Here is a 57,671-nt window from a genome sequence, read left to right as displayed (position 1 = left end):
ATACTTTCTCCATCAGGCAAATACGTAGGACAGACAATAGTCCATTCTAGTGTTGATTGTTTAAGCATATCGTAAACTTTATGATGTTCTTTCGCTGCACGGACTGATTTGCGCTTTGATTCACTTGACTGATAACGCAGTAAATTTGGGGTGGTTCTACTTTGCAGGATACCTGCAGTCCCTATAGTTATAATTCGTTGTATACCTTCGTTTTCCATTGCTTCGATAATTAGTGGCATACTTTCTGTTAGAGTGGTTGTCCCATCAGTATTTAGTGCACTAATAACTACATCGATCCCATGCATTGCACGTACGATATCATCTTTATTTAAAACATTACCTTGAAGAATAGATAAATTTTTATTATTTATTTGAATCTTTTCTGGAGTGCGAGCTAATACAGTAACATGATGTCTGTCATGAAGGGCATAAGTAACTATTTGACTTCCAACTCGTCCAGTTGCACCTAAAATTAAAATATTCATAAGAACGAACCTCCTTTTGCGAATAAAAGTTATTATATCGTCTTTTTCAACTATCGGGGAACGTTAGTTGAATAAAACTTAAAATAGCAGCGGCAATCTAAGACTGTATATTCAGTTCTTAGATCGCCGCTGTTTCCTATAGTGGATCAGTCTATCCTGAAATAACTTTATTTCATCATCTGATGGTGCCGCGTTAGCAGTATGGGCGTCTAAAACATTATTTTCATCAGAACAGCAGGAGCCGTTCCCTGTAAATTTTCGTTCTCACAGTGTCTGTCCGCTGTCCACCGTAATAATTTGCCCGGTCATGGATTCTTGTTCCAGTACGGCGCAGATGAACCCGGCAATGTCTTCGGGTGTGGAGATTTGCTGAAGAAGCAGATTGGGGGCTAGTCACTGCATCTGTTCTTCCTTGCCTGCCCACCATCTGGTGGCAACGGCTCCCGGTACAACGCAGTTGACCCGAACTTCCGGTGCCAGGGCACGGGCCAAGGACTTCGTGAGTCCGTGAACCGCAGCTTTGGAGACCGCATAAGGAAGGGAGGATCCGGAGCCGGTCTGTCCCGCTATGCTGCCCACGTTCACAATGGCGCCCTGACCTTCTTTTTTGAAATAGGGAGCTGCCGCTCTTGCGCAATAGAACATTCCTTTTACATTCACATCATAAAGTTCATTCCATATCTCTTCCGTTGCCGCTTCCAAATCATAGAGAGGAATATGCGATGTAATCCCAGCGTTATTGACGAGCGCATTCACCGTCCCGAACTGCTGGACAATTTGTTCGATCATGGCGCGTACTTCCGCGTCTTTGGAGACATCAGCCTGAATGGCGATGGCCGTGCCGCCTTTCTCTTGGATCATCTTTACCGTCTCGTATGCTTCGTCCCTGGAACGTGAATAATTGACCGCAATGATAGATTTACGGCCCGCGAGCGCCAGACAAGCGGCTCTGCCAATCCCTGTTCCTCCGCCAGTCACTAACACAACTCTGTTGTGTAAATTCACTACAATTCCCCCTGCTCTTTGGTAAATTGATTTGCTTATACACCTATCTGCAAGAATGATTGTAAGGGAGGATGGGCGTTTTGTATAATTGAATAAAATCAATGAATCGTTCAATTTATTTGAACTTTGGGATATAGGAGGGGAAGTATGGACGCCAAAACATTGAAGACCTTTCACCAAATTGTGGAACACGGCAGCTTTATCCGCGCGGCGGAAGAGATGAATTATGCGCAGTCTACCGTCACCATGCAGATTCAAAAGCTTGAGTCGGACATGGGTGTCCAACTGATCGAGCGCGGCAAGAAGATTCAACTGACGGAAGCGGGCCGGCTTTTTTGGGAGAAGAGTTTGCCTATCCTTAAAAATATGGAGCAGCTGCAGGATGACATGGCGGGACTGCTTGAGGGAACCGCGGGGCATATTCTATTAGGTGTGACCGAGCCGACGGCGAGCTATCGTTTACCCGGCATACTCAAATCGTTTCTGGCCCAATATCCGAAAGTAAGGGTTTCCGTGGAATTTGGCAATACACCGCTGCTAAGCGAGAAGCTGCTACAGGGCGATATAGACTTTGCTCTCTGCTCCGCGCCGGATCTGGGTTCTGAGCTTTTGTTCGAGCCGCTGTTCAAAGAGGAATTTGTAGTGTTAATGCCGGAAGAGCATCCGCTTACCCATAAGGCGTCTATTGCGCCTGAAGATTTTCAGAACCATCGTCTGCTCATTACATCCGCGACTTGTCCTTACCGCCGCAAGCTGGAAGTCGTTTTGCAGGAAACGGGAGGAATTACTCTGGACACGATGGAAATCGGCAGTATGACGGCGCTGAAGTATTTTGTGGAGAGCGGGCTTGGCATTGCATTGGTACCCAAAATTACAGTTAATCCGGTTCCGCCCAATACGGTCATGCGCACGATGAGCGGCAGTCTGATCGAGATGACCTTTGGCATACTCTGTAGAACGACAGGACATGCTTTGAAGTCCGCAGGGTATAGGTTGTATCATTTTCTTAGAGAAGAACTGCAAAGTGAACAGGAATAACGGGCTGCGATTTGCACGAAGTTTGAGGGAGCCGGATAATCCCTAATGAAACCGTTTGTAAATTTTCTGTAAAAGGACTGGTTTAGGATAGGCATATGGCATAGAATAGAGTCGATTTTCAATTTTAAGCTCTTTTACGAACCAACTAAGGAGAAGGAGTAATCCGTACATATGGATACGAATCAGCAAGAGGTACCGGAATATGCTCAAAAAGGGAAGTTTTCGGCTCTTATGGAAGTGCTGAAGGTTTCCACTAAACTGGGACTCACCTCATTTGGAGGACCCATCGCCCATCTTGGTTATTTTCATAACGAGTACATCCGCCGCCGAAAATGGATGGACGAACGAAGCTACGCCGACCTTGTAGCCCTATGCCAGTTCCTCCCCGGTCCAGCCAGCAGCCAGGTTGGAATTGGCATCGGAGTGTTAAGAGCGGGACTAATTGGAGGTCTCGTAGCATGGCTGGGATTCACACTGCCGTCTGTCATCGCGTTAGTTGCGTTTGCCTTTTTGCTTCAAGGTTATGATATTACGGGTGCAGGGTGGATTCATGGACTGAAGATCGTAGCTGTAGCGATTGTTGCTCATGCCGTTCTAGGGATGGGGCAGAAGCTCACACCTGATCGGGGTAGAGCAACCATCGCCGTGGCTGCCACAGCGGTTGCGTTGTCTTGGCATACCGCTTACAGTCAGGTGCTTATCATTATTGCTGCCGGGGTTATCGGCTTATGGCTGTACCGAAAGAAAGCGGCGGAAGGGATACCGGACCTGCAAATTCCGGTTAGCCGGGCCTTTGCGGTCTTCTGTTTGGTTTTATTTGTTGGTCTGCTTGCGGCACTTCCGCTTCTCAGACAAGCAGGGGAAGCTGGATGGCTCGCGATGTTTGACAGCTTCTATCGTTCCGGTTCTTTGGTGTTCGGCGGGGGGCATGTCGTACTCCCGCTTCTGGAGCGGGAGGTTGTTCCTACAGGGTGGGTGAGCCGAGAGGATTTCTTGGCGGGTTACGGAGCTGCGCAAGCGGTCCCGGGACCATTGTTCACTTTTGCAGGCTATCTTGGGGCTATGGCCGGAGGGATCACAGGAGCGGTGGTCGCCACGATCGGTATTTTCCTGCCGGCATTTCTGCTTGTTGTCGGTGCGCTCCCGTTCTGGAACGGGATAAGGAACAGTCCGAAACTCCAAGGGGCATTGGTAGGGATTAATGCGGCTGTGGTTGGCATTTTGCTGGCCGCTCTATACGATCCGTTGTGGACTAGCGCCATCTTGAAACCGATGGATTTCGCACTGGCCGTCATACTGTTTGTGATGCTAATCTTTTGGAAGCTTCCGCCTTGGGTGGTTGTACTAACCGGTGCTGCGGGAGGAATGCTGCTGGGGCTAATGTAATCGCAAGAACGGGTGAAAGAACGTCTAGCGTTCATCACCCGTTTTTTATTTTTTTCCTGCGCATACTACACCTTAGAAAAAGGGTTCTCAGCGAAAGGAGAGGTAGAGGTGAAAAGGTTAGTTTGTCTATGTATGCTTTGTTTACTCCTTCTGACTCCGGTGCAAATAGCGGGGGCGGCAGGAAATACGGCAACAGCCGGGCCGGTAAACCCATCGCTGCTCGAGTCGCTCCGTCAGGGCGGATATATTCTATATATAAGGCATGGTGAAGCCACGGTAGGAGAAGACCGGCCCGATCTTGTCTTCATGGATTGTTCGACCCAAAGAAATCTTTCCGGGGAAGGCAGAAGACAAGCTGCCGCTCTTGGGGAGGCACTCCGCAGATTACAAATCCCCGTTCAATCTCCGGTGCTGGCTAGTCCTTTTTGCCGTACCAAGGAAACGGCCGAACTGGCTTTTGGGGAAGGAAAGGTTCAGACCGATCCGTTCTGGATTAAAATTTATCGATTAAGCGGTGACATAACCCCATCAGAGCGAGAGGATACATTGACTGCTCTGACTTCTGTATTGGAGAAAGCACCGGCTTCCGGAACCAACCAAGTGATCGTCGCGCACAGCTTCCCTCCAGGGATTGGTTTGGGGGAAATTCCCAACTTGGGTATCGTTGTGGTGAAACCGGGTGGTCAGGGTAATGGATACGAAATTGCCGGCCGAATTACCTTAGGAGAGCTATTGAGTTTACGGACTGCTGAGTAGGATACTCGCCGGCAGTTTTTGGAGAGATTTTTAAAAAAATATTCATAAAAAATTAAATAAATTGACACATATTTCATGACTATTTTATAATAAGATTCAAAATAGCAAGTATGTTAGCAAGTTGTGAGTATATTTCACTCCTTTTTGTCAGGTTTTCTTACGTATGAGAAAGGAGGGGCCGGGGGCAGCACCGAATAACAAAGTTATGGCTGGCTGTAGGTCAATAACTTTTACTTTACATAATGGGGAGGAAGAACGACATGAAATTATCTACTAACTTGAAGAAGAAAATTGGCCTTACTTTAATGTCGGCTGCCTTATTGATTCCTGTCACAATGAGTTCCGTCTGGGCCTCCGAGGTTCCGGGTAAGATTGTATCTACCAGCCCGCAAATCGCCGCCGTTAATACCGCTCTGCCAAACATCACAATCCTTGCAACCGGTGGGACCATTGCAGGCTCCTCTGCCTCCACTACGGATGTAACCGGCTATACGGCGGGGGCGCTCGGCATCAATACTTTGATCAATGCCGTTCCCGAAATGAAGCAGATTGCCGATGTGAGCGGCGAGCAGATTGCCAATGTCGGCAGCCCCGATATAGACAACGAGGTTCTTCTTAAACTGGCCAAACGTATTAACACGCTGCTCGCCACAAAAGATGTAGATGGCATTGTCGTAACGCACGGAACGGATACGCTGGAGGAAACCGCCTATTTCCTGAACCTCGTCGTCAAGAGCGACAAGCCGGTTGTTGTGGTTGGTGCGATGCGTCCTGCCACGGCGATCAGCGCAGACGGCCCGTTCAACCTGTATAATGCAGTGAAAATCGCAAGCAGCAAGGAATCCCGCGGCAAGGGCGTCATGATTGAACTGAACGACCGCATCGGCGCAGCCCGCTATATCACCAAAACAAATACGACGGGAACGGATACGTTCAAATCAGTGGAACAAGGCTATCTGGGCGTAGTCTCCGGCGACAAGGTTCAATTCTATAACGAAGTCACGCGTAAACATACGGTAAACACCGTATTCGACGTTTCCAATTTGACCGAGCTGCCTCAGGTCGATATTCTGTACGAATACCAGAATAACGGCAGCTATTTGTACGACGCCGCGATCAACGCGGGCGCCAAGGGAATCGTCGTAGCCGGCAGCGGCAACGGCTCGCTGTCCACGGCCTCGGAAAAGGGTGCGGCGAAGGCAGTGAGCAAGGGCGTTGTGGTTGTCCGTTCTACACGTACGGGCAGCGGCGTCGTTACTCATTCCGCCAATGACGATAAGTCAGGCTTTGTCTCCTCGGATTCCTTGAATCCGCAGAAGGCCCGCATTCTACTAATGCTGGCTCTGACGAAATCCAAGAATCCGGCAGTGATCCAATCCTTCTTTGACGAATACTAATTTGAGTCTCTAAGCAGACGGGGCTATTCCAGCAATCATCGACAAGATGACGATGGGATGGCCCCGGTTATTTTTGTGGAAATCAATCTCTCTATTGGGTCCTGTCTATTACTCATCCGCGCCTCATATTACGAATAGCGGCAATGATCAACAGTATAATGGGGATTACGATATAGAGCGGGAAAAAGATATAAGGAATGGATATGCTCCAGCCAAGATTTATATGCTGTTTATAAGTAGACGCAATGATAAGGGACAACGCCAGAATAATCATGCCCCATGGAATAAGGATGGAGTGATAGGATTCCAATTTGAACAGCTGCGCAGTTCCAAGTACGGTACCATACATAAAAGCCCCTAGTTTAAAAAATCCCCCCAGCACCATCATCAGAATCGCAAGCGCATCCAGATTCATAATAAAATCCCCCAGACTAACCATGCCTATAGCGGTATACAGAGGAAATTCCGTTTCTTCAAGAACCGTAGGACCAAATACGGAAATGAGTCCCAGCATATTTAACGATAGTATGATGCCAGATGCAAGAACCGCAATCATCCCCGCTTTTTTGATGCTGCTGCGGTCATTCGAATTGATGGTAAACATCATGAACAGCAGCGTTTGGCCGAACGGAAATACGATAAGGAAGGGAAATACCGCGCTCAATATCGGTCTTAACCCTTTCGAGAACACGGGTTCTACATATTCAAAATGATGGATTTGGGAAGCGAAGATAAGAATCCACCCCAGGACAAGGGAAAGAAAGGCAACCGGAAACAATATTTCTCCTAATCGTCCGAGTGCTTCCAGTCCGCCGCGCAAACAGTAGACGATACTGAGGATGAACCCTGCCATAACCACTAGGATCGGCGTATCCGTTAAGATCGTCTGCACGATGAGTTCCCCAAAGTCTCGTAATACCCGTGAAGACTCATAGGCAAAATTCAGTATATAAATAAGTGACAGCGGATATCCGATCCATTTTCCAACAATCTCGGGGATCATCTGGACAAGCGTTCGGTTTGGATAATATTCGCTTAACTTGGTGTAGACCCACATTAACCCAAGTCCGCCGAGCATCGCAGCCAAGATCGCCAGCCATTCATCCTGCTTGGCCTGCATACGTAACCCGAAGAGCACCGTAGTCCCGATTTCAAACAAAATGATGATGGAAATGAGCTGCCACCTGCTAATCTTCTCCTGTGCCATGTAATGTCCCTCCTCGCGGAAAATAATAAACCCAGTATTTGCAGTTGAGGTAAAAATAAACATTTCATGAAGCGGTTATTTAAACCGCTATTAGGAAAATATTCTAAGTATGCTTTGGATATTGGAGGGACAATCATGCTTGACCGTGGAAAGATTAGTGCTGGGCAGGCTGGGGCTTTGATGTTTACGTTCTTAATGGGAAGCGCGGCTGTAATCGTTCCGTCGAGCGCCACTTCCTTTGCTAAACAGGACGGTTGGCTCGTGATAATTATTGCCGCCTTGATTGGAATAGCGGTTGTTCTACTGTTTACCAGTTTGGGGCTTTTATTTCCGAAACAGAGTATCATCCAGTACAGCGAAATCATTTTAGGAAAATGGTTTGGGAAAATAGTCGGTCTTCTGTACGTGCTGTACCCGTTTTATTTGGGGTCGCTTGTGACCGGGCTTTTTCGCGATTATGTGACGACAACCGCACTGCCGCGTACACCGCCAATTGTCGTAAGCGGACCGCTACTCTTCGTAATCGCTTATGCGGTTTGGGGAGGGATTGAAACGCTTGGGCGGGTCAATCAATTGATTTTGCCTTTTCGTGAACTAATCGTCATGCTCACTATCTTTTTGCTTGTAACGGAATTCAAATGGGACAATCTGACTCCGTTTATGGGACAAGGAATCGTTCCTGTTATGAAAGGCTCGATCTCGGCGGCTTCGCTTCCATTTGGCGAGACCATTCTGTTTGCGATGCTGCTGCCCAATATCAGCAATATTCAGAAAGTGAAGAGGTACTATATCTTAGCTACTATATTTGGCGGCATGCTCCTTACGATAGCCGTGCTGATCTCTATTCTCGTGTTAGGTCCGGCGATCGCTGCAAGACTGAATTATCCGACTCACGAAATTATCAAGTACATCGAAAAGATGGGCTTCTTGACGGACATGGATATTCTCGGCATGCTGCTATGGATAACGTCAGGCTTTATGAAGATAGCCGTCTGCTATTACTGCACCGTAGTCGGGTTAGCTCAGTGGTGCAGGCTTTCGGATTACCGCTCCATCGTCATTCCTGTGGGTATTCTGCTCTTTATTTTCTCCATCGTGGCTTATGGAACAATCATGGAGGATGCTGTATTCGCATCTACCATCTGGCCGTTCTTCTCCTTTCCTTTCGTAATCCTATTTCCTCTGCTGATGCTGATTATTGCCAAGATCAGGCGGCTGGATGGCAGGGAGCAGAAGGGATAAGCGAAATGGATGATGTAAAATCAGGATTTTGGAGAGCATATGGGTAGAGGCTTTCGTAGAAAGGGTGAAATAGAAATGGGGCAAGGGACACCGCCAAATAACGAGATGATAAGCGGGAAAATAACACAGGACATACAATTGCTTAAAGCGATATTTGACCGGTCAACCGATATCGTATTCCGGGAATTTCAGTTAGGCGATGTTCAAACTGCAATGCTTATTTTCCTGGACGGAATGGTCAACACCATCATTGTAGATTCGGATATCATGCGGCCTCTGCTCGAGTATGGTGAAACCATGCTTGAGAAGTCCAGGCTTTCGCCGGCCGGAGTTGAGAGCCTGCTCCAGAATCAGGTCATTACCGCAGCGCAAGTCCACTCCGGCGAGCGAATTCAGGAGGTCGTTGACCATGTTCTGAGCGGAGATACGGTGCTGCTCATTGATGGTGTGAAAAAGGCCCTGTTCATCAGCGCGAAGGGCTGGGGGAAACGGGCGGTTGAGGAACCGGCTACAGAAGCCGTCATTCGCGGTCCAAGGGAAGGATTTACGGAACATCTGCTGACCAACATAACCCTCATTCGCCGCAGGTTGAGAACTCCAAAGTTGAAGATAGAAGGATTGCAGTTGGGACAATTATCGAAGACCGATGTCGCGATTGCGTACCTGGAAGGGATCGCGGACGATGCGATCGTCGAGGAAGTCAGGAAACGAGTGAACCGGATCGATATCGATGCCATTTTGGAGAGCGGCTATGTGGAGGAGTTGATTGAGGACAACTCGTTCTCTATCTTTCCCCAGGTTAATTACACGGAGCGGCCCGATAAGATCGTGGCCAATCTGCTGGAAGGCAAGGTCGCCATACTCATTGATAATACCCCCTTTGCGCTGATCGTCCCGGTCACTTTCTTTGAAATGATGCAGGCCAGCGAAGATTATTACCAAAGATATGTAATCTCGACGTTAATCCGGCTGCTCCGCTATCTATTTCTGATCATTGCACTGCTATTGCCCTCTCTCTACATCGCTCTGCTGACTTTCCATCAGGAGATGCTGCCAACGTCCCTGCTGCTCAGCGCTGCCGCTTCCCGGGAGGCGGTTCCGTTTCCGGCTCTTGTCGAAGCGCTGCTGATGGAAATCTCATTCGAGGCACTTCGGGAAGCAGGGGTGCGCCTACCGCGTCCGGTTGGACAAGCGGTCAGCATCGTCGGGGCGCTCGTTATTGGCGAGGCTTCCGTAAGCGCCGGAATCGTGTCCGCGCCAATGGTCATTATCGTATCCATCACAGGTATTGCTTCCTTCATCATTCCGAGCTACTCCCAGGCTATTACCATCCGGCTGCTTCGGTTTCCAATGATGTTTCTGGCCGGGACGCTCGGGCTGTATGGTGTGCTGCTCGGAGTTCTGTTCATTCTGATCCATATGGCGCGCTTGCGTTCGTTCGGGGTTCCATATTTATCACCACTGGCTCCTCTGCATATAAGTGATCTGAAAGATGCTCTTGTGCGCGTGCCTTGGTGGGGTATGATTAAACGTTCGACTGAGTCCAGCAAGAACAATATCCGGCGCATGAAAGGAACACTACGGCCGCGTCCCCCCAAGCGCGGCGGTTAGCCCTGTTTATGGAAGGAGGGTGATGATGAGAAAATTAGGGATTCTGCTGTTAATCATCGCGATGCTGCCGGTAATCGGCTGCTGGAGCCGGGTTGAATTAAATGATCTGTCGATTGTGACTGCGGCCGCTATTGACAAGAGGGACGACGGGAAGTATCTGTTAACGCTGCAGATTGCCGTTCCAACGATGCTTGGACCGGCTGGAGGTTCCGGAAGAAGCGGGGGGAGCGGAACTGGCGGCGGTGGTAATAAACCAACTGTGATCGTATCGGAGGAGGGAGAGACGATAATGGACGCTATGCGCAGGCTGCAGAAAAAGCTTCCCCGCAGATTGTTTCTCTCCCACAGCCGGATTATTGTGATCGGGGAGAAGCAGGCCCGGGATGGAATTGCACCCGTTCTAGATTTTTTTGTACGTTACCGGGAATCACGGCTGCGCAGTTTTATTCTAGTTAGTGAAGGAGAAGCAGCGAAAATTTTGAGTCTCAATGCCAAATGGGAAAAGATTTCCGCCGAGGAGATCAGGGAGGAGGAGAAGCGTCATATCGGACTCCAGATCTACTTAAAAGACTATATTCATATGCTGCTTACAGACGGGGTCGAGCCGGTTACGGCCCAGGTGATGCTGCAACGCGCGGAGGTTGACGGCGGAGAGAACTCTTCCGAACAAGAGATGAACGCCGCTATTTCCGGGTCAGCTGTGTTCCGCAAAGATAAACTGGTCGGTTGGCTGGATGATGCGGAGACACGCGGGGTGCTGTGGCTGCGCAATGAATTGAAGACCAGTATTGTGACGGTGGATATTCCAGAGGACAAAGGGGGAGGGAAGATCAGCGCGATGTTATTTAATGCAACTACGAAAATTAAACCGGTTCTCAGGAATAACAAGCTCAAAATCAATGTGGAAACCCGTATGGAAAATATTCTGTTTGAGAATAGCTCCAAGCTGGATATTGGCAATCCGAAGGTCATTCAATATGTCGAACAAGAAATGGAACAAGCGATTAAAGACAGAATAGAATCAACGCTCTACAAGGCACAAAAAACGTTCAATTCGGATATATTCGGGTTAGGCACCGCGGTATATCGGGCCTACCCGAAAGCGTGGAACCGGGAGTATAAAGACAGATGGGATGATGAATTCTCCAGGGTGGAAGTGGACATTCATACTCATGCAAAAGTCGTCCGCACAGGTCTGACGAACAAATCGATGATCATGGTGGAAGAGGAGGAGAATAAATAAGGATGAAGATCATGGCGATTATACTCCTGTTTATCCTGCTGGCCGGCGTGGACTTTCCCTTATTGATTAAAAAGAGACAGAAAAAAGATGTGGTCGTTTATTCCGTGCTTATCCTAACGGGCTTAACGTTAAGCATTTTAGTTTCATTTGATGTCCATCTGCCCAATCCAAGTAAAGCCGTGGAATCGGTTCTGGAACCACTCGGTTCTTTATTGAAGACGGAGTGACTAGAGTGTGGGCGGCTTATGAATCCCGGCTGAAATGGTCTTGACAACAAGAACCTTCAACCCCTGTTAAAAATAAGGGATTGAAGGTTCTTTAGGTTGATGCGCCCGAAAGCGATTCGTTTTACACTCGAACTTCTTTAACTTCTTCCTGGATGCTGACCTTCTTCTTCTGAATGCTTTGCTTGGCGTAATAGCAGATATAGCATAAGGCAACGAACGGTATGGTATAGAATAATGCCGCTCTTTGTGCCGGATCAAAACCAATCAATACACAAGACAGGAAGCATAGAATGAATGCGGCAATAGGGACGACCGGATACAGCGGCGTCTTGAATTTTAAATCGTTCACATCATGCCCCTCTTTCAGGTAAGCCCGGCGGAACATAAATTGGGAAGCGGCGATGCCCATCCACACAATAACCACGGCCAGACCCGAAATGGAGACCAGGATAATATAAACTTTTTGAGCGGGCATAACACTGGAAATCAGAGACAGAACGCCGCCTAAGGTGGTAAGAATCAGAGCGGGCATAGGAACACCCTTTTTATTTACTTTGCCAAAGACGCCCGAAATCATTTTTTCATTGGATAAGGACCAGAGCATACGTGTTGCGGCATATAAACCGGAATTTGCGCAGGAGAGAATAGCCGTTAAAACAACAAAATTCATAATCGTTCCGGCATAAGGGATTCCTATGCTGTTAAAAACCAGAACGAAGGGACTTTGATCGACTCCGGCTTCCTTCCAGGGAATTAAGGCCGAGATCACCGTAATACTGCCAATGAAAAAGATAATAAGCCGTATGAGGGTGGTATGGATGGTTTTGGGGATGACTTTTTCCGGATTCGCCGTTTCGCCGGAAGCGACCCCGATCAGTTCTGTACCTGAAAAGGCGAAGTTAACTGCCAGCATCGTCAAGAATACTGCGCCGAATCCATTCGGGAAGAGCCCATCTTTGACAAAATGGTTAAACAAGGGAGCTTCGCTGGTTCCGGACATTGGAATGATCCCGAATACGGCCAATCCCCCGATAACGATAAACAAGAGAATCGCGATGACTTTGATGCTGGAGAACCAAAATTCCGTTTCTGCAAAAAACCGGACGGAAAAGGCATTAAGAGCAAACAGCAATACAACGAAGAATGCGCTCCATTCCCATACCGAGATGGACGGGAACCAGCCTTCCATGATTAATCCGGCTGCCGTAAATTCGGAACCGAGTGCCACGGTCCACGTCAGCCAATACAGCCATGCCATCGTAAACCCCGTACCGGGACCAATAAACTTGGTAGCGTAGGTATGAAAGGAGCCGGTCACCGGCATCTTCACCACCAGTTCACCCAGGCAGAGCATAACCAGGTACACGATGACCGAACCGATCAGGTAAGCGAGAAGCGTCCCTACCGGTCCGGCTTGATTAATAGTATAGCCTGAGCTTAGAAACAGCCCCGTTCCAATCACACCGCCAAGTGAAATCATAAACAAATGCCTGCTTTTCATGGTCCGTTTCAATTGGTTTTCCGTTATATCCTTCGCCTCTAACATTCAATTGCCTCCTTTTTTAGTTGCACTAATAAAATACAATACATTTAATATTGTATATTGTATTTTTTAAAAATATAGCACCTCTCTTATAATTGCACAACAAGTTTGTCAGAAAATCTAACAAAAATCTTTTATGCTTCGATGAAAAATGCTGTAAAACCAAACGTTTTACTGAATTTTGCGAGTGAAACGTTATCTTTTATAACATATAAATTCATTCCGTATCTTTTTGAAAAGAGGTTTACAAATTGTTTGTTATGGTGGTAGGATTTAAAAAATACAATATACAATATACAATTCGAATGAAAAGATACTCGGAGGCGACTTATATGAACCAGAACTTTAATACGATGTTGACCCGATTAGGAAATCACAACCCTTTGTCATTATCCGTCCCTGAGACGATTCCGCTTACCTTAAGTTCGGTATTCGCTTTTGATGACGTGGATAGCTTAAATCGAGTTTACGACGGCGAAGCGGAGGGCTTTATTTATTCCCGGATGACGAATCCTGTTCATGAAGCGCTAAAAGAGGTTATGCGCACCATTGATGGCGGAGAAGACGCGCTCGTGTTTTCTTCGGGAATGGCTGCCATTACTTCAACTCTAATCACCCATCTTAAAGCCGGCGACCATGTCCTGGCATCCCAGGCTTTGTATGGTGAGACCTATGAGTTTCTCAAATATCAACTGAGTAAATTTAATATTGATGTGACCTTTGCCCATTTCGATGATGAGGATATCGATCAGTATTTCACTCCAAGGACCCGGCTTGTATACACAGAAACCATCTCTAATCCATTAATGGCCGTGAATGATCTTCAAAAACTGGCGGAAGCCGCTCATGCGCACGGGGCCAAACTGGTGGTGGATAATACGTTCGCCACGCCTGTCGTTTGCCAGCCGCTAAAGCTTGGAGCAGACGTTGTTGTCTACAGCGCAACCAAGTATTTATGCGGACATGGAGATGTGACGGGGGGCATCGTCGTGTCCGATCAAGAGACCATTCGGGCCATAGACAAGGTGGGGACGCTTTACGGCGGCTGTATGAGTCCGTTCGATGCCTGGATTCTTATTCGGAGCTTAAAAACATTGGAGCTGCGAATGAAGGAGCATTCCGGAAACGCTTTGAAATTAGCCGCTTTCTTTAACAGCCACCCCAAAATTAACAAGGTGTTTTATCCGGGGCTGGAATCATCACCCTTTTTCGACCGGGCGGGTTCTTTGTTTAACAACCAGTTATTTGGCGGCATGCTGACCATTGATTTGAAGGGAGAGACCGACAGCTATCGCACCTTCATTGACAACCTGGAGGGGATCAAATTTGTGCCTAGTTTGGCGGGTGTCAAAACCTCCGTCTGTTCACCGGCTATAACCTCGCATCGCAACTTGAATGATCAAGAGCTGGAAGAAGCGGGCATCGGGAAAAGCTTCATCCGGATTTCGACCGGCCTTGAACATATTGAAGATCTGATTGCTGAATTTGACAACGTCTTAAACCTTATCTAAGAGGGGAAATTCAAATATGAAAAAATACTGGGTTATTTTATTTCTCGTCATCGCGAATTTATTTTGGGGCGGGCATTATGTATTCGGCAAGTATGTGGTTGCAGAAATGGACCCTTTGCAAATTACATTTACCCGATGGATCATCGCCGTTGTCCTTTTGTTTCCGATTGCCCAGCTTATTGAGCGTCCGGATTGGAGAAAGGTGTGGAAGCAGTGGAGGTATCTTTTGCTCATGGCCGCGTTTGGTATTATAGGGTATAACTTTTTCCTGTATACGGCTCTGAAGTACACCTCTTCTTTGGAAGCCGCGATGATTAATTCTCTAAACCCGGCATTAATTGTATTGTTTTCGGTGATTTTTTTGAAGGAAAAGCTGAATTTGGTAAACGTTGCGGGACTGTTTATCTCGCTGCTTGGCGTCCTGCTCATTTTAACGAAAGGAAACTTACAGCAAATCTTTAACATTGACTATAATCAAGGGGACCTGATTATGCTGTTTGTTATCCTGAATTGGACCCTGTATTCCATTTTGGGACGAAAAATGAAAGGGATTCCGCCCATTTCGGCAACGGCGGCGTCGGTATTGCTTGGCATCTTGTTATTGATTCCGTTTATGCTGTTCTATGGGATTCACCTTCCGCACAGCAAGCCTGCCGTAATCGGGATACTCTATATCGGTATTTTGCCGTCCGTGGGCTCCTTTGTGTTCTGGAATATAGCCATCAGCAAAATGGGAGCCAGCCGCGCAGGGATCTATTTAAATCTAATTACTGTGTTTACGGCTATTATCAGCGCATTTCTGGGTCAATCCATTCCATTCATTCAGGTGGTTGGAGGGCTGCTCGTTTTTCTGGGCGTCTATCTATCCAATAAAAGAAGGGAAAGCAGAGAACTCAAGGTCAAAGCGGAGGCTTTGGGGTAACGGGCTGGAACCGAAGACAACGATGGCATTTCCAGCGTATATATTATATATTGTATAATGAATATATGAGGATATGTTAGGAGGGGCTAACGATTACAAAAAGATATCAGTCCTTGAAAGATCATGTCTATGATCATATCGCAACCGAAATTCAAAACGGGACCCTGCTTCCGAATCATAAAATAAATGAAGTCGCATTGAGCAAGAAACTGGAAGTCAGCCGCACCCCCGTCAGAGAAGCTTTGATCCAGCTTGCTTCAGATAATCTTCTTGAATATCTGCCCAGAAGGGGATTCATTGTTAAAGATTTGGATACTAAAAAGAAGCTGGATGTATTCAAAATTGTAAGTGTACTGGATGCATTAGCGGCTACGCTCGCTTTAGAGCAAATTACGGAAGATGACATAGAGAAAATGGAAGACTTTGTGAAGATTATTGACTTGTCTATAGCTGAAAAAAACTATTCCGACTATCAAAAATATCAAAAAAAGTTCCATAATGTGTATATTAGTAAAAGTAATAATTCTACGTTGACCGAAATGTTAGAGATGCTGCAAAACAGCTTCGTGAGACAGGTCTATTTAAGCGATGACGCGGATCGTCTGTTTGCCGTATCGGCGCAGCTGAATGAAGAACATAAAGAAATGATCAAGTGCTTTAAGAATAAAGATAAGCAGAAGCTGGAGATGCTCATTAAAAAGCATTGGGAAATTGAACATAAAGACATGATATAGAGGTGCCGTCAATGAGAAAAATAGTTGTGTTCAACAATGTCTCAATCGATGGTTATTATGCGGGTCTGAACGGAGAGATCGACTGGTTCATCCACGATCCCGAGGTTAACCAGGCCGCGCATGAGATGATGAATCCCGATACGGTACTGTTCGGCAGGGCAACCTATCAGATGTTCGAAAGCTACTGGCCTCATGTAGCAAACAATCCGAATGCCCCCGAAGGAGCCCGGATGATGGCCAATGAATTAAACCAGATGACAAAGGTGGTATTCTCCACAACTTTGCAGGAAGTGAATTGGGAGAATTCCAAGCTGCATAGCGGCAATCTTGCAGAGGAAGTTAGAAGGTTAAAAGTTGGCGAAGGCGCCGATATTACTATATTTGGCAGCGGAACAATAGTGCAGCAGCTGGAAAAAGAAGCACTGATCGATGAGTATCTGCTTGTGCTGACCCCGGTTGTCATTGGAACGGGCAGACCACTGTTTAAAGATGTCAATAAAATGAAGCTGGAGCTGCTGGAAACCAGAAGCTTCAAGTCAGGAGTCGTACTGCTTCACTATGGAATGGGCGGGACTCATCAAAATCTGTAGACGAAACCGACTGCTTATTGGGTTGTCCGAAGAAATGATAGTTAGTGAAAATTCCTCCTTTACATCCTTAGCCGCTATTGATTATATTAATATTTAAAATATTAATATCAAAGGATTACTGGAGGAATGCAAAGGTGAGAAGAGCCACAGCAATGTTAATCGTATTTTGTATGGTAGTAATCAGCAGCTTCACCTATCATCCGTCGGCTGCCGCCGCGAAGAGTGCGGAAAAGGCCCCAATCGCGGTACAGGGAGCGCTTGATGTCGAAATCGAATCGCTGCTCAAAGCAATGGGCCAATACAAAACGCAAAAAGTCGGCATGTACAGCTACTACATAGGCAAAATTGACGGAATCCCGGTCATTGTAAGCCGGACGGAGATGGGGATGGTCAACGCGGCCACATCGACAACGCTGCTTATTAACACCTTCCATCCGCGCGCGATCATTAACCAGGGCACAGCCGGAGGCCATGATGAGAAGACGCATCTGTATGATATTGTCGTCGGCAAAGAGCTGATCAACTATATCAACACGATCTCCCCGACCCGAAAAGCGGGAGAAGGCAGCAAGCCGGAAACGTGGAATATGATGACGACCGATGTGCGGGATGACCAAGACAACCTGATGAAATACAAAACGTTCAAAAGCACGCCGGAACTGGTCGAAGCCGCAATGTCGGTACAGAACAAGTACATGCATGGGCATGTTTATGCAGGGACGATCGGCAGCGCCGACCAATTCAATAATGAAGTGGATCGGATTCTGTGGACCAATGAAGTACTTGGCATGATGGCGGAGGATATGGAGACGGCTTCCGTTGCTCAAGTAGCGAACGGCTTTCACGTTCCTTTCGTAGGCATCAGAGGGATGTCCGATGCAGGCAGACATGATGAGCACTGGAATCCTACAAGCGGCAGAAACGCCGGCATCTGGACAGGTGAGTTTGTGGTTGAGGTTATTAAGGCGATCGATAAGCAAGTTAATTTCGCCACGATTACCCAAGTGAATGGCTTCAATCTCTATGTGAACGGCGTTAAACAGGATGTTTACATGCTGGCATACAAAGGGAAAGCCCTGATTCCAATCCGCAGCCTGGCGGGCGTGCTCTCCGGAACGAAGGCGTCCAGTGCAACCTTTAATCCGAAGACAAAGTCCATTACGTTCAAATATGATATGAAAACAGCGACTTTCAAAGCGGGTAACAGCTTCTTCTTCGATTCGCAAGGAATGAAGCAGCAGGTGGAGTCCCCAGCGGTGGTCGTTAACGGCAAAACCTACGTGAGTCTGGATCTCGTCTCGAAGGCATTTGGACTAGAGACGAAAACCGAAGGCGTGGATTTATCGATCACGGCGCAATAGAATGTCATGAAGTGGCGCTCATAGCGGGCGATCTGAAAAACAAAGCGTGAGATTATGACAAAAGCAGGCCATCCTTACCCTGGGATGACCTGCTTTTTCTAGTTTAGCTTCACCATTCGTTTGGCATTGACGGCAAAGGCGGGCAATCGCTCATGGCAAGATTCGTGTGAGTTAATACTACATAATGCGACAAGTTAGTTGCGTATTTTGGATGATATTATCGAATTTTAGGATTTTAAACAAATTTCGGGCTGGTAGAATGAACATATATTCCAATTGAGGGGGCAAGAAAAATGATGAAGTGGTTGAAGTTGTCAGTAATTCTGACGTTATTGGCCGGGGTATTGGCAGCTTGCGGAAATTCCGGTTCGGAAGGAAATGAAGCAAGCGGTTCAAATAAGCTTGTAGTGTATACGCCGAACAGCGAAAGCATGATTAACGCGCTGGTTCCGCTGTTCGAGAAGCAGACGGGCATTACGGTGGAGCTTGTATCCGCAGGCAGCGGTGAGCTGATTAAGCGAATCCAGTCGGAGAAAGATAATCCTTATGCCGATGTCATGTTCGGCGGCGCGTTTGATCTGTTCAATGCGAATGCCGAACTGTTCGAGAAGTACGTGTCACCCAACGACCAGTACTTGCTCGAAGGTCACCGGAACACGACAGGCATCATGACCTCTTATGTCTCCGATGGCAGTGTCATGCTTGTAAATACCAACCTGGCCGGAGATATTCAAATCAACAGCTACGAAGACCTGCTCAACCCGGCATTGAAAGGCAAAATCGCGATGGCGGACGCGGCCAACTCCAGTTCGGCCTTCCACCAGTTGACCAATATGCTGAAGGCAAAAGGCAATGACTACACCTCGGGTGCCGGATGGAATTATGTCGGTGAACTGATCAAGAACCTGGACGGCAAAATCGCCGGCAGCTCCAGCAAAGCGCATAAGAGCGTAGCCGACGGCGAGTATATCGTGGCACTGACGTATGAAGATCCGGCCGCAAGCTATGTAAGAGACGGGGCTCCGGTTCGCGTCGTGTACCCTTCGGAAGGTACGGTATTCCTGGATGGGGTAGCCGGGATTGTCAAAGGCGCGAAGCATGAAGAGAACGCCAAGAAATTTATCGACTTCCTGATTTCCAAGGAAGCGCAGGACGCCCTTGGTACGGAGACGACGAATCGGCCGCTTAGAGCGGATGCACAGCTTGGAAGCTATATGACGCCAATGGACCAGATTAAAGTGATTGAAGAAGACATTACTTATGTGAGTGACCATAAGAAAGAAATTATTGAAAAATACACGGAGCTGTTCACCAGCCTGTCCAAGTAATAACAGCAAAGCGGGTGTTTACATGAGCGTTACGATCTCATTTCGTGACATAGTCAAGAAATACGGAAATACGACGGTGATTCCGGAGCTGTCTCTTGAGATTCAGAAGGGTGAGTTCTTCACCCTTTTGGGCCCTTCGGGGTGCGGGAAGACGACCTTGCTGCGGATGATCGCGGGGTTCAACAGCATTGAAGGGGGCAAGCTTTCATTTAATGACCGGGTAATAAACCAGGTTGCTCCGGGCAAGCGGAACATCGGGATGGTCTTTCAGAATTATGCGATCTTCCCCCATCTGAATGTCTCGCAAAATGTAGAGTTTGGACTAACGAACCGAAAGATCGACAAGGCGGAAAGAATCCGGAGAGTCCAGGAGATGCTGAAGGTTGTACAAATTGAGCCTTATCAGGACCGGATGCCGAAGAACTTGTCCGGAGGACAGCAGCAGCGTGTCGCGCTGGCCAGAGCGATCGTGATCCGCCCGGACGTTCTGCTGATGGACGAGCCGCTGTCCAACCTGGATGCCCAGCTGCGGGTCGATATGCGGAATGCGATCAAGGAGATTCAGCGGGAGGTCGGCATTACAACCGTATATGTGACGCATGATCAGGAGGAGGCAATGGCGGTCTCCGACCGGATTGCGGTCATGAAATCCGGCGTCATTCAGCATGTGGGAACCCCACGCGAAATCTATCAGCGTCCGGCTAACCTGTTCGTGGCGACCTTTATCGGACGCACGAATATTATGGACGCGGTGATGTCCGCCGGTGAAGACGGAGAGGCTGTACTGCGTATCGGGGACGGCTACTCGGAGCGGATACCAGGGCTGAAAGCGGACAAGTCTCTCGGTTCCGCTCAAAATGTTAAGCTGTCCGTGCGGCCGGAAGAGTTCGCTCTGTCGGGTGACGGCTATGGCCTCAGAGGAAAGGTTGTGAGCAGCATTTTTCTCGGTCTGAACACTCACCTGAAGGTGGAGCTGGAGAATGGGCAAGAAGTCGAAATTATTCAGTCGTCCGCCGGAAGCGGTGGGATGAACCAGGGAGAGACTGTATGGCTGAAGGTTGATCCGCAGACGATTAACGTGTACGACGCATCGGGAGAAGTCAACCTGACCAGGGGAACGCGCTTATGAACAATGCAATGAAGCGAAGAGATATATGGTCGTTTATTACCGCCATTATTTTTCTGGGTTATATCGTCTTTCTGGCCTTGCCTTTATTCATGATTTTGATTAAAAGCTTCTTTGACGGGACCACGGGCGAATTCTCGCTCGCTTATTTCCACAAATTTTTCAGCAAAGCCTATTATATGAATGCCGTGTGGAACAGCCTCAAGGTGACGATATGCGTAACGGTATTGTCGGTGATCGTTGCCGGTCCGCTCGCGTATATCATGTCCACCATAAAGATTAAAGGCAGCGCCGCAATCCAAATCTTGATCCTGATTTCTTCCATGTCCGCGCCTTTTATCGGAGCATACGCTTGGATTCTGCTGCTGGGCAGAAGCGGGGTCATCACCAAATTCGCCGAGCGGGTTCTTGGGCTGCAGATGCCCGATATTTACGGGTTTACCGGAATTCTGCTCGTCTTGACCCTGCAGCTGTCGCCGCTGATCTTCATGTATGTCTCGGGTGCGCTCAAGAATGTCGATCATTCGCTGATGGAAGCGGCGGAGAGCATGAACTGCACGGGTCTCCGAAAAATGTGGAAGGTGCTCGTGCCGCTCATTACGCCAACGCTGCTTGCGGGCGGCCTGCTCGTGTTCATGCGGGCCTTTGCCGACTTCGGCACTCCGATGTTGATCGGGGAGGGCTTCCGGACGGTCCCTGTCCTAATATTTAATGAATTCATCAGTGAAGTTGGCGGTGACGACGGATTCGCGGCTGCAATTAGCGTTGTCGTCGTGCTGTTCACAACCGCAGTCTTTCTGCTGCAAAAGTATATCGCGAACCGCAAGTCCTACAGCATGAGTGCACTGAATCCGATCGAGCCAAAACCGAAGAAAGGGCTGGCGAATATTGCCGCCCACGCTTATGTCTATCTGTTCACGATCTTGGCCATGATGCCGCAAGTCTATGTGGCGTATACTTCGTTTCTCAAGACATCGGGCAAAATCTTCGTGGACGGCTATTCGCTTGACAGCTACCGCGCAGCCTTTACCAAAGTCGGCGATTCGATCTATAATACCTTCTTCCTGGCGATTATTACGATCATAATCATTACGCTTACGGCTGTTCTGATCGCCTATGCTACAGTGAAACGAAAGGGCGCAGTCGCCAATCTGCTGGATACCTTCACGATGATGCCTTACATTGTACCCGGTTCGATCCTCGGCATTGCACTGCTGGTCACCTTCAACAAGCCGCCGATTCTCTTAAGCGGCACGGCTGCCATCCTGATCGCGGCATTCGTCATCCGGCGCCTGCCTTACACGATCCGTTCCAGCGCCGCCGTGCTGCATCAGGTCAACGACAGCATTGAAGAAGCCGCAATCAGTCTGGGTGCCTCCACCATGAAGACCTTCTTCCGGATTACGGTGCCGATGATGGTTTCGGGTGTGATCGCCGGAGCGATATTAAGCTGGATCAGCATTATTACGGAGCTGAGCACCTCTATTATTTTGTATACAGGAAAGACCAAGACGATGACCGTAGCCGTATATACGGAGGTTGTCCGGGGTAATTACGGTGTGGCTGCCGCGCTGTCAACGCTGCTTACCGTTATCACCGTCCTGTCGCTGCTGCTCTTCTTTAAGCTGACAGGCAAGAAGGATGTAACCATGTAAGTTCGTAAGTCCGGTTTCCGCGTGGCGGGAGCCGGTTTTTTTGAAATATAAAGGCGGTTATGCGCTATCCCCCGGCTTGCCCGGAGCGAACCCAATCGGCTACGATAGTGGAAATCAATCGGCATATGAAGGAGAGGAAGGCGATGGCCCAAAAGCGAAACTTCAAGGACTCGATCCGCCGCATGTTTTTGCTGCATGCTTTTGTGCCTATATTTCTGCTGTTTATCCTGTTCCTGATCTTCACCGTCGTTAACGCCCGCTTTATGCTGATCCATCAGACGAAGGAAGCCGGCAGGACCATCCGTTCTTCGCTTGGAGAGGTATACCGGTCTTACCATGAAGAAGTGAACCGGATGGCAGGGCTCCGAGAGGTGGTTGAGTATGCCGATACCCGGCGCGGCGGTCCCCGTGTATACGAAGAGTTCTACAATTTCAACAACCGTCAGCAGGTCAAGAGCATCATGCATATTCTGAACAAGAATGGCGAGATCCTTGCTTCTTCCGCTAATCTCAGTCCCGAGTCCTCCGAAAATGCGCTGAAAGCCATCGTGCTCCGGATGTCCAGAACCGGGCAGCCTCTGCTGGCCGAAAGCAATCATATCCGCTTTTCCCATGACCGTTACACGGTGTATACCTTTGCGAAGGAAATCCGGAAAGACGGCAAGATCATAGGGTATCTGACTTACCAGTTGTATGAAGAAGATTTTCAGAAGCTTATTTTTGTGCAAAATAATGAAATAGCCATCGTGACCGATCAGCACCAGACCATTATTGCCACCACCAACAACATTGTAAGAGGGCTCCTGAATAAGTTAACGCTTGAGAAAAAGAACGGATATATTTTGATCAATAATGGAAAGTATTACGGCAGCGAAACGTCCATTCCGCAGGCGCAGTGGCGTATTTACACGCTGAACGCCATCCAGCTCATGAACTATACCTATCTGTCGCTCGTTGTGTTCTTTGCCATTGCCAGCGTGCTGCTTCTGTTTCTGATCCAGGTTCTTGCAAGGACGGTTTCTGCACGCCATACCCGGGCGATCGACAAGCTGATCTATGCCGTAAGGCAGCTTCAGGCCGGGAACATGCAATCCTATGTTCATATTGACTCCGGTGATGAATTCGAGACGCTGGCCAATCAGTATAATACGATGCTCTCCCGTCTGAATGAACTGCTTGCCCGAAATGAAGAGCTGTCGGATTTAAGGAGAGTTGCCGAGGTGAAGCACCTTCAGTCACAGTTCCATCCTCATTTTATTTTTAATGTGCTGGAAACGCTGCGGTATGCGATTGTAGTCGATAATAAGCTTGCGCAGGATATTGTGCTTATTCTCTCGAGACTGCTGCGCTACAGCATCAGTACGGAAGGAAATACTGTGACTTTTAAGGATGATTTGAATTATGTTGCGGATTACCTAAAGCTTCAGCACATGCGGTTCAAGGACAGGCTGAGCTATACGATGAATGTTAATGAAGAAGCGATGGAGGCGCTCGTTCCAAGGCTGATGCTGCAGGTAGTTATTGAGAATTCGATTAAATACGGCTACCGGCAGAAGGAACGTCTTCATATTTCCGTTAACGGATACGTGACCGGTTCGGATTTAACCATCGAGGTAACGGATGACGGCGGAGGGATGAGTGAAGAGCGGCTGCGGGAGGTTCGCGGGATTATGCTGGACCCTGATAACGAGTCGCCGCATATCGGACTCAACAACCTGCATCGCCGCCTCGTTCTGATGTATGGGGAACGCTATGGCATCAACATCGACAGCGTATCCGAAGAGGGGACCGCTGTTTTGATCATCATTCCTTTCAGGAAGGAGGACGCTGATGTTTAAAGTGCTGCTGGTGGAAGATGAAGAGATCATCCGTAAAGGTCTGCGCTATACCTTTGACTGGCTGGCGGCCGGGTGCATCGTCATCGGCGAAGCCGATAACGGCGAGGCCGGGCTGGAGCAAATCCGGGCGCTTAAGCCCGATATTGTCATCGTTGATGTGAACATGCCCCTCATGAACGGGATTGCGATGATCGAGCAAAGCGTGCAGGAAGCGGTGTGCAGCTATATTATTTTATCGGGTTACGACGAGTTCGGGCTTGCCAGGCAGGCGATTCGCCTTGGAGTTACGGAATATTTGGTGAAGCCGCTGGAGCAGGAGCAACTGCTCGGCGCACTGGAGCGGGCTAAGCGGCAGGTCGAGATGAAGAAGAAATATGATGCGCTGATCCAGGCGGCTTCGGAGAGCGAGGAGGAGATTTACGCTTCGTTAATGAAGCTTCCGGCCGGGTCCTCCCCTTATGTCTCGAAGATGGTCGAATACGTCCAGGAGCACTACGCCGATAAAATCAGCATCAATGATCTCGTCGACCGGCTCGGAATCAGCGCGGCTTACCTGAACCGGAAATTTAAGAGCGAGACCACCTACACGTTCAATGATTTTCTGAACCGGTACCGCATTCAGCGGGCGATGGACAAGCTGAAGAGCGGCGAGGGAAAAATCTACACCATCGCCTCGGATGTGGGCTTCCGGGATTACAAATATTTTATCGCCATCTTCAAGAAGTACGCGAACTGCACGCCCGGCCAGTATCAGGAGCAGTTCGGAGTTCGTGAGACGGAGCTGGAATAATTCTGTCGGTCACTCAGGGCAGCGGGTCACCCGACGGGTATGCCAGCCGCAGGCTGGAGAAGCGCAGTGCTCTCCTTGCTGAACATGCGCTTGCTATCCCTTTCGCAAAGGTTCAAAATAAAGATACTCAGTTTTGATATAAGAGGGGGGCGCTGCCAATGGAGATAGGCATCAGCACGTTTGTCGAGACATCGCCGGATGTGCATACCGGAGAAGTCATGAGTCATGCGCAGCGGCTGCGTGAGGTCGTAGAGGAAATTGTGCTGGCCGATCAGGTGGGGCTGGATGTGTATGGCGTCGGCGAGCATCACCGTAAAGACTATGCGGCGTCCTCGCCCGCGGTTGTGCTGGCTGCGGCTGCGGCGCAGACGCAGCGAATCCGGCTGACCAGCGCGGTCACGGTGCTGTCGTCCGATGATCCGGTGCGGGTGTTTCAGGATTTTGCCACGCTGGACGGCATCTCGAATGGACGCGCGGAGATCATGGCGGGCCGGGGTTCTTTTATCGAATCGTTTCCGCTGTTTGGATATAACCTCGATGACTATGACGAGCTGTTCGACGAGAAGCTGGAGCTGCTGCTCAAGATCCGGGAGTCGGAACAAGTCACCTGGGAAGGCGGACATCGCCCGGCCATTCCGAATTTGGGCGTATACCCGCGTCCGGTGCAGAACCCTTTGCCGGTGTGGATTGGCAGCGGAGGAAATCAGGAATCCGTGATCCGCGCCGGGCTGCTCGGACTGCCGCTGGTGCTGGCGATCATTGGGGGCCGCCCGCTTCAGTTCGCGCCGCTTGTGGAGCTTTATAAGAGAGCGGCCGCCAAAGCCGGTCATGACGTCTCGCGTCTGCCCGTTGCCTCGCACTCGCACGGATTTATTGCGGAGGATACCGAAGCTGCGGCTGACCGGTTTTTCCCATCCACTCAGGCGGCAATGAATGTGGTCGGGCGGGAGCGGGGCTGGGGGCATTATGACCGTTCCAGCTTCGATGCCGCGCGCAGCCCCGAAGGGGCGCTGTATGTCGGCGATCCGGAGACGGTGGCGAATAAGATCATCCATTTACGAAAAAACGTAGGCATCACCCGCTTTTTTCTTCATACCCCGCTTGGGACAATGCCTCATGATGATGTTATGCGGGCTATTGAGCTGCTGGGAACGGAGGTCGCGCCGCGAGTCCGGGAGGAAATCTCCCGTTGGGAAGCGGCGGGCGAGCCGAGGGAGTAGACAGCCGTGTGGAGGAAATCAAGCCGTAATTTCGGCGATACACTGAAAAAAGCAGTAAATCCGCTTTGTAGAGCGGGGTTTGCTGCTTTTTTATCAATACAGTCTGGGGAGCTCCAGGATCGCGCCTCTGTTTCCGGAGGTGACCATGGCGGAATAGCGGGAAAGGTAGCCCGAGGTGATCTTCGGCTCTCTTGGCTTCCAGTTGGCCCGGCGTTGGTTCAATTCTTCGTCGGTAACGTTGAAATGAATCTCATTGGCCATAATGTCAATCCGGATGATGTCCCCATCCTGAATCAGCGCGATATTGCCGCCTACCGCCGCCTCGGGAGAGACATGGCCGATGGCTGCGCCTCGGGTGGCGCCGCTGAATCGGCCATCGGTGACGAGGGCGACCTTTTCGCCAAGCCCGCACCCCATAATAGCGGAGGTCGGATTTAACATCTCTCGCATGCCTGGTCCGCCCTTTGGTCCTTCATAGCGGATAACGACCACGTCACCCGCTATAATTTGACCGGAGTGAATAGCCCGCAGAGCGTCTTCCTCGCAGTCAAAGACTTTGGCCGGGCCTTCATGCTTCAGCATGGCGGGTGAGACGGCCGAACGTTTGACCACGCAGGAATCGGGAGCAAGGTTTCCTTTCAGTACGGCGATTCCGCCGGTAGGACTGTAAGGATTGCGGGCCGGACGGATAACTTCCGTATTTTTATTGAAGCAGCCGGCAATGTTCTCCTTCACCGTTTTCCCCGTACAGGTAATCAAATCCGTCTTCAGCAAGCCCAGTTGATCGATTTCGTTCATTACTGCGTAAATGCCGCCCGCTTGATCAAGCTCCTCAATGTAGGTATGTCCGGCTGGCGCGAGGTGGCAGAGGTTCGGCGTTCTGGCGCTGATTTCATTGGCTATGTCCACATCCAGCGCCACACCGCATTCATGAGCGATGGCGGGCAGATGCAGCATGCTGTTGGTGCTGCAGCCGAGCGCCATATCCAGGGTTAGGGCATTGGTAAAAGCATCTTCGGTCATAATGTCCCTGGGCCGGATATCCCGCTTCAGCAGCTCCATAATCTGCATGCCGGCCCGCTTAGCGAGCTGAATCCGCTTCGAATAGACGGCGGGGATGGTACCATTGCCCCGAAGGCCCATTCCCAGCACCTCCGTCAGGCAGTTCATACTGTTCGCCGTATACATGCCGGAACAGGAGCCGCAGGTTGGGCAGGCATTATTCTCGTATTCCAGCAGCTTTTCCTCGGTCATTGTTCCGGCGCGGAACGCGGCCGCCGCCTCCGAAACACTGGAGAAGCTGATCTTCTCGCCGTCCACTTTGCCGGCAAGCATAGGTCCGCCGCTGACAAAGATGGTTGGAATATTCAGTCGTGAAGCGGCCATTAACAAGCCAGGGACGTTTTTATCGCAGTTGGGAACCATGACTAGAGCGTCGAAGGCATGGGCCAAAGCCATCGCTTCCGTAGAATCGGCGATCAGCTCCCTTGTAACCAACGAGTACTTCATTCCTTGATGACCCATGGCAAGGCCGTCACAAACGGCGATCGCCGGAAAGACCAGCGGAGTTCCTCCGTTCATGGCTACGCCGAGCTTGACAGCCTCGACGATTTTATCCAAATTCATATGACCCGGAACGACATCGTTCTGAGAACTGACAATACCGATTAAAGGTCGGTCCATTTCCTCGGGGGTCAATCCGAGTGCATGAAGCAGCGCGCGCTGCGGGGCGGTTTTGGTTACGGCAGAACTGTTCATTTGCAAGACACCTCATTTGTTTATAAGTTGTATGACAACATTTTATTATGTTGGATGTCTGATGTATGTGTTAGATGTCATACCTTAAAATTAAGGCTCAGTCCAAAAAGCCGTTTTCATCCGAAAACAGCCCCTGTACGTATATTTATTCGTGCTTTAATCTTCCGTAATGCCAAAGCCGCGCATGGCGTGAATGATGTGCAGCTTCATAGCCGTTTTGGCGCCCTCGGCATCCCGCTTTGCAAGAAATTCCATAATCATCCGGTGATCTTGAAGAGTGTTCTGCACCATTTCTTCATCGATATCCGATAAGGGAACGCCCTTGTCTATAGCCTGATACAGAATCGGCATTAGCCGGTTCATGAACTCATTGTGGGTCGCCTTGGCAATCGATTTATGGAAGGCGCGCTCAGCCTCCGTCCGGTCTTCCTGTCGTAAAATCAATTCCTCTTCCAGACGTCCATAGTGGAGAATCCGTTCGAGTTCCTTATCCGTGGCGCGTTTTGCGGCATAGTAGGCGGATTGTGGCTCAAAAATCAAACGCATTTCATATAAATCCTTTACATCCACCGGAAAGGCGGACAGCTCGTCCAGCCCAAACTCCCCGGTGAGCTCTTGATTATTTTTTACATACGTGCCTCTGCCGCGCCGGATTTCCAGCACCTGATGGGCGGCCAGGATGCGTATCGCCTCTCGCAGCGTAGTCCGGCTAACCTCCAGCTCAGCGGATAACACGTTTTCATTGGGGAGCTTGTCCCCAGCCGCATATTTTTTCTCGATGGTAATCATTGCGAGGATATCCTCGGCGACATGCTCGGAAAGACTTTTCCCTGTTCTCTTCATTCGAATATCCCTCTTCCGTGTTTCTTTTCATTATACTGTGCCGCATATCCTTAATAGAAGCGTTGTCTGATGTCTGATGGATGCCAAAACAAAGCGGCAGATTTCAAATTGGCGCATCTTCACAACTTGACAAGAGAACCAAGGGGATATCTCAAATTTTAAAATATTCCTTGATTCGAATATTCCCTATTGGGTATATTATATGTATAAGCAGCCGATACACAATAATTGAAATGAGGTGGCCTGATATGACCCGTACCGGAAGCATAGGCCGCGCCGTATCCCAGGTTAGAATCGCTTCGCCAGAGGAACAATAGCATTATGAATATTATGACATTCAGCGCACTGGCCGAACCTAACCGATTAGGCATGGTCGAGCTGCTGCGCGGCGGTCCCTTGACTGTTGGCGAAATCGCCGATCATCTGGGGCTGCGCCAGCCCCAAGCCTCGAAGCATTTGCGGGTTCTGCTGGAGGCCGGGCTGGTTGAAGTCGAGGCAGTGGCCAATCGCCGGAACTACAGGCTCCGCGGCGAGCCGTTTCGGGCGCTGGCTTCCTGGTTGGATGCTTATCGCAGCTTCTGGAATGAGCGATTCGACAATCTGGACATTTACCTGCAGAAGATGCAAGCCGAAGAGAACATGCCGCAAGCCGGGGAAAGTGAACCGAAGGAAACCTAATCTTAAGGAGGAGTTTTCAATGCCGAATGAAATGATTACCAGGGTAGAAGGTCAGGAACTGGTTCTGGAGCGTGTATTCGATGCGCCGCGTGAGCTCGTCTTCAAGGCATTTTCGGAAGCTGAGCATTTGAAGCATTGGTGGGGACCCCGGGGCTGGACACTGCCTGTCTGTACTATCGATTTTCGTCCGGGCGGCATTTGGCATTACTGCATGAAGTGCGTGGATGAGAAGCAGGGCGATTTCTACGGCATGGAATCCTGGGGCAAAGCGGTCTATCAAGACATCGTGGAGCCGGAAAAAATTGTCTACACCGATTATTTCTCCGATGCGGAAGGCAATATTACGGAAGGAATGCCGTCTTCGGACATTACGATGGAATTTATCGAGCAGGACGGGAAGACGAAGATCATCAGCCGGGGACGGTTTGAATCCGCCGAAGCGCTGAAGACGGTTATGGATATGGGCATGGAGCAGGGCATCACCGAAACATGGGACCGCCTTGCCGAGTACCTGCAGTCTGTGAAATAGCCGCTTCATCAGCGGGGTTGCCCGGTGCAGGAGATATAACCGGGTTCAGCGCTCACAGTATTGTACTTCAAAGAGAAGGCCATCCTGTGCAGGGATGGTCTTGTTCAATTATGGACTTAAGCGAGGATGGAACGTACATTAGTGATTACAAACCGGTAAAAATGGGAGGCGGGATCCACTTTGCCTATGACCACGGCATTTCTTGTGTTCAGGTCAAGCGATTTGGCTTGATCTGTCAGCACAACACCGCTAAGTTCCGTAAACGGAACTCGGGGGTTGGTCGTAGCGATCCCAGAAGGGACCGGCACCTCAAAGGGATAGTTCTTAATTTGGGTCGTGATCGGAACAATCATGGCAAATGTTGAGTTTTCGGGGTCGATGAGTCCATCTGATAGTACGATTGCGGCGCGCCAGCCATTTTGTTCGTGCCCCCGCGTCGGGTGCATATTTAACCAAATGACGCTTCCGCGTTCCACATCTCCTGTAATTGACATTAAATGATCTCATCTCCCATTGGTTCTGCAAAAGTCTCTTCGTGGGCAGTAATCCCTGCTTTGCATTTCGCACGTATAGACAGAAAATGTCTACGAAGAGCGTCTTGATCGTCGGCAGTCGGAAACGAAGGGCGAAGAACGACCTCGTTGTTCTCGGTAACATACATTTCAACCTCTACTCCATCCGCGAATTTTACGAGCTCAGAAACTTCCTGAGGAATACGGACGGCCAGACTATTACCCCACTTGCGTATAGTTGTGTTTGCCATATGGACCAGACCTTTCTTTTTCCTTTGAATCAATATTACCACAACCTTCCGGACTGGTATATACTTAGTATATACATAAATACGAAATTTGATGAGCCAGATAAAAAGAGACTGGAATTCAATAAATCGAGATTACGGCCGGTGATGCCTGCGGCGGAAAAACAACTTTCGCCCGGTACTCAGGTGACGCTCCCGAAAGGAGGAAAAAGCATGCTGCATATTACAAACGGGGATTCTGTTGCGAACAAGCTCAGGCAGGGCGCGGTTCAAGGCGAGGTTGTGGCCTGGAGGGAAATCTATTCCGTTGGGCCTGTATTCCGCGATATGGCGCAGAGACAGAACCGGGAGATTCGGGCGCGTTATCTGGAACGGAATCTCGGGATTCCGCGCGAGGAGTATTTGAAGGAGGAGCAGGAGCGTATCCTGCGCGATTTGAACAGATTTAGTGTCGCAGTCCCCCGCCTCTAAGCCAACAGCGAAGGTGGGGGTTAGACACGTCCGCTTTACCAAACATACGTTCCTGTGTTATGCTTGATCCATCAAACTTGCGATGGAGGCGTATCTCATGAAGGTGGTCAAAACACTCAAACATCCGATTACGTCCCACCACCGCATGCTAGATGCGACTCTCCTTGTGTATCAAGAGGCGTTGTCATTCTTGATTACGGTCATTCAAGAGCAGTTTATGACCTTGGCATCTTTATCCACCCAATCGGTGGTGACGGCGGTAGAACGGTTGACTCACCGTACCAGGCAAAATCCGAATCCGCTCTACGCCGAATTTGATCAACGCTTTTATAAGTTTCCTTCGTACTTCCGCAGAAGCGCTATTGCAGAGGCGTTTGGCATTGTAAAAAGCCATCATTCCCGTCTTCAGCTTTGGCAAGCCGAGCGGCAACGTGCCCAGCAAGAAGGGAAACGCTTTTCGAAGAAACCGCCGACACTTGAGGCTCAGCGTCAGGCGTTCCCTTGCTTGTACAAAGGCAACATGTTCATTCGAACCTCCGATCGGGCAGCCAACATCAAGATCTTTCATCAAGGCGATTGGATCTGGCTCCCCATTATCTTTAAGGGGCAAGACTTATTTAAACGTAATGTGTGGAGCATGAAAGAATGCAGCCCCACATTGGTACGGAAAGGAAAACGATATGCCCTTCATATCGCTTATGAAGGGGATGTGAAGCTGACCCAGACGGAATTTTCCAAACAGCGGGTCTGTGCCGTTGATTTGGGGTTAACGAATTCCGCAGTCTGTTCCGTGATGGACGCAAGCGGCACTGTCTTGGCGAGGACCTTTATTAACCAAGCCAAAGAAAAAGACCGGATGCGCCAAATCACAGGCAAACTGAAACAAGCTCAGCGACAATCCGGTATAGGGGCAAAACCGAATTTCTGGCGGCGGATGAACGGCTTACAGACGCATATCGTCCACGATACCGCGCATCAAATCCTCGCCTTTGCCCAAAAGCACCGCGCAGATGTTATCGTCATGGAGTATTTAGGCAAGATGCGTCTGCCTAAAGGAACATGGGGAGCCAAGCGGCTTCGTGCCAAACTCCAGTTTTGGGCCAAACGGCGCATCCAAACGAAAGTGACCGAAATGGCGCATTTCCTGGGGATGCGGGTTTCCATGGTCAATCCGGCGAATACTAGCGCGCTTGCTTTTGATGGCAGTGGATTTGTACAACGCAACACAAAGCGTGATGTTGCTGTATTCGCAACAGGAAAAACGTATCACGCGGACCTTAATGCCTCGTATAACATCGGCGCACGGTACGTGCTACGTAATATACAAAAAGCCCCCTCTGAAAAGATGTGGTTGTCCTTGGAGGCCAAAGACCCTTCATTGGCAAAACGAACGTATTGGACGTTGGCTTCCCTCATTCGGGTGCAACAGGCACTGAGTCTTTAGATCATGAAGCTCGCAGCGTGTGCAACCCTGTATCGATGCCAACAGAAGCCCCCACTTCAGGCGTAAGCTAAGTGGGGGAGAGTTCACCAAATATAACGAAATTGTCTTATGGTTCGAATACGATCTGTTCGATCAGACGATGCTGTGTTATCTGCTTCATTCCCTTGCCGGGCAGACGCTTGGGGACACGAAATTGAGCTTGCTGTGCATCGGGGATTACCCGGGGGTTGAACGTTTTCGCGGGTTGGGGCAGCTTACGGTTAAGCAGTTAAAGGCATTATCCGGTACCTGGCGGTCTGTCTCAGAGCGGGAACTGGCGCTGGGAAGCAAAATGTGGGAAGCTTATACTTCACCCCTGCCGGAGCAGCATATCCGGTTCTTTGAGGAAGATACATCTGCACTGCCTTTTGTAAAAAAGCGTTCGAGGCGCATTTATCCCGTATCCCTTCGGTTCATAACGGACTTGGGGCGGTGGAGCAAGCTACTTTGGAGGCCGCTGTAGGCGCGGAATATACACCGCATGCTTTATTCGGGCAGGTGGGAGAACAATTGCATATTTTGGGCATGGGCGATCTGGAATATTGGCGCCATCTGAAGAACATGTCGGAAGCGCCCTACCCGCTGCTGCATATACAAGGGTTGGAAGATTTTCCCGACTTTGGTCATGCGGTACCCTCTTTTGCCGATTGCAGGATCACACTAACCGCGCTGGGCGGGAAGGTCTTGGCTGGAGAAGAAGACTACCTCTCGGTAAAAGGCAAAGACGAGTGGTATGGCGGGCTGCATTTGGAGGGGAAATCCGCTCTGTGGCGCTGGGATACGTCCTCCAATCGGCTGATTGAGAGATGACAGGCTCTCTCTGGCCACATTATTTTTGAAAGTTTTCAGAAAAAATCCATCGTTGTATAACGGTTTACGGAAACTGGACGATAATGGAATAAGGCGGTTATTCTATTATACAGGCGGTTGATTGAAATGGAAAAAATGGAGCAATTGCAGAATTTACTTGGTTTGATTCAACACACGTACGCGGAGGATGCGGCTCTGGTACTGGCCGATACAGATAAAGTGCTGGCCTATCTTCCCGGAAAGACGGTTGATCTAAAGATTCCGGTCGGAGCACCTGTTGAAAATTTCAAAGGCACAGTATCCTATACTGCGCTGGAGACTAAAAAAGTGCAGCGTGAAGAGCGGGGAGCGCAAAATTTCGGCGTGCCTTATATTTCGACGGCCGTACCCATTATGGAGGACGACCAGGTGATCGGCGTTATGGCATCCCTGACTTCCAACAATCGCAACATCAAGCTCCAGGAGGGGGCGCAGGAGCTGTCTTCTCTGGTTGAAGAAATGACGGCGACTTCAGAAGAAGTTACCCGTTCGGCAGAAGGGACGACCGAAAGACTGGACCAGCTTGCTGAGCATACCTTGACCATGTTAAGCGAAATTGAGAGCAGCTTTCAGATTCTTACATCGGTGAAGCATATAGCCGACCAATCCCATCTGCTGGGTCTGAATGCCGCGATTGAAGCGGCCAGAGCGGGTGAACAGGGCCTCGGCTTCGGGGTGGTCGCAACGGAGATTCGCAAGCTGGGTGCGACGAGCGGAGACTTGGCGAACCATATTCACGAGCAGATGGAAGCGATGAAGCAGTCCATTACCCAAATGAATCAATCCGTGCAGGATATCCGTGAGTTCGCGCGGCATCAGGCGTTGTCCATGCAGGAGCTGAACCGCGCCTACGTACATATCGCCGGCACAGCGAATGATTTGTCCAATCTCCACTAAGAGCCATATCGACACCAAAGAGGCCGTTTCGGGAAACGGCCTCTTTGCTTAGTACGAATAAGGATAACGGCCCCCAAGCTGCCCGGCATAGCCGTGCAGATACACTTGACTGTCGGAGGGACACGGGGGAGAAGACGCAGATTGGTGGCCGCCGTGATGCGAAAGCTTCGGGATTCCTTGAACCGGCGGCGGGAAGTTCCCGCAGACGCAGCCCGGAGGCGGCCCTATAATGACGGATTCTTGCAGCGGAGCGACCGCTTTCTTGTAATCCTCCTCGCTTACGCAGTAGGCCCGGTTCAGCACTTCCGGAGGGATGGCTTTCAAGAAATCGGAGCCATAGACGACATCAGGGGTAGGGACGTCAAAAATAGCTAAAAAGTGCGCCTGCTCCGATAAGACGACAATCCAGTGGAACCATCCTTTGGGAAATACGGAAACCTGGCCCGGAGCCAGCTTGTAGGTCATGAGCTGCTGCGTACAAGGATTAAATACGGAAGTTAGGATTTCCCCGCTGATGGCAAAGACAAGCTCCGTCGCATTCGTATGCCAATGCGGCTGAACGACGAATCCTCTGGTCATATGCACGTTGAAAAACCCCGTTTGGATAGCCGGAAGCTCGGCTCCGAACACTTGGGTGAGGTAATTGTGCGCATCTGCCTGGTAATTAATATGCTTATTGGAATCCGCCGTAAGCGTCAGCGCCGGAGAACTGAGCGGAGAGTTCATTCTGGGTTCCTCCATCCTGGGCATTTGTCTATCCATCATATGCATAACGGAAGGAGGGGGTTACCCTCAGGAATAGTTCTCTACGTACCAGTCGATGATTTTGCGGGCGATGCTGACGTTTGACGGAATGACGGGCAGGTTGCCGGGTTCGAACCAATCGGCATGGACGATTTCTTCCCCATCCACCGTTATTTCGCCGCTCTCATACTCGGCCAGGAAACCAACCATTAAGGAATGGGGAAAAGGCCACTGCTGGCTGCCGAAATAGCGGATATTATTAACCTTAATTCCAACTTCCTCCATAATCTCCCGCTTCACGCAGTCCTCCAGCGTCTCGCCGGGCTCAACGAAGCCGGCAATCAGCCCGTACATATTGTTCTGAAAATGCTGGGCATGGGCGAGCAGGATCTGCTTGTCCTTTAAAATAGCGGTAATCACCGCAGGTGCCAGCCGAGGATAGCTGACCAGACCGCAGTTCGGGCATTTCCGCGATCTCTCGGCCTCTGATAAGACCGTCTTCGTCCCGCACCGGCCGCAGTACTGATGCGTATCATCCCAGGCGAGCATCTGGATCGCCTTGCCCGCCAGATGGAACAGATCTTCATCCACTTCGTCATACAGTGAGCGAAGCGGGCGGAAGGCCATGCCTTCCGGTTCGGCCGCGTCCGCCTGAATCTCTACGGCAAAGCAGGGAGTATCTTCAAATGTCCCGAGATATAAAGTACGCACCGGATCAACACGCAGCAGCTCAGCCGATTGCGCTAGCGGAATGCCGATGCTGCCGGAAGACTCTGTAACGAGCAGTCTGCCCGAGCTGAAAATGAACCAGTACGCTAACCCGTCAAAGCCGGGCTCGGCGTCAACGGCTGGAATATATCGTTTGTAGATGCTTTCTCTTGGTTTCATCATGGCAAGAACCTTTCCAGGCCGGGACCACGGCGCGATAATCCTGCGCTGAAGGCAGGTCACTCGGCTAAATTTTTCTATTAAGAATAGCAAATAATGGTGAGAGTGACAACGAAAAACCTGCCGGCTCGGATCGAATCGGCAGGTTATAGATTGGCATGATCGGTTTTTCTAATTGTGATAGAATAAAGCTGAAAATCGACTATTTATGTCTTAAGAAAGATTAGACAGGAATTAAGGTTAAGGGCGGAGGTGTTCGAACTTATGTTGGAGCCGATCAAAACTTACAATACCGCGGTGGAAGCGACGCTCGAAGTAATTGGAGGCAAGTGGAAACCGCTGATCTTGTTCCATCTAACGTTTGGCAAGAAACGTAACGGCGAGTTCATTAGCTTAATGCCTGCTATCACACAGAAGGTTCTGACGCAGCAACTAAGGGAACTTGAGCGGGATGAAGTCGTTAAGCGGACAACTTACAATATGGTTCCGCCCAAAGTCGAATATGAGCTGACCGACTACGGCTGGAGCCTCAAGGAAATTCTTCATCTCATGTGCCGTTGGGGGGATACCCATGTTGAGCGGAAATACGGGGATCAAGCCATTATCTTGTCCGAAGTCCAAACAGAGAAAGAAACCGGTCTATGAAGTGCGAAAGACCGGTTTCAGTGTATAATCTCACGGAATTATCTTGCGCTTGCGGAAGTCTTCAAAAATGTTCAGGAACATGGACTCCGTATCCACAAACTCATGAAAGCCTGCCCTGCGCGCCTTGGTGCCGTCAGCGAAAAAGTCGTAATCCCAAGAAAATACAAAGTCGCCGAAGCGCCATGAGGAAACGCTGCTATAGCTGTTTTGCTCCAAGCCGTATTTTTTTACCATGGATTCCCACAGCGCTTCTTTGTCCTGCATAACTACGTCCAGCGACATAGGCAGCGGAGGCGCCGTCTCAAGTTCAAAATACGCGGCGATCTTGGGCCAAAGTTCGTTCCATCTAAACAAGTCCCCGTTCGTAATGTTGAAAGCCTGATTGGCGCAGCGCTCGTCGGTCGCGGCCCACACCGTTGCTTTCGCGAGCAGCCCGGCATCGGTCATTTCCAATAAACTGTGGTAGGCACCCGGTTTGCCGGGAAAGCGAAGGGGGATTCCCAGCTCTTTCGACATGGAGGCATAGACGGCGATGACCATAGCCAGATTCATTGGATTGCCGAGAGCGAAACCGCACACGACGGAAGGGCGGAGCGCCGACCAAGTCCAGCTTTTTCCCTGCTGCCGATTCTCTAGAAACTTCTGTTGGTCGATATTGAATTCCGGCGGCATATGATCGGCGTCGCTCTCGCGGGCTGGCGTCTTGAAAGGTCCGAGATGTGCTCCGTATACTTTATAGCCCTGCATGAGACTGATATGCCGCAGCCTTGCGGCAACCGGCTCGATAGCCTCAACTACGTTGACGAGCATAGCGAGGTTTGGGGGAACGAGTTCTGCCCATGTAGGGCGGTCCTGGTAGGCGGCGTAGAAAATATGGGTTACTTCCGTCAGGCTGCCTAATTTCTCACGGCTTTCCAAGGGATTCAGCAAATCCGCTGCGATATAGCGGACACGGCTCGATGATTCTCCGCCGCGGCGCGATACGCCGATGATATCCCAATTGGAAAGCGTGATAAGATAATCAATCAAATTGCGCCCGATCACCCCATTGGCCCCGACGACAAGAGCCGTTTTCTGTGGCGACGCTGCTTTAGCTTGCATAATTTAAATCCTCTCCTTCCCTGTAATGGCTGCACCATCATTGTGCGCTGGCTGGGACATGCGTGAAAAGTACGCACTTTGAAGTCATATAGTTACTTGAGAGTTACATAAGGCTGAGCAGAATAGGAAAGGCCGGGATCTCTTTGAAAGAAATCCCAGCCTTGTACGCAGTGTCCATCTTATTCCCCCAGCAGCTTCTCCGACAGCAGGTCTAGTGCCTGCATCACTTCGTTCACGTCCTCCGGATTCAAATGGGCATATTGCCCTGAGATCAGCCTCTCCAGCTTTGCCGATGACGCCGTCATCAATTCTTGTCCCGATGGGGACAGCTCGACAAAATAAACTCTTTTATCCTTGAGATCAGCCCGTTTGGTTACCAGCTTCTTCTGTATCAGCTTCTTCACTTCGCGGCTCGTGTTGGGCAGGGACATGCCGGTGCAAGCGCCGATCTGGCCAAAGGTGGCCGAGTCTTCGGTATACAGGAAATGCAAAATTTCGAATTGGAGCAGCGTTACATCTTCCGGTTTGGTCTCGGTAAGCAGATGGCGCGTCACTTTAGAGAATCCGGTTCCGAACGTCCTGAGTTTAAAGGCGAATTCGGGTAATGGCATGTTATCACCTCGCTATGTGGAATTATTATGACAAATATTTTTTTTGCGCGCAATCTATTTATCAATTGACAACTAATTAAGGATCGCATAATATAGTTGTGAAATGAAAATTATCATTTGATAACTAATTATGAGGTGAGGAATCGTGAACACATTGATCGTCTATGCCCATCCGAACCGTGAAAGTTTGAATGGCGCTTTTTTGAACGCTGTGATACAGGGGATTAGGCAGAATGCCGCTCCCGGGGAATTTCAGGTATTGGACTTGTATGAGGAAGGCTTCGATCCGTCACTGGTGTACAATAAAGAACGCAGAAGAAGGGATATGCACAAGGACCCGGAACTGGAAAAATACAGAGAGCAAATCCGCTGGGCCGACCGGCTCGTGTATATATATCCGATCTATTGGGGCAGACCGCCCGCTATCCTGCTGGGTTATATTGACCGGATGTTCGCCTCAAACTTTGCCTATAGAGACCGGCCGAACCGGATTTATCCCGAAGGGCTGCTGAAAGGAAAAAGCGCGGTGTGCATCTCCACGATGAAAGGACCGGCCCATTATCCGCTGCTAACTCTGAATAATGCGCATAAAGTGCTGATGAAGCGCGGCTTGTTCCATTTTGCCGGGATCCGCAAGGTCAAATTATTCGAGTTCGGGTCAATGGAAAGCAAGAAGGGGAAGCAGGCGAAGAAGCTGGCCAAGGTGGAGCGGTATTTTTCGGCGAAGTGACTTTCCGGGCAGTCAGCTCAAGCCATATTTTGGGTCGAGGTTTCTCTGGCGGAAAGCCCAGGTTAGCGTTTACAATAGGGGTAAACGCTAAATGAGGTGAAGATATGGCAGGTTTCCGTTGCATGAATCACCCGGACCGTGAAGCAGTTCATCAATGCGGCAGATGCGGCAAGCCGCTATGCGAGGAATGCTATGATCCGGATCTTGGAAGATGCCGCGAGCACTGCGACGAGCCGCTGGTTAAGCCGCAGCCCAAGGGCCGAAGCGCTGCCTTCCGGGCCATCGTAGCCATCCTGGCCATTATAGGGGCGCTGACGGTGCTGCTGGCTGCGATCTGCGGAGCCTATATCTTCAGCCTTTCATAATAGTCAAAGGAGCGCGCCGATGGAATTCCCCATATATCTCGTTATCGGTTCCTGGCGGATTCATCCGCATGTGCTGTTCGAGTCGCTCTCTTACTTTATCGGCTTCCGGGTGTATCTGTGGACCCGGCGTCCGAGCGAAATGTCCCGGCTGATGAGCCTGCAGATTTTGGCCGGAACGATTCTCGGCGCTGCGCTCGGCGCCAAGCTGCTGTTCTGGCTGGAGGACCCGTTGGCTACATGGGAGCAGCTCCGGCAGCTTCACTTCCTCTGGGGCGGGAAGACCATCGTCGGCGGTCTGCTCGGCGGATTGATCGGCGTCGAGCTGACCAAGAAGTGGATCGGCTGGACCCGGTCGACCGGCGACGATTTTGTGTATCCGCTTATCCTGGGCCTCTTCATCGGGCGGATCGGCTGTTTCTTGACGGGCCTTGACGACCATACGTATGGCACCGCGACAACCTGGTTCACCGGTATCGACTTTGGCGATGGGGTCAGGCGGCATCCGACCCAGCTGTATGAAATGGTCTTTCTGCTGGCGCTCGCGCTGCTGCTCATCCCGCTGTACCGGCGAAGCCGCGCGCCTCTTGGCGGAGCGGCCGGTTCCTTTTACCTTTCGGGACGGATGTTCCAATGGTTCATGTTCGGGTATTTGTCGTTCCGGTTTGCCGTTGATTTTATTAAGCCGACGCTCCATCCTTATCTCGGACTTAACAATATACAGCTTGCCTGTCTCGCCGGTCTAGCCTATTACGCCTGGCTGCTGTGGTTTAGAGGGCGTGTCCGCCGTTCTTCTGCGCTGCGCAGAGATTCGAAGCTATAAATAAAAGCGTGGCAGGCGCCCGGCGGTTCCGGCAATTCCAGCCACTGTTCATATTTTCCCATTCCACCCGCAAAGGAGTCTTGTCATGCCGAATCGACCGTATCTCTACCATGAACTGACCACAAGCATCTGCTCCGTCTGCTACCGCAAAGTCGAGGCCAAGATCATCCAGGAGAACGGGCGTATGTATATGGTCAAAAGATGCCTGGTTCACGGCCCGGAAAAGGTGCTGATCTCCACGGACGTACCTTATTACAAAAGAACCCGGGAGTTTATCAAGCCTTCGGAAATGCCGCTGCAGTGGAATACGCCGATTAAATACGGCTGCCCGTATGACTGCGGCCTCTGCCCGGATCATGAGCAGCACAGCTGTCTGACGCTGCTGGAGATTACGGATCACTGCAACCTGAGCTGCCCGATCTGCTTCGCCGAGTCGTCGCCGCACCGCACGTCCTACCGGTCGCTGGAGCAGATCGAATTCATGCTGGACCGGATCGTCGAGAACGAGGGCGAGCCGGACATAGTGCAGATCAGCGGCGGGGAGCCGACGACGCACCCGCAGTTTTTCGAGATACTCGACATGGCCAAGAGCCGTCCGATCAAGCACATTATGGTGAATACGAACGGCGTCCGCATTGCCAAGGACCGGGAGTTCGCGCGACGGCTCGCTTCGTACATGCCGGGCTTCGAGATTTACCTTCAGTTCGACAGTCTGGAGGCGTCCGTGCTGAAGGAACTGCGGGGCGCGGATTTACGGCATATCAGAGAAGAGGCGATTCGCCATCTGAACGAATTCAATATTTCGACAACGCTCGTCGTCACGCTGAAGAAGGGCCTAAATGATGGGGAGATCGGCTCGATTATTCAGTACGGGCTGAAGCAAAAGGCCGTGCGCGGTGTGACGATTCAGCCGATCCAGGCGGCGGGAAGGCTGGAGGGTTATGACCCGGCGACGGACCGGCTGACAGTAAGCGAGGTGCGCCGTAGCATTATCGACCAGTCGGGCGTGTTCGGGGAGGCGGATATTTTGCCGGTGCCCTGTCATCCGGACTCCCTTGCTATGGGCTACGCGCTGAAGCTGGGCGGGGCGGTGCTGCCGCTGACCGGACTGATTGACCCGGATATTCTGCTTGAAGGGGGCAGCAATACGATTGTGTTCGAGCAGGACCCGGAAATCCGGGGCAAAATGTTCGAGCTGCTCTCCACCGGCCACTCGCCTGTTTCGTCCGCATTATCGCTGAAAAGCCTGCTCTGCTGTCTGCCGCTTGCCGCCGTGCCGGAGCAGATCAGCTATGACAATGTGTTCCGTGTCATCGTGATGCAGTTTCTCGATGCGCATAATTTCGATGTGCGGTCGGTGAAGAAGTCGTGCGTGCATATCGCCCATCCCGACGGACGGATCATCCCTTTTGACACCTACAATCTGTTCTACCGGGACGATAAGGAGCAACTGCTGGAAGGGATAAGGAGCGAGATCATGACCGCATGGGACGAGAAAGTCCAGTAGGGGGAGCCTGCCGCAGAGGGAAGGCCGGGTAGAGGGAAAGGCGCTGACGAAGCGGCTAACTGAATCGCTAACGACTTCGTTCAGTCTGTGCTGCTCGTAAAAGTCGTTTGCCATGGCGAGTTTCACGCCTAAATCACTAACGACTTCGGTTCAGTCTGTGCCCGGTGTATGGCGGCTGGCATTTTCCTGCAAACCTGCAGGTTTTCTCAGGTGCATTTCGCGTAGGAAGAAGTGATTGGTGCGAATGTGCAGGTTTTAAGCTGATGATATCGCCAATCGGGGTGAGGCAAGGGGGAGTGCCTGCACTTTTGCAGGAATTGGGGCGGGGAGGCGGATTTCCATCGATAAAAGATGTACCAACGCAGGAATCTCCGCAACCCTCCGACCCACCGAACAACCAGCTCGCCACCAACCCATCACCCGCCAACCCGCCAACAAACCCAAATCAAACTCCTCCCTCCAATGAAACACTAACTCATCGACCCACTGACCTACCAACCCACCAACCAATCCATCCATCCATCCATCCATCGCCCCCTTCCCACGCATCTACTAACTATCCCTATGGGCTGTCCTTTTTTTATGGTTAGGTAACGATGAACCGCTCGTCAAAGCTTCTGGCGGATATGGTATATAATAACGGAAGACGCCTTAAAGGCTAAGACCGGCGCAAGAGGCATGGCGTACCAACGGAATAAGGAGGGAGCGGCCGAATGTCCGATCCGTTAAGAGAGGAAATCAGACAAAAAATCGTGAACGGCGATTTTCACTGCGAAAAGGAGCTTACCCTGTCCATCATCAGCGGAAAATGGAAGGTCGTGATTTTGTGGCATCTCGGCGTGGAGGGTCCGCACCGGTTCAGCGATTTGCAGAAGCTTTTTCCGAAAATTTCGCATAAAATACTGACCCAGCAGCTTCGCGAATTGATGGAGGACGGCATTGTTCACCGGGAGGTGTATCCCGACATTCCTCCGAAGGTGGAATACTCGATGAGCGAGCTTGGGATGACGCTTCTGCCGATTGTCGAGATGATGTACGAGTGGGGGAAGATGCGGATCGAGAGAATGAAAGGGGAGCTGGGAGCCGGAAGCGAGGCTGAACCATCCCGGACTGCGTGCGAGACAGCCTGCAAGGAAGCCGGGGCTGGCCCGAAATAAGGGTTATTAATTTGGGTAGGCCGGTAACCTTTTGGTAACCTCTGTACTAAAAAGTGCATTCTTCACAGGACGCGGCGGCTGCGCTACAATGTGACTCGTGAAGATAAACTTGGGGAGGGACCTTTACCAATGAGTAAAAAAGCGCTGCTTATTATTCCGCCGGACCGTTTCAATGAAGACGAACTGTTTCATCCGAAGGCTGAGCTTGAGAACGCGGGCATCGCCGTAACGGTGGCCAGCACGAAGACAGGGGAAATCACAGGCGACAATCAGGGAAAAGTAAACGCCGAAGTGGTATTTTCCGACGTTTCCGCTACGGACTATGACGTTGTGGCGGTCATCGGGGGCTCCGGTACAATTGACTATCTGTGGGGCGACGACAAGCTAATCCAATATTTAAAGCAGGCCTATGAGCACAAGATTCTCGTTGCCGGCATCTGCGCAGGCTCTGTCGCGGTTGCGAAGACGGGTCTGCTTGCCGGACGCCAGGCGACCTGCTATCCGGTTGATGCGATGATTGATGAGCTGAAAGCAAACAACGCGGACTATGTGGTACAAAATGTGGTGGCGCATGACGATATCATCACCAGCAATGGACCGGACGGCGCGCGGGAGTTTGGCCAGAGCCTCGTTGGGGCATTAGGTTGAAGTAACAGCCCGTATAAGAAAAGCAGCAAGTCTCCGATACCCGGAGACTTGCTGCTTTTTGTTTCTGGTCTGTGATGCTCACACTTCCTCCAAAACCTTGCAGCAGGAAACGCCCTAGAGCATTCAGAAATCAGATGATTAAACCTATTCCCATGATAGAGAGTTTATAAACTGAATTGTTTGATCGCCTTCAACAATCTCACCGATAGGGTAAGCCTCGCAACCTTTTGACTCCAGATGCTGTATGATAAAACCGACTTCGTTCTTAGAAGCGACCAGCACGATGCCTACTCCCATATTAAAGGTACGGAGCATATCTTTATCGTCTACACTGCCGTAACGCTTAATAGTCTTAAAAACTTGCGGTACTCGGATTTGATCAAGATTAATCTGCGCAGCAGTATGAATAGGCAAAATGCGATTCAGATTTCCTTCTATTCCTCCTCCCGTGATATGGGCCAGACCGTGTATTAAGGAAGTGTCGAATAAGCCTTCTAACTCTTGGTAATAACACTTATGCGGTTGCAAAATAGTATCCATAAACGATTTTCCGGTTATGGTTTCCGTTTTTATTTCGGGACGCTCCTCCATTAATTTGCGAACCAGTGAGTATCCATTAGTATGAAGCCCATTAGAGGCCAATGCAAGAACAACATCCCCAGCTTTTATGCGGGAGCCATCAATAATTTTGCTTTTATCCACCACGCCTAGGATGCTTGCATTCAGCATATAACCGCCTTCGGGTAACACACGGGGCTGCTCGGAAGTTTCACCACCGATAAGCTGGCAGCCCTGCTCCCTGCTGGCGTCGGAAATGGCGCGAACAATACGGAGCACAATTTCTTTTTCTATTTTTCCGCACAGAATAATATCAAGGACAACCTCAGGCTTTGCCCCCATTACGATGATATCGTTGATTAAGTGATTGATGAGGTCATAGCATATATTCTCGACCTTATCCTGCTCGAAAGCCAACAATTGCTTGGATCCAGGCTCTTCCGCTTTAAGAACCAATACCGGGTTGTCGACACCAGGAAACTTGGCTTCAAATAAAGAGGCAAAGGCTCCAGGGCGGTTTAATATTCTGGAGTCACTTGTTTTCATACTGTCAGCCATTTCCCTTTTGGCTTCGTCTGCGGTATCAATATTAACACCCGATGATTTATAAGAAAATTCTTGAGTCATGTGTTCGCCCCCACTGTTTTATTCAAAAGTTGATTTTAAATATATGCGCTCAATCTCGCATCGCTGTCCTTGTGATAATACATGCATAACCTGATCGGCGACATCATCGGCATTAAGGGAAATCGGACGGTCTCCCGGCTTCTTTCCATTAAAAAAGGTGTCGACACGTCCCGGACCGATAGTTGTAACTGTAATCGGAGTTCCTTTCAATTCTTGCCTGACGGAATCTGCGAAGCCTCGAAGACCAAATTTCGAAGCGCAATATAAACTACCTTCGGCAAATCCTATATGATCTGCGTCGGAGGTAATATGAATCAGCCTGCCGAAGTTCTGTCGCTTCATGTGCGGCAGAACATACTTTGTAAGCAAGAAGGGTATGGTGAGATTTAATGTTAAAACTCGATTCCAATGATCCAGCTCCAAATCTTCTGCTAAAGCGAACTTGCCTATTCCTGCGTTATTGATTAAGATATCGATCCCTTTGGATTCCCGCACTACTTGAAGTATGGTTTCAATAGAGAGGGATATATCTGTAAGATCACAAGAATACAAATTCAGGTTAGCGGTCAAATCGGGTGCGACATCTTGAGGATTTTTTGTAATGGCATACACAGTGTATTGGCCCTGATTAACTAGCTTTCTAGCGATTGCTTTCCCAATACCCTTACTACATCCCGTTAATAGAACAGTTTTGTTCTTTATGACTCATCAGCTCCATTATCATTGTTATCAGATTTTTTGTCTGATTGCACACGGTATGTTTACTAACAAGCACAATTTGGGATTTATAAATAATACTTTCTTCCGTCAAATTATGCAATAGTAAAGTTTTCCCGGTTTCCACGCAATCTACACAGCAATTGTATATACTTGGTACTAACGCTTCGCTTGATCCTGATATATTATCAATGGTTACATTATTTTTGTTTGTCCTGCTAAAAAAATCACGAGTAATTCTTGGGAACTCCGTGATACAGCGAATGGTCGCGTTCTCGCTTAATACAGGACTATCTTTATCACTGATTAGGCTAATCCGGGTATCGCACCAGTCTAGTTCCTTATGAATGTATAGATCGGAACCATTCTCATAAAGCCATTCTGTAGAGGTAATCCCTAAATCCAAACATCCTAATTCGATAAGCCTCGGAATATCTCTATGTTTCAGCAAATAATAATGAACATCGCCTTGATCAAAAAAATGCAGCTTGTCTTTGTTGATGGGAACTCTTAATAAGTCTTCGATTAACGAGATTGACTTTCGCTTTACGACTCCTTTAGGCATTCCGAATCGAATCAACGCTTCCCCCTCCTGCGATCTCCTTATATACCGACAATATTTTGGTGAAACAATTTTCTTCCCTATAAATCTCACCCTGTGCGTCAAGCCATTGGGCCATCCCGGCTTTCAGACCTGTTAGAATACTTGGATTAAAAAGGCATTCTATCACTTTACTTTCAAGTTCCCGTGAGTGTTCTTGTTTAAACAATAAACCATTATATTCATGTTTAATGATTTTAAGAGATGCGTCGTTCCGTGTTGCAACGACGGGTGTACCAATGAACATCGCTTCCAGAAGTACCGAGCTAAAATTGCCTTTTTGCCTGGCATCAATGAGAAGGGTAGCTGTTCTGAGGAGTTGGCCGACGCTTGCTCTGTCTAAATATCCTGTGAATATTACCGCATTTCCTATACCAAGTCTCTTCACTGTTTCGTCCAATAATTTTCGGTGAATTTGTTCCGGGTGATCATCCTGTCCAGCAATGACTAAACAGCAAGGTATCTTCTTGACGATTTCTGCGAAAGCGGTCAATATGGTGACAATTCCTTTTTCCGGACTAAAACAGGAGTTCACGGTGGCTAGAATAGGCGTTTTTTCATCTATGTGAAGCTTGCTATCCTTGCTATCTAGAAAAATCCGCTCATCCAGAGGCATAGGAATTTCCAATATGTTCTGCCCAATACATTCTGAGGAGTACATGCTGCATATTTTGTTTTTAATGGTTTCGTCCGTAACTAAGATCCGGCTTGCGTTAGAAAAACTTCCGTCAATAAGCCACTTAATTCTCCGATCATGCTCGTATCCGAGATTAACATCTCTTCCGAAGCTTGACACGATATATGGTACTTCGGTCAATCCAAAAGCCACATAAGCACCAAAGCTGTTAAAGGAACCATAATGGGCATGAATCAAGTCCAATCCTACTATTTCGTGAAGTTCTACTAAATAGTTTACTATGGCCGACAATGATTGGGCATAATCCACAGAACTTACTTCACGATCGTCAATAATAGGATGTTCCAGCAAAAAGGGGACGATTTTAATGTATCTCATAAGCTCGTCACTCACGTCATCTGGAGGTTTGCTCCCTAGCAAATATGCTTCATGACCGTGAGAATGCAAAAACTCAAATAAATTCTTGGCATAAATTATACTGCCGGAGTTATATGACAGATCAGCCGAAGGCACTATGGCAATCTTCATTATTTCATCCCTTTATTAATATAATCATAAGCTTTTACTGCGCAATCGGAATCGAAAATATCCGCACTTATATAGTGCACCTTGAAGTTGCGGATCAAACGTCTAATTAAAATATTTTCAGTGCCTAACAGGCGCATTCGTTCCGAAAAGCTGGAATCCCTATGAGTATCAACCATGTCCTCCTTTAAATCATAATTTCCTATTGCTGCCGCAAAGTAGGTGATAAACGACAATGCTGTTCTGTCATCCAGCGGAGAGCATACAAATTGCCCTTTTCGGTTACAATCGACAATATAAATCGCTTGAATTTTGCTGTTAGCCTTATCTCGGTGATCAGGTAAAATGTAGCTCTCACGCGCGTCAGAGTCTCTTATCCTTCTCCAGCTATTAATGCTCCATGCTTCATAATCTTTCACCATTACATGGGTATTCCCGGCAAAATAGTAACCAGATTGTTCTAAAAAGGAGGCAAGTGTTGTTTTACCGCTTTTCCCTCTCCCAAGGAGCAAGATTGCTTTCTCATTTTTCAGCAGCATAGAGGCTTTCAAGTGCAGTGCGCCATGATCTAAGGACATGCAGGTAATTATCTGCTTCAGTGCATAAGACCAAATAATTTTCTCATAGGCTTGCTGCGACCCGCAGTCAAGTGTAATGCTCAAAGCATCGCGAGCAAGCTGTATTCTTCCCGAAACACCATGATGATGCCCCAGATATATCCCCCTTTCAAGCATTTCCTGACGATAGAATTTTGTTTCCGGCGGCAGTTCGTGGTGGAGATAAAGATGATATTGCCTATCAGCAAACGTTTTGGTGTATGAAGCTGAGCCAAGCACACGCTCAGCCAGATAGGCTGAATTAGTGGATTGAATAACCAGGTTTCCGAACGGCATGGCGATTTCCCTGCTAAACATTATTACAATCCACTCCTGAACTATGCGATTGAAGTTCTGGTCCCTCACTAGCATATTTCAAGTGACCATACTGGCTGAGCTGCCTATTCATTTCTTTTGTAAACGTTTGCTCCAATGCTTCTGTTATTCGGATGTCCAGTATGTTTCCTAGGCATATAATCCAGGCCATCAAATCTCCCAGTTCCCCTGTAATATCTTCCTTTGATTTTCCCTTTCGAATCGCCGCTACCACCTCGCCCATTTCCTCTACCATCCATATGATGGATTTATTTAGATCGTAACGGCCATATAAGGTTAAAGAGAATTTTTGAATAATGTCCAGTCTCTCTACCAATTTTGTAATATTGTCCATATCTAAAATTGTACCTCCCACTATAAATTAATATTTTCTCTTGTTTGCTCACTCATTCTTAGATTTACAGCCATTGACTTGATGAGAGTTGGAGAAGTCATGTAAGGATAACATTATTTCTGGTGGAGCCGGTGGCGGGAATAGAGAGGAGGGGGAATTTGTCCCCAGCCCATGGATATTTCCTATGATCGCACAATGGATATCCACACCCTACTCTTGACGGCTTACCCTCCCATGTCACGCGGGGTCTTTGTCCTTATGGAAATGATTCCTACGGCTGCTCTGTGCTTCAATTGTCGTTGGTCATTCCAGTCCGGTGAGAAACATGAATTCGGTTTTTCTTAAGCCGCCATCTGTAACTGAGCCTGAGTACCGGCCCTAAAACGTCGTTTGCATTGTACGGAAGTTGCCTTGGTACCTAACGTGTGAAGGACGCGAATCAGCTTCCGACACAAGGCGACAATCGATTGCTTTTTCTTGAGCGGATTTTGACTTCGCTTCGTGAAGTACTGGTGCAGGGCCTTAAACTCGGCGTTCTTCGCTACCATGGGCATCACCGCCCGGAACAGCAGGGCTCGAAGTCTTGCTCGTCCACGTTTGGTAATGCTGGATTTGCCTTTTTTCTTTCCCGAACTGTTCTCTTTGAGGTTCAGTCCGGCCAGCCGAATAATCTGCTGTCCATGCTCGTAACCGCTCAGATCCCCAACTTCCGCCAGGAACCCCGCCAAGGTGACCACAGCCACGCCCGGTACGGTGAGCATCTCTTAAGTTCCCGGGATTTGAGAGAGTAGACGCTCCACCTCGGTCAGAATCTCTTCGAGCTGTCTGGCGAACATTTCATACAACTCCAATAGCGTTTTGATCTCCATTTTCGCTGCAGGAAGTCCCTCTGCAAGCCCGATAGAGGTTCTTGCCGTTTCCACGAGTAGCCTCGCTCGTTTAGAGCCTACAGCTCGCTTCACATCTTTCTTCCACCTCTGTACAATGGCGTCTGCACCGCGCTCTGCGATTTCTCCTGGAGTCGGGAACTCACCAAGCGTGATTCGCGATGCTTTTACTTCCCAGTCCTTAAAGACCTGCGTGTATTCCGGGAAGAAGCGATCCAGCCAGTTCTGCACCCGCCTTTGCACCTGTCCGAAATTCACCATAATCTTCTCCCGAAGATTCATGAGAACCCGTAGATCCGCATAGATGCTCGTCGGCAGTTTGGGTTCGCTGTACTTCCCGTTTCGCACCAAATCGGCAATGACCTTGGCGTCTTTATAGTCGTTTTTCGTGGGTGAATTGTCTTCAAGTTCTTTACTTTTGTGTACGTGATGCGGATTCACAATGACCAAAGGAATGCCCTACCGCGCTAAATATTCCGCCAGCGTAAACCAGTAGTGTCCGGTGGGTTCGATACCGAAGATAAACGTCCGTCTTGGCATGCTCCCGCTGAAGCTCCTTCATCCACTGAATCCGGTGCGGTTATTTTGGAACACGCAATCCTTCGCCTGCTCAATCCCGCGAAAATCGATGGCGCGGACCACGTGGGTTTCTTTGGCGATGTCTGCGCCTACGACAAGGGTCTTTTCGGGAATTCGCATAATCCGTTGATTCTGTTTCTTCGATTACTTATACTTCATAGTGAGCATCCTCATTTTTAATTAGGGCATGAATGTGATCGCATTCGAGACCCAGCATACAGGAGGCGCTTTTTTCTTTCAAATTAATTCATTACAGGAATAGCTCCTTAATTCAAGATAATAGCTTTATGTCAAGCAGGTCATTCAAAGATTGGATTTGCTCTGCAGTATGTGGATTAATGTCTAATAGTAGAGTCGCACAAACGTTTGCATAAACAGGTTGTTGAGTCCTGAAATATTTTATGAAATAAGAATGTAGTGTTCCGAAAATGTCTTGTTGTGTTTTTAAAAGTTTGTATTCCTTGATATACTCTCTGCCCCAGCTATTTATTCTTAGTTGTTTAACTCTGTCATCTCTAATTTTGAATTTTTTCGCTACGGTAAACCGGTAAACTAGTTTAGCTTCATCTACAGCAATAAAAGCGCGATTCAATATGCCTGGTTCGGAAATTTGTCCCAGGGCCACTCCAATTAAATGGCTGACGGATGCATCATCTAGAATATAAAAGTGGTAATGTGTCTTACCTTCCTGTTTTAGTACCAAGTCTATCGTATAAAGAGTAAGCAGAATTACTTCACCGATATCTGCCTGATACGTACCTATGCGGAATTTTGGAATTCGATTCTGCATTATCTTGTAGCGTTCAATAGGATTAAGATCATCCCATTCGATATTACTCACCATTGGCACTACATCCCCTTATTTAATAATATGACTTCTATTCCTGACTAAAACGTTTTCAATAACCATGTATGCTTTCTTCTTTTTTAATGTACCTTCATAGAATTCAACCTCCGGCACCTTGATATTTGTTAATGCCATACATCCAAAATTTATAACTAGCATAATATACAGCAGGACCAATAATTGGGGTGAACCATAAGATTGATCCGGTTAAAAAGGATGTATTATTGGATAGAAGAAACGCTGATGGAAAGAAGTTAACAAAAGCTAAAGGTAAAACAAACGTCAATAACAATTGTATAAAATAACCATAAATTTGAATCGGGTATGAGATGAAATCTTTGAAATTGAAAAACAAATCAAATAAGTAATTGGTTTTAATCCAAATAAATGACATTGCACCGATTAGAGTCATTATTGCGGCATAAATCATAGAACTACTAATAATACTTAAAATCAGATAAAGAATTTTGATAAATGTCCAATCCATATCTATATTCGCCCATGACCAGATAAATATAGAACCAGCTAAGATCAAATGGGCTATATAACTTAAATTTAAACCTCTACATATCAAATAAAAGTAGGGGTTAACTGGTTTAACCAAATAATGGTCCAGTTTCCCACTTTGAACCTTATCTTCAACTTCCCTCATCTGAACATATGAAAATGATGCTCCTAATGCATAAGTAAGCAATCCCATACTGTAAAGTATAGAAATCTCGGGCCAAGTCCATCCTGATATGTGATTGAATTTACGAAGAAAGAGCCAAATAACAAGAAATTCTCCTCCATAAGCTATCATTTGTGCTATCGCAGCTAAAATAAAATCTGCTCGATATTCCATTCTTTCTTTTATCAGTAAGCGAAGTAATTTTCCAAGTAACGACATTGACATTTTATTTCTCCTTTCCAAATCATCCTCCTTGCACTACGAGTCTTTTAACTGCCCTCCACCATAGACATTGAACAATTAAAAAAAGCACTCCTGTCCAGCCGATTCCAGTGAATAATACTATGAGAATTTTCGAACTGGGTATAGTCCCAAGATACATTGCAGCTGGAATGTAACCTAAATATTGAAAAGGGAGTGCTTGAGCAACATTAGCCCATGATGAAGGAAAGAACCACAAAGGAAGAAATGAACCTGAAAACAAAATAATTAATCCATCAAGCGTCCAACTTAAGGCAAAATGATTTAATAACCAAAAAGCAATTAATGATATCAGATAACCCAAATAAAAGGAGATCATTACCGCAATAAGCAATGTTATGAAAAAGGCTATCAAATGAATTTCTGAAGCTGGAGGTAACATACCAAAGAAAAACAAAGCAATAATTAAAGATGGAATTACAGTAAACAAAAGTTGATATATAGAGTTTCCTAGTCCATCAGCCAAAAGATATAACGAATAAGAAAGGGGTTTAATGAGCTCTAGGGCAATATCTCCAGTTTTGAGTTTTTTGTCCACTTTGTTACTTATAATAGAATTCAAAAGTAAAGCATAAATTAGTATATTGATAATACTATAAGTTACCATTTGTTGAATCGTATACCCTTCTGTTCCCCCCAAACCAATAACTGCTTTCCATATCGCTGCCTGAATAAAAATTACAAAAAAGTTCCCTAACAGTCGCAACCATACCTCAGAACGATACACAAGCTGATTAGAAAAAGATTTCATTCCGTATTTAAGATAAATCTTCAATAAACAACCTCCATTCAACCCAACTTGCTTGATTCCATTTTTTTTTCATTCAATTGTTGATATAACTTACGGATAACAGAGTCGATATCTATATCTTCTATCGAAAAGTCTTCAATGGAATAGCATGCTGAAAGTTGATTCATTATCTCAAAAGTTGATTTGCTACTCCGTTCAACTAAATAAATTTTTCGTAATCCATCATCCTTAGTTAAAATTGCTTCTGGAATCTCAATTCTTCCAGGATCTTGATGAAATTTAATTGTCATTTGACGTTGATTACTAAGCTTTTCTCGAAGTTCCGTTACTGTTCCGTCGTATATAATATTTCCTTTATTTACAATAATCATCCGTTGGCATATTTCTTCAATATCCTTCATGTCATGCGAAGTAAGAAAAATTGTTACCTTTTTTTCATTATTTACTGTTCGAAGAAACCGCCTTATTTGATCCTTAGCCAATACGTCAAGTCCTATAGTCGGCTCATCCAGAAATAGGATTCGGGGTTCATGAAGAAGTGAAATTGCAATTTCAACACGCATTCTTTGGCCAAGGCTAAGTTGTCGAACAGGTTTATTAATAAACTCACCAATACCTAGCAAATCAGTATATAAAGCTAGACCCTTCTTATAGTCGGGTTCTGATATCTTATATAAATATTTGTGTAAATCAAAGGAATCTATTACGGGTAGATCCCACCATAATTGACTTCGCTGACCGAAAACCACCCCAATCTGTTGAGCAATTCTCTTACGTGATTTGTGTGGAAACTCACCAAGAACCTTCAACTCACCTTTAGACGGCACCAAAATACCTGTCATCATTTTAATCATTGTCGATTTTCCAGCCCCATTTGGACCAAGATAACCAACTGCTTCTCCATCTTCTATTGAAAAAGACAAATCTTTTACAGCTATTTCTTCGATATACTCTCTAGTAAATAAGTTTTTCAATGCACCAAAAGATCCGGAAAATCGTCGATATTGCCTATATTGCTTCGTTACACTACAAGCTTCAATAATTTTCATATAATTCTCCAATTCGATAAAATCAAATGATATTATATTGTTCAGTACTATTCATTTTTTTGATAAATATTGTGAAAGGTGTTTTAATAATTGTTCCCACGAAAACTTCTATAAGGATATTGCTATACAAGAATTTGTAAAAGCAAAGCCCCCTGGACTAATGTCCCAATAATATTTAACATTATAAAAGGGGTTTTCTATTATAGAAAATCTGAATAGAGCTATTTGACGGGGGCTCTTAGTCTCCATTACCTCATCAATAGGGATTTCAACTTTCATAACACTAGTGTTCTGTAAATGGAGTACTGAAACTTCCCTCTTATTTGTTTTATATCTAATTTTATCATCCCAAATTAATTCAATACTTTTCCAATAGTTTTCGGAATAAGTTATGTCCATAAAAATAATCGCGAAATTATAATTATACATAAATTGGTTAGAAACATTTTCAAAATAAATATAAAAACAAATATTATCATTTTCTTTTTTTATAAGATATCTCAATCTCAACTTAAATTTAGGTGTTAAAACACTTGCATAGTGATAGTTATCTATTGCATTAACATTGGTTTCTTCGTTTTGTATGAATTGAATATTCCCTAACTCTTTATCTATACAATAATTTATAACTTGTCGTTTGTATCGATTTTTGATTTCAATATCTGAAGCAAATACCAGTTTATCAATGGGCTCTCCCCAGTTCCATTTTGGTTTTACCAGCATGAACGACTCTACAATGCTTTTTTTAATTATAGTTCCAAACAAGTCATTTATTTGATGAAGTATCAGATGGAAAACATGGCCGAGCTTGTATTGATTACTTTTGGTGATAACAGAATCCCAACTTTTGGGATTAATGTACTTCTTTATATAAACAAAAATGTCCAAGTAACTCCTTAATTTTGGCGTACCTTCAAGCATATCGTTATATGCATTTTCACATAAGCAAAAAAATGTATGAAATACATCGAAGGTTGGAATGCATACACCGTTCACTGTTATAGGAATTCTTGATGCAATAAATGTTTCCAATATCTTTAGGTCTCTTATTTCTTCATGTAAAAATCTTTGTAGTTCTATGGAAATATCATGATGATCGCTTCTTGAAAAAAGTTCAAAACATTCATGATGATCAAATGCTTTTAAAAGGGGGAATGGTAAATCTAGAACGTCCTTACTAGAATTTTCATAAGGATTCTCTACTCCAACTACAGAACGATAACCAAACTCGCCCAGCAACTCATAAACGATAGGTATATCTTTTTCAAAGAGTAAAATATCAATATCTGATGTTTGCCGACTATATATATCGCCGTACAATAAAAAACTAAGAGGAAGACCCTTCATTATTAAAAATGAAAATCGATCATTCCCAAGTTTATCTAATACTTGTCTAATTATATGGAGCATACGATCTATTTTTTCAATGTGGCTCTTGTATTTAGTTTCCCATTCTTCTAATAGATTTATTGACAAACTATGATAAACCGCTTTAAATACCAGTGGAAAAATTCCTTGTTTCACTGATAGAGATAATACAATATTCCAATTTATGTTATCTATTTCTATTTCACTTGATTTGTTTTCACCCCTAGCAATCTTGCGCAATATTGATAAAAGAACTTCTTCATCATTTGTTATAACCAACAGATATTCCTCCTTTTTAAAATATTGTTTAAAATTAGCGCTCTTGAAGCATAGATTCTTAATATAATTTAACTAATCTGAAACTTCACCCGGGATATTTGTCGAACGTTAGCTTGAAAAAGCGCTTTCATAAATTGGGTATTAATTTTAGATGTTTTGTAAATTACCCTCCTAAAGATAATATTTTTCACATACCGGAAACAACATTCTCAATGGAATTTTCCATGTGAATAAACAGAAAATAAATCCATATATCACCCATTATATGAATAACATTTTAATTAAAGTAATAAATTGGAATATCGTTGTTCACAATGTTAAAACGTTTCTTCATTTCTGTCAATAAAAAATATAACCAGTAAAAAATATAACCAGTAAAAAATATAACCAGTAGTTGGCTGGATACAATGCTTTCTTCATTTTGTTTTAATTACCTCTGATTTGAGCATTCAATCTGTAATATTTCACAAAATAAAATATAAAAAATACTAAGGTTCTACACAAAATAAAGTGTTTGAGGTTACGTAATAAATATGCTTTAGAAAAATAGAAAAAAATTTGAAATTACCATATATGGAAATAATTCAAGGATCGAAAGTCGATGAACAAACCATTCACATTGAAGTTTGTCAGGTTTCATCTAGGGCCTGTACGCAAACTGTACAACTCGTAGAAATCTAGTAAAATAAGGAACATGAGACGAAGATACGAGTTAACGGATGAAGAATGGAATATACTTGAACCCCTGTTGCCCCCGGCCCGAAAAAAACAAGGAGGACGTCCGCCTAAGGATCGGCGCCAGATGCTCAATGCGGTGCTCTGGGTAGCTCGAACGGGAGCGCCATGGCGAGATTTACCGGGTTATTATGGCCCTTGGTCTTCCGCCTACAGTTTTTTCTGGCGATTGCAGAAAGCAAACCTTTGGGATGAAATATTGAAGCATGTCGCCATCGAACCGGATTGGGAGCAAGTGATGGTCGATGCCACCATCGTCCGCGTCCATCAATATGGAGCGGGCGCAAAAGGGGGCAGGACCGGCAGGCCATCGGGCGTTCGCGCGGAGGATTAACCACTAAAATTCATGCGATGGTGGACGCGCTCGGCTATCCGCTGCGTTTCGAATTGACGCCAGGACAAGACCACGATTCGGTCACCGGCTATCGACTTCTTCATGAATTGGACTTCTGCCCGGGCGAAGTGTTGGCTGATCGCGCCTACGATACGAACGCCATTCTGGAGCTTTTGCAAAGCCGAGCGATCACTCCGGTGATCCCAAGCAAACGCAATCGGCGGGTAAAGCGTCCGTTAGATTCTGAAGCGTATAAAGAGCGACACTTAATCGAATGCTTTTTCAACAAAGTGAAAAACTATCGAAGACTGGCGACCCGCTATGAAAAAACAGCGAATATGTTCATCGCTTTTTTGACGTTGCTTTCCATTCGTTTATGGCTCAAATAGGTTTGCGTACAGGCCCTAGACAATAGGATCTATTCTTATTCTTCCTCCTGCCCGAATACATAAAAATAATCCTCTTCAGGCCATCCTATACACGAAAGGATAGCAGCTACGCGAGAAGAAGGAGAGGTTATGATTTATGAGACATTATGAGTCCAGTATGCGAACGAACAGCACTGTGGATCAGGCGCAGGATTCGGCGCAAAAACTGCATAACGCCGTCAGCCAAGCGATGAGCCATCCGACGGAGAAGGCAACCAGGCAGGCCGAGAACAGTCTGGAGCATGCTGAGCGGGCGATCAAGCACGCGTCGGAGGGATCGGTGCAGGGGCATGGCGTGGATTTGGCGGAGGAAATGCTGGAGGAAGAAAAGAAGAGACTATCCTCTTTGAATAAGCAGGGGCATTAATCCGTACAGCAGGCAACCGGCATAAGAAGAAACGTTTCTATATACAGGCTTCCGTCATGGGCGGAGGTCCTTTTCATTTTGTATTCCGGAAGAGGGGACTTTAGGGTATATATTAGGAAAGCGGAAAATCGTTAAAGGCTGCGATGACGGCAAAAGGAGGCGTGACAATGACGGAAATAACGTTTGGTTCCGGAGGACCGGAAACGCAGGAGGAGCTGCGTGCGGCGCTTGAAGAAGTGAGAAGCTGGGAGAAGGAACAGAGACAGCTCATGATCTGGGAGCGGGTGACCCGGCTGCCCTTCAAGCTGCTGGACAAGATTACCCCCAAGATTGTCCATGAAAAAATAGGCCTGCTGCTGGATGAGCTTGGCAGCTATATCCAGAACGGCGGCAACTACCTCGTGGCGGGACGCAAGGTTGGCGAGCTTATGAACGAGGTGAGCCGCGAGGCGGGAGGAAAGGCGGAAGGTCCGTATCCGCTGGCGG

The 57,671-nt window shown here is 47.8% G+C and carries 58 protein-coding genes and 2 pseudogenes (2 of these 60 only partly in view); 36 read left to right on the top strand and 24 right to left on the bottom strand.

What is annotated here, in order from left to right; all coding sequences use genetic code 11:
- Both PDUR_RS26055 and PDUR_RS26050 read right to left on the bottom strand, forming a co-directional pair.
- A protein-coding gene (locus tag PDUR_RS26055; protein WP_042208804.1) for an NAD(P)-dependent oxidoreductase crosses the window boundary here: on the bottom strand, positions 1-485 show its 5' portion. It extends 136 nt beyond the left edge of the window; 485 of the gene's 621 nt are visible here — the first part of the coding sequence; it begins with the start codon at positions 483-485; its stop codon lies beyond the left edge, outside the window.
- A 264-nt stretch (positions 486-749) separates the two neighbouring features.
- Positions 750-1,490, bottom strand: a pseudogene (locus PDUR_RS26050) (SDR family NAD(P)-dependent oxidoreductase).
- A gap of 147 nt (positions 1,491-1,637) precedes the next feature.
- On the opposite strand from PDUR_RS26050, the gene PDUR_RS26045 reads away from it, so the two are divergent.
- From PDUR_RS26045 to PDUR_RS26030, 4 genes are all read left to right on the top strand, one after another.
- Positions 1,638-2,528: a LysR family transcriptional regulator gene (locus PDUR_RS26045; RefSeq protein WP_042208802.1), complete on the top strand. Its 891-nt coding sequence runs from the start codon at positions 1,638-1,640 to the stop codon at positions 2,526-2,528.
- 171 nt (positions 2,529-2,699) lie between these two features.
- Positions 2,700-3,914 carry a chromate transporter gene (locus PDUR_RS26040; RefSeq protein ID WP_042208801.1) on the top strand — a complete coding sequence of 405 codons (1,215 nt, stop codon included), beginning with the start codon at positions 2,700-2,702 and terminating at the stop codon, positions 3,912-3,914.
- A 108-nt stretch (positions 3,915-4,022) separates the two neighbouring features.
- Positions 4,023-4,670, top strand: a complete 648-nt coding sequence (locus PDUR_RS26035; RefSeq protein ID WP_233277440.1) for a histidine phosphatase family protein — start codon at positions 4,023-4,025, stop codon at positions 4,668-4,670.
- A 260-nt stretch (positions 4,671-4,930) separates the two neighbouring features.
- On the top strand, positions 4,931-6,067 hold the full coding sequence (locus PDUR_RS26030) for a type II asparaginase (protein ID WP_042208799.1): 1,137 nt from the start codon (positions 4,931-4,933) through the stop codon (positions 6,065-6,067).
- A 112-nt stretch (positions 6,068-6,179) separates the two neighbouring features.
- Here the strand turns inward: PDUR_RS26030 and PDUR_RS26025 are convergent, their stop codons facing one another.
- On the bottom strand, positions 6,180-7,274 hold the full coding sequence (locus PDUR_RS26025) for a GerAB/ArcD/ProY family transporter (RefSeq protein ID WP_042208798.1): 1,095 nt from the start codon (positions 7,272-7,274) through the stop codon (positions 6,180-6,182).
- A gap of 135 nt (positions 7,275-7,409) precedes the next feature.
- Here PDUR_RS26025 and PDUR_RS26020 point away from each other — a divergent pair, with 135 nt between their 5' ends.
- The 4 genes from PDUR_RS26020 to PDUR_RS26005 all read left to right on the top strand — a co-directional run bounded on the left by PDUR_RS26020 (position 7,410) and on the right by PDUR_RS26005 (position 11,597).
- Positions 7,410-8,516, top strand: coding sequence for a GerAB/ArcD/ProY family transporter (locus tag PDUR_RS26020; RefSeq protein ID WP_042208797.1), 1,107 nt, complete (start codon positions 7,410-7,412; stop codon positions 8,514-8,516).
- Between the two features lie 75 nt (positions 8,517-8,591).
- Positions 8,592-10,127: a spore germination protein gene (locus PDUR_RS26015; RefSeq protein WP_042208796.1), complete on the top strand. Its 1,536-nt coding sequence runs from the start codon at positions 8,592-8,594 to the stop codon at positions 10,125-10,127.
- Positions 10,128-10,149: 22 nt separating this feature from the next.
- The gene (locus tag PDUR_RS26010) at positions 10,150-11,370 is read left to right on the top strand and encodes a Ger(x)C family spore germination protein (protein ID WP_081949699.1); all 1,221 of its coding nucleotides are present in this window, start codon (positions 10,150-10,152) and stop codon (positions 11,368-11,370) included.
- A 2-nt stretch (positions 11,371-11,372) separates the two neighbouring features.
- Positions 11,373-11,597: a hypothetical protein gene (locus PDUR_RS26005; protein ID WP_042208792.1), complete on the top strand. Its 225-nt coding sequence runs from the start codon at positions 11,373-11,375 to the stop codon at positions 11,595-11,597.
- 121 nt (positions 11,598-11,718) lie between these two features.
- On the opposite strand, the gene PDUR_RS26000 is transcribed toward PDUR_RS26005, so the two are convergent.
- A complete protein-coding gene (locus tag PDUR_RS26000; RefSeq protein ID WP_042208791.1) occupies positions 11,719-13,143 on the bottom strand; it encodes an amino acid permease in 1,425 nt (474 codons plus the stop codon).
- Positions 13,144-13,472: 329 nt separating this feature from the next.
- Here PDUR_RS26000 and PDUR_RS25995 point away from each other — a divergent pair, with 329 nt between their 5' ends.
- From PDUR_RS25995 to PDUR_RS25945, 11 genes are all read left to right on the top strand, one after another.
- Positions 13,473-14,651: a trans-sulfuration enzyme family protein gene (locus tag PDUR_RS25995; protein WP_042208790.1), complete on the top strand. Its 1,179-nt coding sequence runs from the start codon at positions 13,473-13,475 to the stop codon at positions 14,649-14,651.
- Between the two features lie 16 nt (positions 14,652-14,667).
- Complete coding sequence (locus PDUR_RS25990) at positions 14,668-15,573, top strand: DMT family transporter (protein WP_042208789.1); 906 nt, start codon at positions 14,668-14,670, stop codon at positions 15,571-15,573.
- Positions 15,574-15,686: 113 nt separating this feature from the next.
- Positions 15,687-16,307: a GntR family transcriptional regulator gene (locus tag PDUR_RS25985; RefSeq protein ID WP_081949697.1), complete on the top strand. Its 621-nt coding sequence runs from the start codon at positions 15,687-15,689 to the stop codon at positions 16,305-16,307.
- Positions 16,308-16,318: 11 nt separating this feature from the next.
- Positions 16,319-16,897 (top strand): dihydrofolate reductase family protein, encoded by a 579-nt coding sequence (locus tag PDUR_RS25980; RefSeq protein ID WP_042208787.1) that lies wholly within the window; start codon positions 16,319-16,321, stop codon positions 16,895-16,897.
- Positions 16,898-17,031: 134 nt separating this feature from the next.
- Positions 17,032-18,258 (top strand): phosphorylase family protein, encoded by a 1,227-nt coding sequence (locus PDUR_RS25975; RefSeq protein WP_156130639.1) that lies wholly within the window; start codon positions 17,032-17,034, stop codon positions 18,256-18,258.
- A gap of 293 nt (positions 18,259-18,551) precedes the next feature.
- Positions 18,552-19,586 carry an ABC transporter substrate-binding protein gene (locus PDUR_RS25970; RefSeq protein ID WP_179945174.1) on the top strand — a complete coding sequence of 345 codons (1,035 nt, stop codon included), beginning with the start codon at positions 18,552-18,554 and terminating at the stop codon, positions 19,584-19,586.
- Positions 19,587-19,608: 22 nt separating this feature from the next.
- Positions 19,609-20,715 (top strand): ABC transporter ATP-binding protein, encoded by a 1,107-nt coding sequence (locus PDUR_RS25965; RefSeq protein ID WP_042208786.1) that lies wholly within the window; start codon positions 19,609-19,611, stop codon positions 20,713-20,715.
- Positions 20,712-22,367 carry an ABC transporter permease gene (locus PDUR_RS25960; protein WP_042208785.1) on the top strand — a complete coding sequence of 552 codons (1,656 nt, stop codon included), beginning with the start codon at positions 20,712-20,714 and terminating at the stop codon, positions 22,365-22,367. The genes PDUR_RS25965 and PDUR_RS25960 overlap by 4 nt, the downstream gene beginning before the upstream one ends.
- Before the next feature lie 143 nt (positions 22,368-22,510).
- Entirely contained in the window at positions 22,511-24,205 is a 1,695-nt protein-coding gene (locus tag PDUR_RS25955) for a sensor histidine kinase (RefSeq protein ID WP_042208784.1), read from the top strand.
- A complete protein-coding gene (locus PDUR_RS25950) occupies positions 24,198-24,995 on the top strand; it encodes a response regulator transcription factor (RefSeq protein WP_042208782.1) in 798 nt (265 codons plus the stop codon). The genes PDUR_RS25955 and PDUR_RS25950 overlap by 8 nt, the downstream gene beginning before the upstream one ends.
- 158 nt (positions 24,996-25,153) lie before the next feature.
- Positions 25,154-26,215, top strand: coding sequence for an LLM class flavin-dependent oxidoreductase (locus PDUR_RS25945; RefSeq protein ID WP_042208781.1), 1,062 nt, complete (start codon positions 25,154-25,156; stop codon positions 26,213-26,215).
- Between the two features lie 93 nt (positions 26,216-26,308).
- Here the strand turns inward: PDUR_RS25945 and ilvD are convergent, their stop codons facing one another.
- The gene (gene ilvD, locus PDUR_RS25940) at positions 26,309-27,973 is read right to left on the bottom strand and encodes a dihydroxy-acid dehydratase (protein WP_042208780.1); all 1,665 of its coding nucleotides are present in this window, start codon (positions 27,971-27,973) and stop codon (positions 26,309-26,311) included.
- 156 nt (positions 27,974-28,129) lie between these two features.
- A complete protein-coding gene (locus tag PDUR_RS25935; protein ID WP_042208779.1) occupies positions 28,130-28,816 on the bottom strand; it encodes a FadR/GntR family transcriptional regulator in 687 nt (228 codons plus the stop codon).
- Positions 28,817-29,137: 321 nt separating this feature from the next.
- Between PDUR_RS25935 and PDUR_RS25930 the strand changes: the two genes are divergently transcribed.
- Positions 29,138-29,494, top strand: coding sequence for an ArsR/SmtB family transcription factor (locus tag PDUR_RS25930; protein ID WP_042208778.1), 357 nt, complete (start codon positions 29,138-29,140; stop codon positions 29,492-29,494).
- Between the two features lie 19 nt (positions 29,495-29,513).
- Positions 29,514-30,023, top strand: a complete 510-nt coding sequence (locus tag PDUR_RS25925; RefSeq protein ID WP_042208777.1) for an SRPBCC domain-containing protein — start codon at positions 29,514-29,516, stop codon at positions 30,021-30,023.
- A gap of 116 nt (positions 30,024-30,139) precedes the next feature.
- Here the strand turns inward: PDUR_RS25925 and PDUR_RS25920 are convergent, their stop codons facing one another.
- Both PDUR_RS25920 and PDUR_RS29010 read right to left on the bottom strand, forming a co-directional pair.
- A complete protein-coding gene (locus tag PDUR_RS25920; RefSeq protein ID WP_042208776.1) occupies positions 30,140-30,517 on the bottom strand; it encodes a type II toxin-antitoxin system PemK/MazF family toxin in 378 nt (125 codons plus the stop codon).
- Entirely contained in the window at positions 30,517-30,786 is a 270-nt protein-coding gene (locus PDUR_RS29010) for an AbrB/MazE/SpoVT family DNA-binding domain-containing protein (RefSeq protein ID WP_156130637.1), read from the bottom strand. Before PDUR_RS29010 ends, PDUR_RS25920 begins: the two co-directional genes overlap by 1 nt.
- 210 nt (positions 30,787-30,996) lie before the next feature.
- Between PDUR_RS29010 and PDUR_RS29305 the strand changes: the two genes are divergently transcribed.
- The 5 genes from PDUR_RS29305 (at position 30,997) to PDUR_RS30390 (ending at position 34,483) form a co-directional block, all read left to right on the top strand.
- Positions 30,997-31,254, top strand: coding sequence for a DUF1835 domain-containing protein (locus tag PDUR_RS29305; RefSeq protein WP_042208774.1), 258 nt, complete (start codon positions 30,997-30,999; stop codon positions 31,252-31,254).
- Between the two features lie 97 nt (positions 31,255-31,351).
- Positions 31,352-32,698: an RNA-guided endonuclease TnpB family protein gene (locus PDUR_RS25905; protein ID WP_042208773.1), complete on the top strand. Its 1,347-nt coding sequence runs from the start codon at positions 31,352-31,354 to the stop codon at positions 32,696-32,698.
- Positions 32,699-32,717: 19 nt separating this feature from the next.
- Positions 32,718-33,200: a hypothetical protein gene (locus PDUR_RS27595; RefSeq protein ID WP_052410410.1), complete on the top strand. Its 483-nt coding sequence runs from the start codon at positions 32,718-32,720 to the stop codon at positions 33,198-33,200.
- Positions 33,185-33,547, top strand: a complete 363-nt coding sequence (locus PDUR_RS27590; protein WP_052410409.1) for a hypothetical protein — start codon at positions 33,185-33,187, stop codon at positions 33,545-33,547. The genes PDUR_RS27595 and PDUR_RS27590 overlap by 16 nt, the downstream gene beginning before the upstream one ends.
- 126 nt (positions 33,548-33,673) lie before the next feature.
- A complete protein-coding gene (locus tag PDUR_RS30390) occupies positions 33,674-34,483 on the top strand; it encodes a methyl-accepting chemotaxis protein (RefSeq protein WP_042208772.1) in 810 nt (269 codons plus the stop codon).
- 48 nt (positions 34,484-34,531) lie between these two features.
- Here the strand turns inward: PDUR_RS30390 and PDUR_RS25890 are convergent, their stop codons facing one another.
- The gene (locus PDUR_RS25890) at positions 34,532-35,209 is read right to left on the bottom strand and encodes a cupin domain-containing protein (protein WP_081949693.1); all 678 of its coding nucleotides are present in this window, start codon (positions 35,207-35,209) and stop codon (positions 34,532-34,534) included.
- Positions 35,210-35,275: 66 nt separating this feature from the next.
- Positions 35,276-36,118, bottom strand: coding sequence for an NAD(+) diphosphatase (gene nudC / locus PDUR_RS25885; protein ID WP_179945173.1), 843 nt, complete (start codon positions 36,116-36,118; stop codon positions 35,276-35,278).
- 261 nt (positions 36,119-36,379) lie between these two features.
- Between nudC and PDUR_RS25880 the strand changes: the two genes are divergently transcribed.
- Positions 36,380-36,760, top strand: a complete 381-nt coding sequence (locus tag PDUR_RS25880) for a winged helix-turn-helix transcriptional regulator (RefSeq protein WP_042208771.1) — start codon at positions 36,380-36,382, stop codon at positions 36,758-36,760.
- Positions 36,761-36,790: 30 nt separating this feature from the next.
- On the opposite strand, the gene PDUR_RS25875 is transcribed toward PDUR_RS25880, so the two are convergent.
- Complete coding sequence (locus PDUR_RS25875; RefSeq protein ID WP_042208770.1) at positions 36,791-37,861, bottom strand: SDR family oxidoreductase; 1,071 nt, start codon at positions 37,859-37,861, stop codon at positions 36,791-36,793.
- A gap of 179 nt (positions 37,862-38,040) precedes the next feature.
- Entirely contained in the window at positions 38,041-38,472 is a 432-nt protein-coding gene (locus PDUR_RS25870; protein ID WP_042208769.1) for a MarR family winged helix-turn-helix transcriptional regulator, read from the bottom strand.
- A gap of 145 nt (positions 38,473-38,617) precedes the next feature.
- Between PDUR_RS25870 and PDUR_RS25865 the strand changes: the two genes are divergently transcribed.
- The 6 genes from PDUR_RS25865 to PDUR_RS25835 all read left to right on the top strand — a co-directional run bounded on the left by PDUR_RS25865 (position 38,618) and on the right by PDUR_RS25835 (position 43,699).
- On the top strand, positions 38,618-39,202 hold the full coding sequence (locus tag PDUR_RS25865; RefSeq protein WP_042208768.1) for an NAD(P)H-dependent oxidoreductase: 585 nt from the start codon (positions 38,618-38,620) through the stop codon (positions 39,200-39,202).
- Between the two features lie 104 nt (positions 39,203-39,306).
- A complete protein-coding gene (locus PDUR_RS25860; RefSeq protein WP_042208767.1) occupies positions 39,307-39,567 on the top strand; it encodes a hypothetical protein in 261 nt (86 codons plus the stop codon).
- Between the two features lie 19 nt (positions 39,568-39,586).
- On the top strand, positions 39,587-40,387 hold the full coding sequence (locus tag PDUR_RS25855) for a prolipoprotein diacylglyceryl transferase (RefSeq protein WP_042208766.1): 801 nt from the start codon (positions 39,587-39,589) through the stop codon (positions 40,385-40,387).
- A gap of 85 nt (positions 40,388-40,472) precedes the next feature.
- Complete coding sequence (locus PDUR_RS25850) at positions 40,473-41,894, top strand: radical SAM protein (RefSeq protein WP_042208765.1); 1,422 nt, start codon at positions 40,473-40,475, stop codon at positions 41,892-41,894.
- Positions 41,895-42,607: 713 nt separating this feature from the next.
- Positions 42,608-43,051, top strand: coding sequence for a winged helix-turn-helix transcriptional regulator (locus PDUR_RS25840; RefSeq protein WP_042208763.1), 444 nt, complete (start codon positions 42,608-42,610; stop codon positions 43,049-43,051).
- Between the two features lie 129 nt (positions 43,052-43,180).
- Positions 43,181-43,699, top strand: coding sequence for a DJ-1/PfpI family protein (locus tag PDUR_RS25835; RefSeq protein WP_042208762.1), 519 nt, complete (start codon positions 43,181-43,183; stop codon positions 43,697-43,699).
- 144 nt (positions 43,700-43,843) lie between these two features.
- Here PDUR_RS25835 and purM read toward each other — a convergent pair whose 3' ends face one another.
- The 12 genes and pseudogenes from purM to PDUR_RS25775 all read right to left on the bottom strand — a co-directional run bounded on the left by purM (position 43,844) and on the right by PDUR_RS25775 (position 55,321).
- Positions 43,844-44,884, bottom strand: a complete 1,041-nt coding sequence (purM, locus tag PDUR_RS25830) for a phosphoribosylformylglycinamidine cyclo-ligase (RefSeq protein ID WP_042208761.1) — start codon at positions 44,882-44,884, stop codon at positions 43,844-43,846.
- A gap of 18 nt (positions 44,885-44,902) precedes the next feature.
- A complete protein-coding gene (locus PDUR_RS25825; RefSeq protein WP_330217270.1) occupies positions 44,903-45,544 on the bottom strand; it encodes an SDR family oxidoreductase in 642 nt (213 codons plus the stop codon).
- 7 nt (positions 45,545-45,551) lie between these two features.
- A complete protein-coding gene (gene hisG / locus PDUR_RS25820) occupies positions 45,552-46,181 on the bottom strand; it encodes an ATP phosphoribosyltransferase (protein WP_042208759.1) in 630 nt (209 codons plus the stop codon).
- Entirely contained in the window at positions 46,159-47,367 is a 1,209-nt protein-coding gene (locus PDUR_RS25815) for a glycosyltransferase family 4 protein (protein ID WP_081949690.1), read from the bottom strand. The genes hisG and PDUR_RS25815 overlap by 23 nt, the downstream gene beginning before the upstream one ends.
- Positions 47,367-48,278 carry a hypothetical protein gene (locus PDUR_RS25810; protein ID WP_042208758.1) on the bottom strand — a complete coding sequence of 304 codons (912 nt, stop codon included), beginning with the start codon at positions 48,276-48,278 and terminating at the stop codon, positions 47,367-47,369. Before PDUR_RS25810 ends, PDUR_RS25815 begins: the two co-directional genes overlap by 1 nt.
- Positions 48,271-48,630 (bottom strand): MazG nucleotide pyrophosphohydrolase domain-containing protein, encoded by a 360-nt coding sequence (locus tag PDUR_RS25805; RefSeq protein WP_042208757.1) that lies wholly within the window; start codon positions 48,628-48,630, stop codon positions 48,271-48,273. The genes PDUR_RS25810 and PDUR_RS25805 overlap by 8 nt, the downstream gene beginning before the upstream one ends.
- Positions 48,631-48,971: 341 nt before the next feature.
- A pseudogene (locus PDUR_RS30415) lies at positions 48,972-50,216 on the bottom strand (IS110 family RNA-guided transposase).
- 151 nt (positions 50,217-50,367) lie between these two features.
- Positions 50,368-50,940: a hypothetical protein gene (locus PDUR_RS25795; protein WP_042208756.1), complete on the bottom strand. Its 573-nt coding sequence runs from the start codon at positions 50,938-50,940 to the stop codon at positions 50,368-50,370.
- A gap of 103 nt (positions 50,941-51,043) precedes the next feature.
- Positions 51,044-51,838, bottom strand: coding sequence for an ABC transporter permease (locus PDUR_RS25790; protein WP_156130634.1), 795 nt, complete (start codon positions 51,836-51,838; stop codon positions 51,044-51,046).
- A gap of 19 nt (positions 51,839-51,857) precedes the next feature.
- Complete coding sequence (locus tag PDUR_RS27585; RefSeq protein WP_052410407.1) at positions 51,858-52,649, bottom strand: ABC transporter permease; 792 nt, start codon at positions 52,647-52,649, stop codon at positions 51,858-51,860.
- Between the two features lie 14 nt (positions 52,650-52,663).
- Positions 52,664-53,674: an ABC transporter ATP-binding protein gene (locus PDUR_RS25780; RefSeq protein WP_042208755.1), complete on the bottom strand. Its 1,011-nt coding sequence runs from the start codon at positions 53,672-53,674 to the stop codon at positions 52,664-52,666.
- Between the two features lie 108 nt (positions 53,675-53,782).
- Positions 53,783-55,321 carry a nucleotidyltransferase family protein gene (locus PDUR_RS25775; protein WP_042208753.1) on the bottom strand — a complete coding sequence of 513 codons (1,539 nt, stop codon included), beginning with the start codon at positions 55,319-55,321 and terminating at the stop codon, positions 53,783-53,785.
- 694 nt (positions 55,322-56,015) lie between these two features.
- Between PDUR_RS25775 and PDUR_RS29005 the strand changes: the two genes are divergently transcribed.
- The 3 genes from PDUR_RS29005 to PDUR_RS25755 all read left to right on the top strand — a co-directional run.
- A protein-coding gene (locus PDUR_RS29005) for an IS5 family transposase (RefSeq protein ID WP_156130632.1) occupies positions 56,016-56,779 on the top strand; the annotation gives its coding sequence in 2 pieces (ribosomal slippage) (positions 56,016-56,352 and positions 56,352-56,779; 765 coding nt in all).
- A 136-nt stretch (positions 56,780-56,915) separates the two neighbouring features.
- Complete coding sequence (locus PDUR_RS25760; RefSeq protein WP_042208749.1) at positions 56,916-57,185, top strand: hypothetical protein; 270 nt, start codon at positions 56,916-56,918, stop codon at positions 57,183-57,185.
- A gap of 167 nt (positions 57,186-57,352) precedes the next feature.
- Positions 57,353-57,671: the beginning of an EcsC family protein gene (locus PDUR_RS25755; protein WP_042208748.1), read on the top strand. The gene runs 530 nt beyond the window's last position; only the first 319 of its 849 coding nucleotides appear in the window; its start codon is at positions 57,353-57,355; its stop codon lies off the right edge, out of view.

The sequence above is a fragment of the Paenibacillus durus genome, from assembly GCF_000756615.1.
Taxonomy (GTDB): domain Bacteria; phylum Bacillota; class Bacilli; order Paenibacillales; family Paenibacillaceae; genus Paenibacillus_AQ; species Paenibacillus_AQ durus.
This window is presented reverse-complemented; position numbering and strand designations above follow the sequence as displayed.

What these genes read in the sequence shown, in the direction of transcription:
- PDUR_RS25810 (WP_042208758.1), bottom strand. Translation starts at nt 48,278, where the DNA reads ATGTTTAGCAGGGAAATCGCCATGCCGTTCGGAAACCTGGTTATTCAA.
- PDUR_RS26025 (WP_042208798.1), bottom strand. Translation starts at nt 7,274, where the DNA reads ATGGCACAGGAGAAGATTAGCAGGTGGCAGCTCATTTCCATCATCATT.
- PDUR_RS25945 (WP_042208781.1), top strand. Translation starts at nt 25,154, where the DNA reads ATGGAGATAGGCATCAGCACGTTTGTCGAGACATCGCCGGATGTGCAT.
- PDUR_RS30390 (WP_042208772.1), top strand. Translation starts at nt 33,674, where the DNA reads ATGGAAAAAATGGAGCAATTGCAGAATTTACTTGGTTTGATTCAACAC.
- PDUR_RS25965 (WP_042208786.1), top strand. Translation starts at nt 19,609, where the DNA reads ATGAGCGTTACGATCTCATTTCGTGACATAGTCAAGAAATACGGAAAT.
- PDUR_RS25990 (WP_042208789.1), top strand. Translation starts at nt 14,668, where the DNA reads ATGAAAAAATACTGGGTTATTTTATTTCTCGTCATCGCGAATTTATTT.
- PDUR_RS25980 (WP_042208787.1), top strand. Translation starts at nt 16,319, where the DNA reads ATGAGAAAAATAGTTGTGTTCAACAATGTCTCAATCGATGGTTATTAT.
- nudC (WP_179945173.1), bottom strand. Translation starts at nt 36,118, where the DNA reads ATGATGAAACCAAGAGAAAGCATCTACAAACGATATATTCCAGCCGTT.
- PDUR_RS25815 (WP_081949690.1), bottom strand. Translation starts at nt 47,367, where the DNA reads ATGAAGATTGCCATAGTGCCTTCGGCTGATCTGTCATATAACTCCGGC.
- PDUR_RS26010 (WP_081949699.1), top strand. Translation starts at nt 10,150, where the DNA reads ATGATGAGAAAATTAGGGATTCTGCTGTTAATCATCGCGATGCTGCCG.
- PDUR_RS26040 (WP_042208801.1), top strand. Translation starts at nt 2,700, where the DNA reads ATGGATACGAATCAGCAAGAGGTACCGGAATATGCTCAAAAAGGGAAG.
- PDUR_RS26015 (WP_042208796.1), top strand. Translation starts at nt 8,592, where the DNA reads ATGGGGCAAGGGACACCGCCAAATAACGAGATGATAAGCGGGAAAATA.
- purM (WP_042208761.1), bottom strand. Translation starts at nt 44,884, where the DNA reads ATGACTCAAGAATTTTCTTATAAATCATCGGGTGTTAATATTGATACC.
- PDUR_RS25925 (WP_042208777.1), top strand. Translation starts at nt 29,514, where the DNA reads ATGCCGAATGAAATGATTACCAGGGTAGAAGGTCAGGAACTGGTTCTG.
- PDUR_RS26005 (WP_042208792.1), top strand. Translation starts at nt 11,373, where the DNA reads ATGAAGATCATGGCGATTATACTCCTGTTTATCCTGCTGGCCGGCGTG.
- PDUR_RS29010 (WP_156130637.1), bottom strand. Translation starts at nt 30,786, where the DNA reads ATGGCAAACACAACTATACGCAAGTGGGGTAATAGTCTGGCCGTCCGT.
- PDUR_RS25905 (WP_042208773.1), top strand. Translation starts at nt 31,352, where the DNA reads ATGAAGGTGGTCAAAACACTCAAACATCCGATTACGTCCCACCACCGC.
- PDUR_RS25835 (WP_042208762.1), top strand. Translation starts at nt 43,181, where the DNA reads ATGAGTAAAAAAGCGCTGCTTATTATTCCGCCGGACCGTTTCAATGAA.
- PDUR_RS29305 (WP_042208774.1), top strand. Translation starts at nt 30,997, where the DNA reads ATGCTGCATATTACAAACGGGGATTCTGTTGCGAACAAGCTCAGGCAG.
- PDUR_RS25840 (WP_042208763.1), top strand. Translation starts at nt 42,608, where the DNA reads ATGTCCGATCCGTTAAGAGAGGAAATCAGACAAAAAATCGTGAACGGC.
- PDUR_RS25930 (WP_042208778.1), top strand. Translation starts at nt 29,138, where the DNA reads ATGAATATTATGACATTCAGCGCACTGGCCGAACCTAACCGATTAGGC.
- PDUR_RS25850 (WP_042208765.1), top strand. Translation starts at nt 40,473, where the DNA reads ATGCCGAATCGACCGTATCTCTACCATGAACTGACCACAAGCATCTGC.
- PDUR_RS25880 (WP_042208771.1), top strand. Translation starts at nt 36,380, where the DNA reads ATGTTGGAGCCGATCAAAACTTACAATACCGCGGTGGAAGCGACGCTC.
- PDUR_RS25870 (WP_042208769.1), bottom strand. Translation starts at nt 38,472, where the DNA reads ATGCCATTACCCGAATTCGCCTTTAAACTCAGGACGTTCGGAACCGGA.
- PDUR_RS25970 (WP_179945174.1), top strand. Translation starts at nt 18,552, where the DNA reads ATGATGAAGTGGTTGAAGTTGTCAGTAATTCTGACGTTATTGGCCGGG.
- PDUR_RS25790 (WP_156130634.1), bottom strand. Translation starts at nt 51,838, where the DNA reads ATGTCAATGTCGTTACTTGGAAAATTACTTCGCTTACTGATAAAAGAA.
- PDUR_RS25760 (WP_042208749.1), top strand. Translation starts at nt 56,916, where the DNA reads ATGAGACATTATGAGTCCAGTATGCGAACGAACAGCACTGTGGATCAG.
- PDUR_RS26045 (WP_042208802.1), top strand. Translation starts at nt 1,638, where the DNA reads ATGGACGCCAAAACATTGAAGACCTTTCACCAAATTGTGGAACACGGC.
- PDUR_RS26030 (WP_042208799.1), top strand. Translation starts at nt 4,931, where the DNA reads ATGAAATTATCTACTAACTTGAAGAAGAAAATTGGCCTTACTTTAATG.
- PDUR_RS25955 (WP_042208784.1), top strand. Translation starts at nt 22,511, where the DNA reads ATGGCCCAAAAGCGAAACTTCAAGGACTCGATCCGCCGCATGTTTTTG.
- PDUR_RS25890 (WP_081949693.1), bottom strand. Translation starts at nt 35,209, where the DNA reads ATGAACTCTCCGCTCAGTTCTCCGGCGCTGACGCTTACGGCGGATTCC.
- PDUR_RS25805 (WP_042208757.1), bottom strand. Translation starts at nt 48,630, where the DNA reads ATGGACAATATTACAAAATTGGTAGAGAGACTGGACATTATTCAAAAA.
- PDUR_RS25935 (WP_042208779.1), bottom strand. Translation starts at nt 28,816, where the DNA reads ATGAAGAGAACAGGGAAAAGTCTTTCCGAGCATGTCGCCGAGGATATC.
- PDUR_RS25855 (WP_042208766.1), top strand. Translation starts at nt 39,587, where the DNA reads ATGGAATTCCCCATATATCTCGTTATCGGTTCCTGGCGGATTCATCCG.
- ilvD (WP_042208780.1), bottom strand. Translation starts at nt 27,973, where the DNA reads ATGAACAGTTCTGCCGTAACCAAAACCGCCCCGCAGCGCGCGCTGCTT.
- PDUR_RS25860 (WP_042208767.1), top strand. Translation starts at nt 39,307, where the DNA reads ATGGCAGGTTTCCGTTGCATGAATCACCCGGACCGTGAAGCAGTTCAT.
- PDUR_RS25960 (WP_042208785.1), top strand. Translation starts at nt 20,712, where the DNA reads ATGAACAATGCAATGAAGCGAAGAGATATATGGTCGTTTATTACCGCC.
- PDUR_RS25780 (WP_042208755.1), bottom strand. Translation starts at nt 53,674, where the DNA reads ATGAAAATTATTGAAGCTTGTAGTGTAACGAAGCAATATAGGCAATAT.
- PDUR_RS25875 (WP_042208770.1), bottom strand. Translation starts at nt 37,861, where the DNA reads ATGCAAGCTAAAGCAGCGTCGCCACAGAAAACGGCTCTTGTCGTCGGG.
- PDUR_RS26000 (WP_042208791.1), bottom strand. Translation starts at nt 13,143, where the DNA reads ATGTTAGAGGCGAAGGATATAACGGAAAACCAATTGAAACGGACCATG.
- PDUR_RS25795 (WP_042208756.1), bottom strand. Translation starts at nt 50,940, where the DNA reads ATGGTGAGTAATATCGAATGGGATGATCTTAATCCTATTGAACGCTAC.
- PDUR_RS25920 (WP_042208776.1), bottom strand. Translation starts at nt 30,517, where the DNA reads ATGTCAATTACAGGAGATGTGGAACGCGGAAGCGTCATTTGGTTAAAT.
- PDUR_RS25950 (WP_042208782.1), top strand. Translation starts at nt 24,198, where the DNA reads ATGTTTAAAGTGCTGCTGGTGGAAGATGAAGAGATCATCCGTAAAGGT.
- PDUR_RS25995 (WP_042208790.1), top strand. Translation starts at nt 13,473, where the DNA reads ATGAACCAGAACTTTAATACGATGTTGACCCGATTAGGAAATCACAAC.
- PDUR_RS26020 (WP_042208797.1), top strand. Translation starts at nt 7,410, where the DNA reads ATGCTTGACCGTGGAAAGATTAGTGCTGGGCAGGCTGGGGCTTTGATG.